General features: G+C 36.7%; 69 protein-coding genes and 4 pseudogenes (1 of these 73 running past the window's edge). 66 read left to right on the forward strand and 7 right to left on the reverse strand.

The window, feature by feature from the left end; all coding sequences use genetic code 11:
• The first annotated feature begins 286 nt into the window (after positions 1-286).
• The 3 genes from AC1D69_RS21400 (at position 287) to AC1D69_RS21410 (ending at position 2,189) form a co-directional block, all read left to right on the forward strand.
• Positions 287-727, forward strand: a complete 441-nt coding sequence (locus AC1D69_RS21400; RefSeq protein WP_495458160.1) for a hypothetical protein — start codon at positions 287-289, stop codon at positions 725-727.
• Between the two features lie 262 nt (positions 728-989).
• Entirely contained in the window at positions 990-1,502 is a 513-nt protein-coding gene (locus AC1D69_RS21405) for a GNAT family N-acetyltransferase (protein WP_495458161.1), read from the forward strand.
• Between the two features lie 240 nt (positions 1,503-1,742).
• The gene (locus tag AC1D69_RS21410; RefSeq protein WP_495458162.1) at positions 1,743-2,189 is read left to right on the forward strand and encodes an oxidoreductase; all 447 of its coding nucleotides are present in this window, start codon (positions 1,743-1,745) and stop codon (positions 2,187-2,189) included.
• Between the two features lie 143 nt (positions 2,190-2,332).
• Here the strand turns inward: AC1D69_RS21410 and AC1D69_RS21415 are convergent, their stop codons facing one another.
• Together AC1D69_RS21415 and AC1D69_RS21420 are read right to left on the reverse strand one after the other, a co-directional pair.
• Positions 2,333-2,956: a transposase gene (locus AC1D69_RS21415; RefSeq protein ID WP_495458163.1), complete on the reverse strand. Its 624-nt coding sequence runs from the start codon at positions 2,954-2,956 to the stop codon at positions 2,333-2,335.
• A 26-nt stretch (positions 2,957-2,982) separates the two neighbouring features.
• Entirely contained in the window at positions 2,983-3,558 is a 576-nt protein-coding gene (locus AC1D69_RS21420; RefSeq protein WP_495458164.1) for an IS110 family transposase, read from the reverse strand.
• 338 nt (positions 3,559-3,896) lie between these two features.
• On the opposite strand from AC1D69_RS21420, the gene AC1D69_RS21425 reads away from it, so the two are divergent.
• The 10 genes from AC1D69_RS21425 (at position 3,897) to AC1D69_RS21470 (ending at position 11,484) form a co-directional block, all read left to right on the forward strand.
• Positions 3,897-4,193 (forward strand): hypothetical protein, encoded by a 297-nt coding sequence (locus AC1D69_RS21425; RefSeq protein ID WP_495458165.1) that lies wholly within the window; start codon positions 3,897-3,899, stop codon positions 4,191-4,193.
• A gap of 293 nt (positions 4,194-4,486) precedes the next feature.
• The gene (locus AC1D69_RS21430; RefSeq protein ID WP_495458166.1) at positions 4,487-5,083 is read left to right on the forward strand and encodes a YdcF family protein; all 597 of its coding nucleotides are present in this window, start codon (positions 4,487-4,489) and stop codon (positions 5,081-5,083) included.
• Positions 5,084-5,307: 224 nt separating this feature from the next.
• Entirely contained in the window at positions 5,308-5,796 is a 489-nt protein-coding gene (locus tag AC1D69_RS21435; protein ID WP_495458167.1) for a hypothetical protein, read from the forward strand.
• A gap of 288 nt (positions 5,797-6,084) precedes the next feature.
• Entirely contained in the window at positions 6,085-6,438 is a 354-nt protein-coding gene (locus AC1D69_RS21440) for a low molecular weight protein tyrosine phosphatase family protein (protein WP_495458266.1), read from the forward strand.
• Between the two features lie 256 nt (positions 6,439-6,694).
• Positions 6,695-7,018, forward strand: coding sequence for a hypothetical protein (locus AC1D69_RS21445; RefSeq protein WP_495458168.1), 324 nt, complete (start codon positions 6,695-6,697; stop codon positions 7,016-7,018).
• 273 nt (positions 7,019-7,291) lie between these two features.
• Positions 7,292-7,774 carry an NUDIX hydrolase gene (locus AC1D69_RS21450; RefSeq protein ID WP_495458169.1) on the forward strand — a complete coding sequence of 161 codons (483 nt, stop codon included), beginning with the start codon at positions 7,292-7,294 and terminating at the stop codon, positions 7,772-7,774.
• Between the two features lie 249 nt (positions 7,775-8,023).
• The gene (locus tag AC1D69_RS21455; protein ID WP_495458170.1) at positions 8,024-8,317 is read left to right on the forward strand and encodes a hypothetical protein; all 294 of its coding nucleotides are present in this window, start codon (positions 8,024-8,026) and stop codon (positions 8,315-8,317) included.
• 94 nt (positions 8,318-8,411) lie between these two features.
• Positions 8,412-8,801 (forward strand): hypothetical protein, encoded by a 390-nt coding sequence (locus AC1D69_RS21460; protein WP_495458171.1) that lies wholly within the window; start codon positions 8,412-8,414, stop codon positions 8,799-8,801.
• 27 nt (positions 8,802-8,828) lie between these two features.
• Positions 8,829-9,383: an IS4 family transposase gene (locus tag AC1D69_RS21465; RefSeq protein WP_495458267.1), complete on the forward strand. Its 555-nt coding sequence runs from the start codon at positions 8,829-8,831 to the stop codon at positions 9,381-9,383.
• 445 nt (positions 9,384-9,828) lie between these two features.
• Entirely contained in the window at positions 9,829-11,484 is a 1,656-nt protein-coding gene (locus tag AC1D69_RS21470; RefSeq protein WP_495458172.1) for a DUF4855 domain-containing protein, read from the forward strand.
• A gap of 105 nt (positions 11,485-11,589) precedes the next feature.
• Here AC1D69_RS21470 and AC1D69_RS21475 read toward each other — a convergent pair.
• Positions 11,590-11,673 (reverse strand): annotated as a pseudogene (locus AC1D69_RS21475) (transcription elongation factor GreA); the annotation flags it as partial.
• Positions 11,674-11,967: 294 nt separating this feature from the next.
• On the opposite strand from AC1D69_RS21475, the gene AC1D69_RS21480 reads away from it, so the two are divergent.
• On the forward strand, positions 11,968-12,240 hold the full coding sequence (locus AC1D69_RS21480; RefSeq protein ID WP_495458173.1) for an HIT family protein: 273 nt from the start codon (positions 11,968-11,970) through the stop codon (positions 12,238-12,240).
• Between the two features lie 323 nt (positions 12,241-12,563).
• Here AC1D69_RS21480 and AC1D69_RS21485 read toward each other — a convergent pair whose 3' ends face one another.
• On the reverse strand, positions 12,564-12,815 hold the full coding sequence (locus AC1D69_RS21485; RefSeq protein WP_495458174.1) for a hypothetical protein: 252 nt from the start codon (positions 12,813-12,815) through the stop codon (positions 12,564-12,566).
• 126 nt (positions 12,816-12,941) lie between these two features.
• On the reverse strand, positions 12,942-13,202 hold the full coding sequence (locus AC1D69_RS21490; protein ID WP_495458175.1) for a hypothetical protein: 261 nt from the start codon (positions 13,200-13,202) through the stop codon (positions 12,942-12,944).
• 943 nt (positions 13,203-14,145) lie between these two features.
• Here AC1D69_RS21490 and AC1D69_RS21495 point away from each other — a divergent pair.
• From AC1D69_RS21495 to AC1D69_RS21690, 40 genes and pseudogenes are all read left to right on the forward strand, one after another.
• Positions 14,146-14,586, forward strand: a complete 441-nt coding sequence (locus tag AC1D69_RS21495; protein WP_495458176.1) for a hypothetical protein — start codon at positions 14,146-14,148, stop codon at positions 14,584-14,586.
• A 193-nt stretch (positions 14,587-14,779) separates the two neighbouring features.
• A complete protein-coding gene (locus AC1D69_RS21500; RefSeq protein ID WP_495458177.1) occupies positions 14,780-15,268 on the forward strand; it encodes a hypothetical protein in 489 nt (162 codons plus the stop codon).
• 282 nt (positions 15,269-15,550) lie between these two features.
• On the forward strand, positions 15,551-16,090 hold the full coding sequence (locus tag AC1D69_RS21505) for a GNAT family N-acetyltransferase (protein WP_495458178.1): 540 nt from the start codon (positions 15,551-15,553) through the stop codon (positions 16,088-16,090).
• A 341-nt stretch (positions 16,091-16,431) separates the two neighbouring features.
• Positions 16,432-16,887, forward strand: a complete 456-nt coding sequence (locus AC1D69_RS21510) for a RidA family protein (protein WP_495458179.1) — start codon at positions 16,432-16,434, stop codon at positions 16,885-16,887.
• A 250-nt stretch (positions 16,888-17,137) separates the two neighbouring features.
• Positions 17,138-17,398: a hypothetical protein gene (locus AC1D69_RS21515; protein WP_495458180.1), complete on the forward strand. Its 261-nt coding sequence runs from the start codon at positions 17,138-17,140 to the stop codon at positions 17,396-17,398.
• A gap of 422 nt (positions 17,399-17,820) precedes the next feature.
• Positions 17,821-18,207, forward strand: coding sequence for a RidA family protein (locus AC1D69_RS21520; RefSeq protein ID WP_495458181.1), 387 nt, complete (start codon positions 17,821-17,823; stop codon positions 18,205-18,207).
• Positions 18,208-18,475: 268 nt separating this feature from the next.
• Positions 18,476-18,922: pseudogene (locus AC1D69_RS21525) on the forward strand (GNAT family N-acetyltransferase); the annotation flags it as partial.
• A gap of 234 nt (positions 18,923-19,156) precedes the next feature.
• Complete coding sequence (locus AC1D69_RS21530; protein ID WP_495458182.1) at positions 19,157-20,143, forward strand: serine hydrolase domain-containing protein; 987 nt, start codon at positions 19,157-19,159, stop codon at positions 20,141-20,143.
• A 414-nt stretch (positions 20,144-20,557) separates the two neighbouring features.
• Entirely contained in the window at positions 20,558-21,151 is a 594-nt protein-coding gene (locus AC1D69_RS21535) for a hypothetical protein (protein ID WP_495458183.1), read from the forward strand.
• Between the two features lie 397 nt (positions 21,152-21,548).
• Complete coding sequence (locus AC1D69_RS21540; RefSeq protein ID WP_495458184.1) at positions 21,549-22,145, forward strand: YdcF family protein; 597 nt, start codon at positions 21,549-21,551, stop codon at positions 22,143-22,145.
• A gap of 234 nt (positions 22,146-22,379) precedes the next feature.
• Entirely contained in the window at positions 22,380-22,778 is a 399-nt protein-coding gene (locus AC1D69_RS21545; protein WP_495458185.1) for a hypothetical protein, read from the forward strand.
• 280 nt (positions 22,779-23,058) lie between these two features.
• Positions 23,059-23,502 (forward strand): hypothetical protein, encoded by a 444-nt coding sequence (locus AC1D69_RS21550; protein WP_495458186.1) that lies wholly within the window; start codon positions 23,059-23,061, stop codon positions 23,500-23,502.
• A 205-nt stretch (positions 23,503-23,707) separates the two neighbouring features.
• Complete coding sequence (locus AC1D69_RS21555) at positions 23,708-24,184, forward strand: hypothetical protein (RefSeq protein ID WP_495458187.1); 477 nt, start codon at positions 23,708-23,710, stop codon at positions 24,182-24,184.
• 188 nt (positions 24,185-24,372) lie between these two features.
• The gene (locus AC1D69_RS21560) at positions 24,373-24,519 is read left to right on the forward strand and encodes a hypothetical protein (protein WP_495458188.1); all 147 of its coding nucleotides are present in this window, start codon (positions 24,373-24,375) and stop codon (positions 24,517-24,519) included.
• Positions 24,520-24,521: 2 nt separating this feature from the next.
• The gene (locus tag AC1D69_RS21565; RefSeq protein WP_495458268.1) at positions 24,522-24,608 is read left to right on the forward strand and encodes a hypothetical protein; all 87 of its coding nucleotides are present in this window, start codon (positions 24,522-24,524) and stop codon (positions 24,606-24,608) included.
• Between the two features lie 80 nt (positions 24,609-24,688).
• Positions 24,689-26,190 (forward strand): annotated as a pseudogene (locus AC1D69_RS21570) (transposase).
• A gap of 546 nt (positions 26,191-26,736) precedes the next feature.
• Positions 26,737-27,267, forward strand: coding sequence for a GNAT family N-acetyltransferase (locus AC1D69_RS21575; protein WP_495458189.1), 531 nt, complete (start codon positions 26,737-26,739; stop codon positions 27,265-27,267).
• Positions 27,268-27,501: 234 nt separating this feature from the next.
• A complete protein-coding gene (locus AC1D69_RS21580; protein WP_495458190.1) occupies positions 27,502-28,212 on the forward strand; it encodes an HAD family hydrolase in 711 nt (236 codons plus the stop codon).
• Positions 28,213-28,430: 218 nt separating this feature from the next.
• Positions 28,431-29,924, forward strand: a complete 1,494-nt coding sequence (locus tag AC1D69_RS21585) for a serine hydrolase domain-containing protein (RefSeq protein WP_495458191.1) — start codon at positions 28,431-28,433, stop codon at positions 29,922-29,924.
• Between the two features lie 131 nt (positions 29,925-30,055).
• Entirely contained in the window at positions 30,056-30,550 is a 495-nt protein-coding gene (locus AC1D69_RS21590) for a GNAT family N-acetyltransferase (RefSeq protein WP_495458192.1), read from the forward strand.
• A gap of 58 nt (positions 30,551-30,608) precedes the next feature.
• Positions 30,609-31,019 carry a YhfM domain-containing protein gene (locus AC1D69_RS21595; RefSeq protein ID WP_495458193.1) on the forward strand — a complete coding sequence of 137 codons (411 nt, stop codon included), beginning with the start codon at positions 30,609-30,611 and terminating at the stop codon, positions 31,017-31,019.
• A 69-nt stretch (positions 31,020-31,088) separates the two neighbouring features.
• Positions 31,089-31,601, forward strand: coding sequence for an AAA family ATPase (locus AC1D69_RS21600; protein ID WP_495458194.1), 513 nt, complete (start codon positions 31,089-31,091; stop codon positions 31,599-31,601).
• A gap of 167 nt (positions 31,602-31,768) precedes the next feature.
• Positions 31,769-31,864, forward strand: a complete 96-nt coding sequence (gene comI / locus AC1D69_RS21605) for a competence inhibitor ComI (RefSeq protein WP_495458195.1) — start codon at positions 31,769-31,771, stop codon at positions 31,862-31,864.
• Between the two features lie 880 nt (positions 31,865-32,744).
• Complete coding sequence (locus AC1D69_RS21610; protein ID WP_495458196.1) at positions 32,745-33,098, forward strand: GNAT family N-acetyltransferase; 354 nt, start codon at positions 32,745-32,747, stop codon at positions 33,096-33,098.
• 224 nt (positions 33,099-33,322) lie between these two features.
• Positions 33,323-33,661 carry a hypothetical protein gene (locus AC1D69_RS21615; protein ID WP_495458197.1) on the forward strand — a complete coding sequence of 113 codons (339 nt, stop codon included), beginning with the start codon at positions 33,323-33,325 and terminating at the stop codon, positions 33,659-33,661.
• 781 nt (positions 33,662-34,442) lie between these two features.
• Positions 34,443-35,006 (forward strand): HAD-IIIA family hydrolase, encoded by a 564-nt coding sequence (locus AC1D69_RS21620; RefSeq protein ID WP_495458198.1) that lies wholly within the window; start codon positions 34,443-34,445, stop codon positions 35,004-35,006.
• A 48-nt stretch (positions 35,007-35,054) separates the two neighbouring features.
• Entirely contained in the window at positions 35,055-35,984 is a 930-nt protein-coding gene (locus AC1D69_RS21625) for a GNAT family N-acetyltransferase (RefSeq protein WP_495458199.1), read from the forward strand.
• An 85-nt stretch (positions 35,985-36,069) separates the two neighbouring features.
• Positions 36,070-36,651, forward strand: coding sequence for a hypothetical protein (locus tag AC1D69_RS21630; protein WP_495458200.1), 582 nt, complete (start codon positions 36,070-36,072; stop codon positions 36,649-36,651).
• A gap of 71 nt (positions 36,652-36,722) precedes the next feature.
• On the forward strand, positions 36,723-37,523 hold the full coding sequence (locus AC1D69_RS21635; RefSeq protein WP_495458201.1) for a phosphotransferase: 801 nt from the start codon (positions 36,723-36,725) through the stop codon (positions 37,521-37,523).
• 215 nt (positions 37,524-37,738) lie between these two features.
• Positions 37,739-38,473 carry a VOC family protein gene (locus AC1D69_RS21640; RefSeq protein WP_495458202.1) on the forward strand — a complete coding sequence of 245 codons (735 nt, stop codon included), beginning with the start codon at positions 37,739-37,741 and terminating at the stop codon, positions 38,471-38,473.
• A 434-nt stretch (positions 38,474-38,907) separates the two neighbouring features.
• The gene (locus tag AC1D69_RS21645; protein ID WP_495458203.1) at positions 38,908-39,849 is read left to right on the forward strand and encodes a P-loop NTPase family protein; all 942 of its coding nucleotides are present in this window, start codon (positions 38,908-38,910) and stop codon (positions 39,847-39,849) included.
• 547 nt (positions 39,850-40,396) lie between these two features.
• Complete coding sequence (locus AC1D69_RS21650) at positions 40,397-41,050, forward strand: HAD family hydrolase (RefSeq protein ID WP_495458204.1); 654 nt, start codon at positions 40,397-40,399, stop codon at positions 41,048-41,050.
• A 116-nt stretch (positions 41,051-41,166) separates the two neighbouring features.
• Entirely contained in the window at positions 41,167-41,724 is a 558-nt protein-coding gene (locus AC1D69_RS21655; RefSeq protein ID WP_495458205.1) for a hypothetical protein, read from the forward strand.
• An 11-nt stretch (positions 41,725-41,735) separates the two neighbouring features.
• A complete protein-coding gene (locus tag AC1D69_RS21660) occupies positions 41,736-41,897 on the forward strand; it encodes a hypothetical protein (RefSeq protein WP_495458206.1) in 162 nt (53 codons plus the stop codon).
• Between the two features lie 47 nt (positions 41,898-41,944).
• Complete coding sequence (locus AC1D69_RS21665; protein WP_495458207.1) at positions 41,945-42,472, forward strand: hypothetical protein; 528 nt, start codon at positions 41,945-41,947, stop codon at positions 42,470-42,472.
• Between the two features lie 214 nt (positions 42,473-42,686).
• Entirely contained in the window at positions 42,687-43,172 is a 486-nt protein-coding gene (locus tag AC1D69_RS21670) for a DUF5412 family protein (RefSeq protein ID WP_495458208.1), read from the forward strand.
• A gap of 145 nt (positions 43,173-43,317) precedes the next feature.
• Positions 43,318-43,614: a hypothetical protein gene (locus AC1D69_RS21675; protein WP_495458209.1), complete on the forward strand. Its 297-nt coding sequence runs from the start codon at positions 43,318-43,320 to the stop codon at positions 43,612-43,614.
• A gap of 161 nt (positions 43,615-43,775) precedes the next feature.
• Positions 43,776-44,117, forward strand: a complete 342-nt coding sequence (locus tag AC1D69_RS21680) for a hypothetical protein (RefSeq protein WP_495458210.1) — start codon at positions 43,776-43,778, stop codon at positions 44,115-44,117.
• A 117-nt stretch (positions 44,118-44,234) separates the two neighbouring features.
• On the forward strand, positions 44,235-44,699 hold the full coding sequence (locus tag AC1D69_RS21685) for an NUDIX hydrolase (RefSeq protein WP_495458211.1): 465 nt from the start codon (positions 44,235-44,237) through the stop codon (positions 44,697-44,699).
• A gap of 123 nt (positions 44,700-44,822) precedes the next feature.
• Positions 44,823-45,335 (forward strand): GNAT family N-acetyltransferase, encoded by a 513-nt coding sequence (locus tag AC1D69_RS21690; protein ID WP_495458212.1) that lies wholly within the window; start codon positions 44,823-44,825, stop codon positions 45,333-45,335.
• A 144-nt stretch (positions 45,336-45,479) separates the two neighbouring features.
• On the opposite strand, the gene AC1D69_RS21695 is transcribed toward AC1D69_RS21690, so the two are convergent.
• Positions 45,480-45,944 (reverse strand): AraC family transcriptional regulator, encoded by a 465-nt coding sequence (locus AC1D69_RS21695; protein ID WP_495458213.1) that lies wholly within the window; start codon positions 45,942-45,944, stop codon positions 45,480-45,482.
• A 271-nt stretch (positions 45,945-46,215) separates the two neighbouring features.
• Between AC1D69_RS21695 and AC1D69_RS21700 the strand changes: the two genes are divergently transcribed.
• The 11 genes and pseudogenes from AC1D69_RS21700 (at position 46,216) to AC1D69_RS21750 (ending at position 52,542) form a co-directional block, all read left to right on the forward strand.
• Complete coding sequence (locus AC1D69_RS21700; RefSeq protein WP_495458214.1) at positions 46,216-46,668, forward strand: hypothetical protein; 453 nt, start codon at positions 46,216-46,218, stop codon at positions 46,666-46,668.
• 6 nt (positions 46,669-46,674) lie between these two features.
• Positions 46,675-47,454, forward strand: a complete 780-nt coding sequence (locus AC1D69_RS21705) for an LD-carboxypeptidase (RefSeq protein ID WP_495458215.1) — start codon at positions 46,675-46,677, stop codon at positions 47,452-47,454.
• Positions 47,455-47,548: 94 nt separating this feature from the next.
• Positions 47,549-48,088 (forward strand): histidine phosphatase family protein, encoded by a 540-nt coding sequence (locus tag AC1D69_RS21710; RefSeq protein WP_495458216.1) that lies wholly within the window; start codon positions 47,549-47,551, stop codon positions 48,086-48,088.
• A gap of 53 nt (positions 48,089-48,141) precedes the next feature.
• Positions 48,142-48,664: pseudogene (locus AC1D69_RS21715) on the forward strand (GNAT family N-acetyltransferase).
• Between the two features lie 132 nt (positions 48,665-48,796).
• Entirely contained in the window at positions 48,797-49,267 is a 471-nt protein-coding gene (locus AC1D69_RS21720) for a GNAT family N-acetyltransferase (protein WP_495458217.1), read from the forward strand.
• A 137-nt stretch (positions 49,268-49,404) separates the two neighbouring features.
• Complete coding sequence (locus tag AC1D69_RS21725) at positions 49,405-49,776, forward strand: hypothetical protein (RefSeq protein ID WP_495458218.1); 372 nt, start codon at positions 49,405-49,407, stop codon at positions 49,774-49,776.
• A gap of 141 nt (positions 49,777-49,917) precedes the next feature.
• Positions 49,918-50,451 (forward strand): GNAT family N-acetyltransferase, encoded by a 534-nt coding sequence (locus AC1D69_RS21730; RefSeq protein ID WP_495458219.1) that lies wholly within the window; start codon positions 49,918-49,920, stop codon positions 50,449-50,451.
• Positions 50,452-50,492: 41 nt separating this feature from the next.
• Positions 50,493-50,927: a GNAT family N-acetyltransferase gene (locus AC1D69_RS21735; protein ID WP_495458220.1), complete on the forward strand. Its 435-nt coding sequence runs from the start codon at positions 50,493-50,495 to the stop codon at positions 50,925-50,927.
• A gap of 53 nt (positions 50,928-50,980) precedes the next feature.
• Complete coding sequence (locus AC1D69_RS21740; RefSeq protein WP_495458221.1) at positions 50,981-51,727, forward strand: metallophosphoesterase family protein; 747 nt, start codon at positions 50,981-50,983, stop codon at positions 51,725-51,727.
• 35 nt (positions 51,728-51,762) lie between these two features.
• A complete protein-coding gene (locus tag AC1D69_RS21745; protein WP_495458222.1) occupies positions 51,763-52,287 on the forward strand; it encodes a GNAT family N-acetyltransferase in 525 nt (174 codons plus the stop codon).
• A gap of 69 nt (positions 52,288-52,356) precedes the next feature.
• Positions 52,357-52,542, forward strand: coding sequence for a hypothetical protein (locus AC1D69_RS21750; protein WP_495458223.1), 186 nt, complete (start codon positions 52,357-52,359; stop codon positions 52,540-52,542).
• A 123-nt stretch (positions 52,543-52,665) separates the two neighbouring features.
• Here AC1D69_RS21750 and AC1D69_RS21755 read toward each other — a convergent pair whose 3' ends face one another.
• On the reverse strand, positions 52,666-57,003 hold the full coding sequence (locus tag AC1D69_RS21755) for an endo-1,4-beta-xylanase (RefSeq protein ID WP_495458224.1): 4,338 nt from the start codon (positions 57,001-57,003) through the stop codon (positions 52,666-52,668).
• A gap of 349 nt (positions 57,004-57,352) precedes the next feature.
• Between AC1D69_RS21755 and AC1D69_RS21760 the strand changes: the two genes are divergently transcribed.
• Positions 57,353-57,671, forward strand: the 5' portion of a protein-coding gene (locus AC1D69_RS21760; protein ID WP_495458225.1) for a DUF3024 domain-containing protein. It continues 14 nt past the right edge of the window; only the first 319 of its 333 coding nucleotides appear in the window; its start codon is at positions 57,353-57,355; the stop codon falls past the right edge of the window.

Consider the following 57,671-nt stretch of genomic DNA (forward strand, 5'->3'; position numbering starts at 1 on the left):
GACAATTGATCAAGGATTACAAGAGCAATCTGGTACAAGCACAGTTAAATGAGGGTATTTCATAGAAGTCGGTAACATCACATAACAATGTTTTTCAGCCTCGTCGCTGACGCTCCTTGGTCGCCGGGAGGTATTTCGGAGAAGTGTATTCAGACGACACATCCAACCGGCTAAGTGGCATAGCCACCCGGACCTTCGGTCCTTAAGCCGTTTGGACGTCAGAAATGCGCAACGTTATGCGAAATCCCGTAAAACCCATTTATAGACCCTTTTTGGAGGTGGAACTATGCGGATTTTTCTTATATTTTTTTCTTTTATTTTGGCAATTTCGGGATGTTCAACCCAAGAAGAACAACACGGAAATGATCTAGAAAGCACCTTGAATGCTGTTTTCAGTTACAAGTTGAATGAAGTAGAAGGAGAACATACAGACAAGGTCAATCAATGGTTAACAAAAGCACGAGAAACTGCAGAAGAGGGACAATATTATTTTTTTCAAGAGAGTATTAATGACTATATGTACTCTTATGTATATCGTAAGGGCTATACCCAATATGAGGTCTCATTTATTTATGACCAAGGTGATCCAATAAACAAGGGAAAGATCTATGTAACAGGGAACAATAAAGATCTTAATAGCGATAACTTTGTACAAATCAAATCAATAAATGACCTTTCAATACTTTTTATATTATCTGATGAGAGCTTAAAGAGTAAAATGAAATAAAGAATTCCAGCGTTTCAAGGAAGACGGGGCATCGCATAACATTGCATTACCACAGCGGTCGCTACGCCCCCTTGGTCACCCGGAAGAAGTTTCGTAGAAGTTAACTCCGGTGACACATCCAACCAGCTAAGTGGCAGAGCCACCCGGACCTACGGTCCTTAAGCCGTTTGGACGTCGGTAATACGCGAACGTTATGCGAAATTACCATAAGTGCTATTAAGTTCTAAACAATATAATTAGCAAAGTGAGAGGGCGATTACTGATGATAGAATTTTCGGTCATTACAACGAAAAGACTTTTTATAAGAGAACTAACATTAGATGATGTTGAATCAGTATTCAGACATTTTTCGTACCCTGATGTCACAAAATTCATGGATATCGAGGTGTGTAAAGATAGAAGTGAAGCTGAAGAAATTATTGCTTTTCATATCAATGATTCCGGCTGTAGATACGGGCTTTTTAGTAAAGATAATAATGAACTAATTGGTACATGTGGATTTCATTGTTGGACTGCGGACAAGGATGGATCAAGAGCTGAAATTGGTTTAGATCTATCCCCGAATTACTGGGGCAAAGGATTGATGCAAGAAGCGATAAATGAAATTATCCCAATTGGATTTAAATTAATGAAACTGGATTACATTGAAGCGACCACTGAAATTGAAAATATCAAATCACAAAGGCTTTTAGAGAAGATGGGATTTATTAAACAACACCAATTGAAGGACAATTTAATGTATTTTATATTGAGAAAAAAAGAAGAAGTTATGTAAGTAGCTCAAGAAGACGGTAACTACGCATAACAATATTTTTCAGCATCGTCGCATTCGCTCCTTGGTCGCCAAGAGGGATTTTCTGAGAAGTGGAATCCGGCGACACATCCAACCGGCTAAGTGGCGAAGCCACCCGGACCTACGGTCCTTAAGCCACCCGGACCTACGGTCCTTAAGCCGTTTGGACGTCAGAAACACGAAACGTTATGTGAAATCCCTGCAAGAAATAGAGGAGAGAACATGAGAACTATAAATCTATTACAAATCAAACCTTCAAGTCGTTATGATAGCCTTGATCCGGAACAAGAAGGAAATAAAAATACTAAATTTGCTGACATGATAATTGATGGTAGGTCTCTTTACCAAATGCTAAAAAAGCATGATATGGTTCCGTCCCTCGGGTGGGGAAGTGAAGAGCATCAAAGACAAATAATTAATTATTTCTTATTAAATCAAACTCACGAATATTTGTACTACAGGTACCCAATACTAGTCTGTCCTTGGTGTGGAGATGAAGAATGTGGCTTTATATCTGTATTTATTGAGAGAGAAGGGGAACTTATTACATGGAGTGATTTCAAACTGGAACCCGACAATAAAGCTATTGATATAGGGCCTTTTTATTTTAAATGGGAAGAATACGAAAAAATTATTAATGAGACATTTGGAACTGCAGGGATTCAATAAAGTATTGTTGTGTTATTCGAAGAAGGCAGGGACATCACCTAAACCAGCTAATCAAAGTCAACTCTATCATTAATATACTTTTTATAGATGAAACAAAGACGTACCTAAATAAACCTACCCAGTAGAGAAGGTTTTATTGGAAATTAATTTCCAACTGTGAACTCAACCCGTTTTAAAATCTTGACCAGACGTCCACATTCCAAATATAATGCGTAAAAGCTTATGAGAAGTAGCAACAATTGCGACTTTTGCCGGTTTGCCTTCATTGCGCTTTTGCTGATAAAATTGAAAGAGAAGCGAATTTCTTGGACCATGAATTTGCTTGGAAATGGCGGCAACGGTTGCCTGATAAAGGGCAGTTCGAAGGTAGGAAGAGCCCCGTTTAAAATTCGATTTTTCTTGGATTTGAAGGTTCCCGATTCGTGAACAGTTGAGTCAAGCCCGGCAAAAGCTGTTAGCTGTTTCACGGATGGGAACCTTTTTATATCCCCAATTTCAGCGATGAGCATGGCAGCTGTTAGTGGTCCTACCCCTGGAATCGTTCTTAGAAGGTGATAGGTTTCAATAGATTCTGCCATCGACTCCATAGTTTTTAAAAGATCATTCATACAGTCCTGATAGGTCTTAAGCAGCTGAATATAGCGCAGTAGAACAATCTTCTGAGCCTGAATAGCATGAAGGTCAGGAAGACTATTATTAGCAATGATAAGTAATTGTTCTAGTTTGGATTCATTCCAAGCTCGACCTTTGCGGTTGGAAAGAAGCACTGTAATGATCTCATCATGATCTGCATCTAAGAGTTCTTTGGGGGGTGAATAACGAGATAATAATTCAAGAGAAGTACGGTTGCAGAATTTGTGAAAGGCCTTGTCATATCCCGGGAAAAGAAGATCGAGGACGCACGGAAATGAAGTTGTGCCTCACCATAAAGGCCTGTCCAATGCTGATATTGACGACAGATAACACGCAGTTGTTGGACGGGATCGCTTAGTTCGACTTGAGGTTCAGGAGATTGCAGGTAGAAAACATGAGCAATGCGAATGGCATCGATAGGGTCAGTTTTTATCTTTCGTACCGCCTTTTGCTTCAGCTGATGAGTAAGTAAAGGATTTAGGACAATGACAGAATAACCATACGAAGAAAAGAAAGAAACGAGAGGTTTAGAATAATTGCCAGTAGCTTCTAAAACAACGTTGGGTTCCTGACCTGTGGTTTGCTTCATCTCCTCCAAGATCGATAGGAGATGATTGAGGTCGTCATGGGTATGAGAGAATGGAAAAGGTTTGTACATACAGTCATGGTAAGAAAGAAAGGCAGCGGCAAGACTCTTACCTTTAGCAACATCGATACTTAGAACAGGTGTATTCATATAACCTCCTTAATGTCACTGGGGCCAGCACTTTTGGTCTCCACAGGTTGGCACGGTGATACGGGCTCCAAGGCCCAACCAGCTGAATCGGGGTATGAACAAAAGGTGAGAGCATAAAACACTTTAGACGACGGGATCTATGTCCCAACAAAACATGCGTTTTTCAGCCCAGTGTTTCCTCCAGTATAAAGAAAAAGTTCATACCCGAGCCAGTCGGGTATGAACTGAGAATACCAACAACGCATTCACACTTCGGGCTACGCCCTCGGTCCGGACCGAAGTTGAGAAGCCAGGTAGCAGATTCAGCCGGACACATCCGACTCCGTCGGACGTCGAGAATGCAAGAACGTTATCCGAAATATCCGGAAATTAAAAATTATAAGAAAAAAATAGAGGTGAATAAGATGGGAAATGACAATGAAAACCATGAAACTCAATCTGACACCAATTACAGTGATGCAGAAATAACACAAGTACATTCTATGATTGAAGAAGCACAAAGAATAGAAGGGGGAGGACCTCCAAAGAAGGTTGATTTTAAATCACTCCCAAAACCAATAAGGCTTTTTGGTTACTTTTTCATTACAATGATGATTATTATGGTTGTTTTTGCTATAATATCTAACTTCTTATAAGTAAAGTAAAGGGATCAAAGAAAAAAGTAATAAAACAAAAGAGAGAAAAAGATATATTTTGTATGGGATTTCGAGGAAGTCGGATGCATCGGATAACAAAACATTCCTGCATCGTCGCATTCGCTCCTCGGTCGCTATGAAGAATATCTGGGAAGCGGATTCAGGCGACACATTCAATCGGCTAAGTGGCGAAGCCACCCGGACCTACGGTGCTTAAGCCGTTCGGACGTCAGAAATGCGCAACGTTATCAGAAATCCCAACAATAAGAATCAGAACATTGGAGGAATAATGAATGCTTATTTCCAAGATAAATCCTGAAGAATTAACACCAGAACAAATGATAACTCTATTGTATCCTAGTGGTCGAATGGAATCAGAATTGAAGAGCAATTGTATCATGGTATTCGGCAATGGGAATTTAGATAGGTCCAATAAGGCTATACAATTATATAAAGAGGGAAGAGCTCCGATTATTTTATTTTCAGGAGGAGATAAGTGGGGGCAACGCGATGAAATTGAAGCAATCTCTATGAAACAATATGCAATTGAACAGGGTATTCCAGAAGAAGCAGTAGTAATAGAAACAATTTCAAATCATACTAAAGAAAATGTCTTGGCATCAATATTAGTATTAGATCGAGCACTTGGATTACATAAAATTAAAAGATTAATTGCTGTTAGTGATTCTGGTCATTTGAGGAGATGTCTACTTACTCTCAAAACTTATATGCCTAGTTGGATAGATTTTGAAATGGTTGGAACTGACGTAGAACTACCACTTAATTGGTGGAATATAGGTCCAATCAGAGAGAGGGCCGATAAAGAAATAAGGAGTTTAATACATTATATTAATGAAGGCCAACTAAAAGATGATGAAATAGCATTGTAAATGAATTATTCGTTGAGGGCTGGGACATCTGATAACAACACATTCTTGCTGCGTCGCTGACGCTCCTCGGTCGCCAAGATGGATTTCATAGAAGTTAATTCAGGCGACACATCCAACCGGCTAAGTCTGACGACCCGGACCTTCGGTCACTTAAGCCGCTTGAACGTCAGGAATGCGCAACGTTATCAGAAATCGGCATAAAGATTAAAGAGCGGGAGAAAAAAATGAAGTTAATTAAGGTAACCTTTTCAATTTCTATTTTATTTAATATTATTTTGTTTTCATTACTGATTTTGAAGAACAATCAAATTGACGATTCAATTTCAAGACAAACGTACAAAATCCAAGGTGATTTAGTTGAACTTGAAAGTTCAATTTCTTTTCAATCACAAAACAATTGGAATAATGGAAACTTTGTTTTAGAAAAAATTGAAGATGTACAACAAGAAATATCATCAATAATAAAATTTGGAAAAGAAATTGGGAGATTAACTAATGATCAAGAAGAAGACTTATATTTGCTATTAAATTATTTTTCAAAGTACCCTGAATATTCGGGTTACCCTAATAAAATTCTGAGTGCCGATGAAATAAAAGTACTTGAAGAATTACAAAAGGATTTAAGAGAAGTAGGCTGGGGAATGAATATTGGTTATTCAGGAAGTTGGGAAGATTTTTCTGAAAAATTGAATGAATTGATTAGTAAAGGCTAAAGAGGGTATTTCAAGGAAGATGCCGACATCTGATAACAACATGTTCACGCATTGGGGCATTCGGCCTTCGGTCCGGCAGGAGTAAGATGAGGTTTCGGAGAAGTAATTGGCAGTAGCAGGGAAGCGGAATCAGCCGGTCACATCCAATTCCCTAACCGCATCGCGGCCGCCCTCCGGACTTAAGGGAGTAGGACGTCGTGAACACATGAACATTATAAGAAATCGGGGGAAAGCATGCAAGTGCATGATAAAATAGAAGTAAACTCACAGAGGAAAAGGTGACAAGATATTAAACTACTCTTTATTTGTAGCCGTAATAAATGGCGTAGCTTAACAGCAGAGAAGATTTTTGATGGATTTTACGGATATGAAGTTAGATCTGCGGGGACAGAAGAAAGTGCAAGAATTAAGGTTACTGAAGGACATATTGGATGGTCAGATATAATTTTTGTGATGGAAAAGAATCATAAGAAAAGGGTTCAAGAGAAGTTTTCAAACAAAATAAAGAATAAACGATTAATCTGTCTAGATATACAAGATGATTATCGATTTATGGATGATGAATTAATAGAGATATTGAAATCAAGAGTATCTGAATATATAAAAGCACCTGAATGGAATGATGAAATAAAATTAAAATAAGAGAATCGGAATAGAATTTTGTAAGTGAATTCGGGAAGCCCCCGACATCTTATAACAATGCATTTCTGTTTCGTCGCTGACGCTTCTCAGTCGCCAAGGGGGATTACAAGGGGTAGATTCAGGCGACACATCCAACCGGCTAAGTCTGACGACCCGGTGCTACGCACCTTAAGCCGCTTGAACGTCAGAAATGCGAAACGTTATAAGAAAGGCCAGCAGAACATTTAAAAACCATGAAAATCAAAGGATGAGAGAAATGGAAAAGAAAACTTATCTTGTTAATGTTGCTTATCTAATTGACCTAACTGATGAAGAATACAAAGAAATCGATGATGAATTGATTCCGGCACTAACGAATGAAATTACACTAAAGAAAAAGCATAAATTAAAATGGGAGAGCAGCTCTTCTATTTTGCTTGACCCTGAAATAATGAATTGTGGAAGATGCATAAAATGTAATTCATGGGCGACTGATAGAGAAAAAGTTAATCATATAGAGGAACTCAATAATGGAGCAGTTGTTAATGGTCAATTACTTTGTGATGAGTGTTTACCAGAGAAACATAGGTGGGCGTTTTAACGCTTTTAGTAAGAATTTCGAGGAAGGCTAGCCCATCTTATAACACCATGTTCAAGCATCGGGCCATTCGGCCCTCGGTCCGGCAGGAGTAGTGAAGCGGAATCGACTGGAGTAATTCAGCAGCAGGGAGCGTATTCAGCCGGACACATCCGCACCACCTAACCGCGTCGCGGCCTGCTCCTGACGGAGCCTTAAGGTGGTGGGACGTCGTGAACACATTAACGTTATAAGAAATAGCAGCAGACTTTAAATACATGATAAGAAGGTGACGTAATGATTTCATTTGAAAGAAATAACAATAAATTCAATTTTAGAGTTACTGGAATAGTAATACATAATGAACGGATTTTATTACATACAACTTTGAAAGATGATTTTTGGAATTTGCCTGGAGGTCGTGTTGAATTTCATGAATCTACTGATGTTGCATTGGTTAGAGAGATAAATGAGGAAATGAATATTGATGTTCAGATTGGAAGGTTACTATTTGTGAATGAAGATTTCTTTGAATATGACAATATGAAATATCATGAATTAGGATTTTATTATTTAATATCATTTCCAGAAGATCATGAAATTCTTGAGAAGAAAGATGAGTTTAATGGAGTAGAAGATGGAGGGAGGTTGATTTTCAGATGGTTTACCTTTGAAGAACTACAAGAAATAGAGGTATATCCAGAGATAATTAGAACTGATATTAGGACCATTTATGAGACATTAACGATTACGCACAATATCAATAGTAGGTATGACTAAGGGGCTGCTACATCTTATAACATAACATTTCTGCTGCGTCGCTGTCGCTCCTTGATCGCCAAGAGGGGTTTTCTCAGAAGTGGATTCAGGCGACACATGCAACCGGCTAAGTCTGACGACCCGTTCCCTGCGGTCACTTAAGCCGCTTGAACGTCAGAAATGCGGGTACGTTATATGCAATTGGGGTAAAGTGCTATTAAATAATAAGAAATGAAATAAGACAAACAGATATAAAGGGAGATGATTATTATGAGTCGAAGAGCAACAGGAACAATATTACTTATGATATCTGCGATTTTGTATGGAGTTAGATATCTGAGTGCTGCTATTTTTGGATCTGGCGTTTCTTCATGGGATCAGGGATTATTTAATGCAATGTTGGAGTACGTTGGAGATGGCCCTAAGAATTTAAGTATTCTTGCATTGATAGCTGGTGTAATTTATTTGATTTGGGCTGAGATTGAAGGAACTAATAAGAAAACGATTAAAGATATTAATAACTATTCAAAAAATGAATATACAAATGAAAGAAATGAAAGTTGATTAACCAAAATAAGGTATTACTAAATTGAAAAAAAGATCGCCCTTTCTGTAAAATCGTATGCACCATACACCACGATTTGAAAGAGGCGACCTCATGAAAAAGTCTACCACGTTTACAAACCTAGTTCAAACTCTTCTTAATGAAGAAGATGTGAAGCGAATCCTAGAGGATTTAGATTATAAAGATACTGCGACAAAATTTACAGATCATCAGTTGTTGTTATTTTTCACTCATTCTGCTCTTGGTGAATGGGAAGGCTATCGCTCAGCTGTTGGAAAGGCCGTTATTTGTAGTCTTCGTAATATTGAATATTCAACCTTTTCCACGAAAGCTAGTGATGTGCCTTATGAGTTGTTCAAGCAACTGTTTCATTTACTTCTGTCCAGATGTAATCGAGCTATAAGACGCCATCTTCGTATCCCAAAAGATCTATTGTTAGTAGATTCGACAACGATTACGGTAGGGAAAAGATGTCTTCCTTGAGCCCTTTTTCACGATCAACGGGCGGGTATTAAACTGCATGTTGCATTTAGCGCTGCCACGGAACAACCTGCTCAAGCCATTGAAACGATCGGTAAAGTCCATGATGTCCCCATTGGCGAACAGCTTGCAGATAAGAATTACATCCTTGTTCAAGACCGTGCTTACGGAAAAATCAAACGATTTGATCAATATGCTAGAGAACAACAGTATTTTGTTACTCGTATCAAAGAAATTGTCATGCTTGTGAAGCCACATTCGTTAAAACGCCAATCCGTTGAAGACTCAAATGTAACGAAAGATATCACTTGCTACCTAGGAACACCGCAGTGTCAGTCAGAACTTCGTCACCGTATGGTGATGTTCAAGGACAACAATCAAAATGACATTCGTGTTGTCACCAATCTCATGCATGTATCGGCCGAACAAATCGCTGACATGTACAAGGCACGTTGGGGGATCGAAGTGTTCTTTAGATGGATTAAGCAAAATTTAAATGTCCCTGTTCTTTTTGGTACGACAAAGAATGCCGTATTTAATCAATTGTTCGCAGCACTCATGACATACGTGCTTTTAAAGTGGTAATATGATCATTCAAAACCATACCTAATCGCTTGTAAATCAATACCTCTTATTCGATTTAAGGAACAAATCGAAGACGATCACTTACAAGTTGAATGGATGTTAGCTATTGCTAGGGTACTCAAAAAATATGTCTATTTGTCGAACCTTCTAAATCCAGTATCTGGTTAATCAACAGGCGTGCAATAACATGTTTAGAAATCCGTGATAGTTGCGGATTTTTTTAAATGAAAATTAATAAAAGGCAGCAGTTCATGAGAATTGAACTGCTGCCTTTTATTAATTGCGCAGTCAAAATAATCTATCTTAGGAGAACAATATGTCCTTAAATAGATTTAACTCAATTAATAATGTAAACTATACCCAACTATAGAGCAAGCATACCTTAGAGAATAAAAGATTACAATTTGAGAGGAGTTGATGACGAATGAAGAAATGGTTTGGTGGTTTGTTAGCAGTTGTATTAACGTTCACTCTTAGTCTAGGACAGTCTATACCAACAGGAGCAGCAGCAGTAAAGCAAAATCTAGCTTTAGGCAAAAGCTATACGCTGGTTACCCCTTATCTGGTTGACACGCTCTTTGGCAACACTGAGAATGCTCATCCTGATGATACCGGTATGCAATTAACCGATGGTGTATTCGGAGGCAGCACCTTTTCAAACCCTGCTTTCATTGGTCGTAGCTGGCAAGGAAGTCGTATAGTAACGATTGATCTAGAATCGCCCTCGACCATTCAAGACATTTCGGTTAATTTGCTCCAGGATAATGCGAACGGTATTTTCTTCCCTAGGGAAATAAGCTTCTCCCTCTCTTTAGATGGATCAAAATGGGAAAAACAAAAGGATGGCTTGAGTACGATTGCGAGTACAGAGAAAGGGCCTATAACGCAAAAAATTGGGATCACAGATGCAAATAAGGTTGCCCGTTATGTCAAAGTTGAAATCCCTTTTGCAACTTGGCTGTTCATGGATGAAATAGAAGTACTAGGAACACCGGATAAATCTGGCCGCAAACTGAAGCCGTCATCCAAAGGTCCAAAAACCGATGTCGGATACCCGATTGCAGGTTCAAAACAGGCTGGCGGCGTTAAAAATGAAGTGCTGCTATATACAGGAGAGTGGCAGTACCAGCCATCCGACTGGATTTCATACACCAAGGAAGATTTGAAACCTTATGTTTCCTATGTAAATAAGAATGGTGTAGCGCAGGATTATATGTTTGACAGCTTCTTGTTCCTGCCTTACGCTCCCACTTTAGATGGAGCTAACTACGGATCAAGTTCGACGAATCCGACGAACAAGGTACATTGGGAAAGCCTGCTGGATCGGCTGTTCCGAGATAATTATGAGCTTGGCGCATTAAATGCTGCAGTGACAGAGGCCAAAGCGGCATTACCGAACAAGAAATATGAAGCAAAAGTCGTTATTGCAATCCCCTACCCACGCACTGATCAGAATGACTTTGGTGATGTGGATGGAGATGGTATTAGCGAGAATATGAATCCTAATGAAGTAGGGGAGCAGCAGGCACTGCTGAACCGTGAGAAAGTTGTGAAATGGTATATCGATGAGGTCAACCTTAGATGGAAGGAAGCCGGATATACCAACCTAAAGCTTTCCTCCTTCTATTGGTTTAATGAATTCGTGTCGCGTCAAACGTCAACAAAGGAAGACGAGCTTATCCGCTCGACATCCTCATATGTGCATAAGAGTGGGATGAAATTCCAGTGGATTCCTTATTATTTTAGTCGCGGGTGGAGTGATTGGAAAGAGCTTGGCTTCGATACCGCCATCATGCAGCCGAACTATCTGTTCCATAATACGACGGCTGACCGTGTGGACACGATCACTAAGGCAGCTTATGACCATGGTATGGGCATTGAGTTCGAGATGAGCGATGCCGTTCTGACCGACCCTATAATACGCGCGAAATATTACACCTATTTGAACACTAGCGTGGATAATGGAATCATGAAGAAAGCGATGAAGGGCTTCTATCAGCAGGTGAAGACAATCCTGAAATCATCAGCCGCCACCGACCCTGACGCTCGCGCTGTGTACGATGATACGTATCAATTTTTAAAGGGGACTTACCAGCCCTAGAATAATGTATATAAATTTAGTGGAGAGAGGTTAACTAGTTATCTGGTTAACCTCTTTTCTTATGAATAACGTCACTAATAATCCAAATACTTGTTGTAAGCGGCAGGTCTCCATGAAGGACTGATCATTTTTGGCAGAATGATATTCGCTGTTTTCCTTTAAATCCCCGCAGCTAATCGTTAATTTAATCGCTACGGGTTTAGTTCCCCACAGCAAAGCAATTTCCCAGTGTTGCGCATCTATGCTCATGGGCTAGACTAGTACCTCGACATGCAAGCTGAATGTTTTCTCTAGATGTAATTAGAATGAAAAGGTGTGAAAAAGATTCGCGTTTGCAGGCTCTCTCTCTTCAGGTGACACATCCAACCGGCTAAGTGGCAGAGCCACCCGGACGTCGGTAATGCGCAAACGTTAGGTGAAATATTCGAAGTGCGCTGAAAAGCATTTATAACCGTACTAACCATAACCTAAAGGGAGATAGAAATGGAGAATTGCGAATACTGCAATATTATCTTAGAACACCAAAAAGTTTTAATAGAGAATGATCACTGCAAATACTTACAACTATTAAAACCTGAAATAGAAGGATCAGGAATAATAATACCTAAAGAACATCGAGAAACCATATTTGATTTGAGTGAGGAAGAGTGGAAATCTACACTCTCATTATTAAAAGAAATAAAAGGAATTCTTGATAGAGAAATAAAGCCTGATAATTATAACGTGGGTTGGAACTGTGGGTCAGTTGGAGGATAACATGTATTTCATGCTCATATGCATGTCATACCTAGATTTTCAGACGAACCCTTTGCAGGAAAGGGAATTAGAAACTGGTTTAAGAGCCCAGAAAATAAACGAATAAGTGACAAATAAACTGTTTGATATTACAGGAAGACGAATACATCACCTAACATCGCATTCCTACTGCGGGCATACGCCCTTGATCGCTAAGAAGGATATCAGAGAAGTTAGTTTAGGCGATACATTCAACCAGCTAAGTCCGACGACCCGTTCCCTTTGGTCACTTAAGCTGCTTGAACGTCAGGAATGTCAAACGTTATACGCAAGTTCGTTAGATACTAAGAAATAATAAAATTCTCAAAATCAATCTTTAAACCGAAAGATGAAAGAATATCAACACCTAGGATCGCATCAAATCCGTAAGGTTCTTTAGTCAAACCTAATTGAATGGTGAATGATTCAAGAAGAATGTGATTAATATTTAGATCTTGAACATTCTGTTGGTAGCATAATTCGCTTTGACCACCGACACCATACATTCTTACTGATTTTCCATTGATAAAGTCTGGATCTAATCCAATTGGTTCCACGGAATCTGTGTCAAATATAGTAGTGGCACAACCTGTATCAAGAAGGACGTTATCTAGGATAAATAGATTTATTATTGTATGTGAGAGATAGAGCAACAATAGGGAGGCCATTAATTATTTCGATTTTCATTGAAGACCTCGGATCCCTGTGAAGGGTTGTTCATTAACTTCAATGTGTTCATTGCCGGTATAGAAGACGTACAGTTCACGTGATGGATCTGAGAAGTGCAGATTTTTATAAGTAGCCCAAGCTTCTTTAGGATTTATATAACTAGATATTACAGACATTTCATCTATTGTTCTTTTATAATTAATGGAATGAGCAGACAACGCTTCAACGAGTACCCAACAATCAGGAAATTGATCATGGATATTAACCCACTTCATGATTACACACCCCCGATATGAACTTATAAAATAATTGTACAATCCAATGGAAGAACAAGCAATGTTAGGGTGTATCGAAGAAGAATGAACCAGCGTTCAACACTATATTCGCGCTACGGTCCAGTCGTCCCTTGATCTGCCAGTAGTATTTTCGAAGATGAAGATTCAGGAAGATACATCCATTCCCCTAAGATAAGAGCTATCTAAGAGGAATGGACGTCGCGAATACACAACGTTATATGCAATTGGGGCAAAATCTAATTAATCCAAAAAATCTGCTAGCAGATTTAATGAGAGGGAGAAGAAAATGAAAATAAGTGGGAAGTAGAATATAAAGGACACAAAATAAAGGTGGAGAATTCATGGTTTTCTGGGGAAAGACTCTATGTTGATGAAGAACTACAAGATCAACAGGTTGGTTTAGGTATTAGGTCTAGATTGTTTGGAAGAATTAAGTATGGTGAATGTCAAGATGAAATAATAAAGGTATCATTAGGGGGCTGGTTTACTGTCAACTGTAGAATATTTATCGACGATAATTTAGTTCAGTCGAATATCAGCTAAGGCAAAATAATATAAAAAAATCACAAGGGTTAGGGTGATTAATCTTTATTGTTTTATGTGTTCGCCTGCTACTTTTATAATGCTATATAAAACCTGACGGAGCGACTTTATCCTAATGAGTAAGCAGAGGATCGCGCGGAACTTTAACAACATATGAATAAAGATATATAAAGGGATGGGTTGAAGAATCTCAAAGAAGGCCCCAACAGCATATAACATTTCATTACCACAGCAGTCGCTACACTCCAATTCAGGTGACACATCCAACCAGCTAAGTGGCAGAGCCACGCAGACCTACGGCCCTAAAGCCGTTTGGACGTCGGTAATGCGCGTACGTTATCAGAAACTAGTGAGAAAGGGAATAAACCAGAACATGAATATGAAATATGAAATCAAAATACCTAAATCAGGGTATATCCAAGTGATCAGTTCTATATTAACTACTTACTTACTATTATTAGTACTTCGAAAAGATGATTTTTTATCTGTTTTTTTTGTCATTATCTTATTTTTAGGTAGCGTAATACAAGTAGTAATGCTATTGAAGAGGATCTTAAGAAAAAATAGTGAGCTAGAAATCACAGAAAATGCAGTTAAGATAAATCATATTGAAGTACCAATACAGAAAATCGAGAAGATTATAATACAAGGCTATTTTGTACAGAGTATCGGTATCAAGCTATATGGAAGAAAATTAGTTTCAATGGATTTACATTTTAGATTCAAGAATAATGAAGAGATTAACATAGAAGAATTAAAACAGTGGGCAAGTATGAACAGGATAAAAGTAACTAGTGGGAAAATATATAGATGGATATAGATATCATGAAAGTAACTCAGGGTGTCACTGGAATCAGATAAACAGAGTATTCACGCAGCGGATACGCCTTGGTCACTTGATGCTTTGGACAGAGTAGTAGATTCATGTGACAACTTCCTGCGGAAGTTCATGAATACCTGAACGTAATCGGAAATCAACGGATGTAATATGCAAGCCAAGGAGGTAAGAAAATATGAGAAGCTATTTTGTTAAGTTAGCTAATGTATTGATGTTATTTGTTCTTCTTATAGGATGTTCAAATAACTTGAATACGATGGTAAATGAACAAGACAATGAAGAACAGCAAATTCAAAAGGTGTTGAAAGGAATATATTCGTATGAATATAACTCAATTGAACCAGAGCATCAAGAAATAATAAATAAATGGTTAATTGAAGCAAAAACTAATACTGATCAAACAAAAATGTATTTTTATTCAATAGCTAATGAAAATGATAAAAAAAATAATGAAAAATATGGATACATATATGCAAAAGGTTATAAAGATTTTGAGGTAACATTTGTATACTCAGTAGATGATCCTAAAGAAAAAGGTCAACTACATATAGTTGGAAATAAAGGGAGTAATGATGATGAAGTGTTTATTAAAGTAAAGTATGATACTAGATTTATTCTTGGAGTAATTAATTCAGACCAAAGCATATTTAATCTTAGAAAGTGAGTTCTAGAAGTCGCTGACATTCGATAAACATTACATTCCTACATCGTCGCTGGTGCTCCTAGATCGCCTAGAGGAATTCTCTGAGAAGTGAATCTGGCGACACATCCAACCGGCTAAGTGGCAAAGCCACCTGGACCTACGTTCCTTAAGTCGTTTGGACGTCAGAAATGCGTAATGTTATATAACATACTTGCTTAGATAAAATTTATTATTATGATACAAATGGTATACCCATAATTTTAGGCTAAAATAATTAACTATCTAGGTACACGGAGGGGAAATATGCTATACGGACAACGAGTAACATTAAGGCCTGTTGTTGAAGAAGATTGGGAACTACGATATGAATGGCTGTCCGATCCTGTAGTTAACCGAACGTTACCATCAGGAAGTGGTATGCCACTAACACCGGAAGTGGTCAGAGAACGTACACGGAGGTACGCGCAAACAGATCCATCAGCTGTCTATTTTACCATAATCAAAGAAGACGGCATCCCGATGGGCAGTACCCAATTGTTTAAGATCCATCCTTGGTCTAAGCATGCTGAATTTGGTATTTGGATTGGGAACAAAATGGTATGGGGGCAAGGTTATGCAACAGAAGTGACAAGTGTTGTCCTGGATTTTGCGTTCGAGCGTTTAAACCTTCATAAAGTGTATTTGACGGTAGATGCTGATAATCCTGGTGCTATTCGGAGTTATGAAAAGGCTGGTTTCAAAAAGGATGGCATACTAAGAGACGACGTCTATAAAAATGGTCAATATGTCGATCGTATCATGATGAGTATTTTGAAACATGAATATTTAAAGAAATCTAATTAGAAAAAGGATATATAGGACATGAATTATAATGAGTCTATTATATTAAATTTGTAAGATATTATTTAGTTGAAGAATCCAGAAGCCAATCTTGTAAGTGAGATCAATGATGTCAGATATTTTAGTGGTGGTACAGGAAGGCAAGTACGTCATATAAACATTATATTCACGCAGCGGGCTTACGCCCCTTGATCGTCCGATGTATAATCATGGGAGATAATTCAGACAACGCACAAGCCGACCTAAGATAGGAGCTACCTAAGGTCGGCTCGCGTCGTTAATATGGGAACGTTATATGAAATCCTGGGAATATAATTAAAAACATAGAAAGGCAGGAGAAATAATTGAAAAACCATATTGAAGATCGTTTAGAAAACCTAGGAATTACTTTACCTAATGCTAGTAATCCAGCAGCTAGTTATACGAATTTTGTTATCGTAAACGGACTTATGTTTGTATCTGGTAAAGGTCCTACTGGAAACCCTAAAGGAAAACTTGGAAGTGATTTTAATACAGATGATGGATATGAATTTGCAAGGCAAGCAGGAATTGAGGTTCTTGCTGTAGTGAAGGATGCTTTAGGATCATTAGATAAAGTAAAAAGAGTTGTTAAGATTCAAGGATTTGTAAATGCAGAATCATATTTTGAAGAGCATCATAAAGTTCTGAATGGATTTTCTGAATTGATGTATGAGGTGTTTGGGGATAAAGGTGTTCACGCAAGATCTGTTTTTGGAGCAGTATCAGTAAGAGATAATCTTCCGATAATTGTTGATTCCATATTTGAAGTAGAAGAATAATGAAGAAAAATACAGGGATATTCGGAGATGCCTAGGACATCACATAACAATGCATTTTTGCTTAGTCGCTGACACTCCTTGGTCGCCAAGAGGTATTTCGAAGAAGTGGAATCAGGTGACACATCCAACCGGCTAAGTGGCAGAGCCCACCCGGATCTACGGTCCTTAAGCCGTTTGGACGTCAGAAATACGCAACGTTAGCTGAAACCGGTGAAGTGCATAACAACAATACTGTAAAGGACAACATATTATGAAAATCATACACGATCTAAATGAACTCAAAGGAACTTGTTATATAGAAGTACTACCAGGAAGATATAAGAGCAAATCTTGGAATGAAGAGTCTATTTTTTTCACGGAAGAAGACTTTATTTATTTCGAACCGATAATTGCAAATGTCTTCATTAACTACGACCATTACGCTTTCCAAGAGATTGGTAAAGATAATTGGTCAGAAATAATTGAGTCTCTCAAAGAACTACAAAGAACTACAAAGAACTCTCTTGGATAATAGCAATGAAATGATAGTAAATCTGGATGAGTTGATAAGATCATACTTTAAGGGTTCAACTATAATATATAGGAAGGAATATATTGAGAATTCCAATAAAATAAATGAATTAATCAACGAATTTAATGACTGGATAAGAAGAACACTTGAAAACTATGATGAGATATCAATATTAGGAATTTAAACATATTTGATTTGAATCGAAGAAACACCGGCATCTGATAACAATGCTTTCCTACATCGCCCCTATCGCTTCTTGGTTACCAAGGGGATTATCAGAGAAGTGGAATCAGGCGACACATCCAACCTGCTAAGTGGCAGAGCTACCCGGACCTATGGTCCTTAAGCTGATTGGACGTCAGGAATGCGCAACGTTATCGGAAATTGCTGTAGATAAATTAAAGATGTCATGGGAGGATAGTATGACGAAGAGAATTTCTGTATCAACGGGTTCTCCTTGGGAACCCGTCGTAGGATATTGTAGAGCTATACGAGTAGGAAATACTGTTGAAGTGGCTGGAACAACCTCAATGAAGGATGGAGAAATCATCGGGAAGGGCAGTGCATATTTACAAACAAAACAGATTTTTAAGACTATAGAAGAAGCTTTATTGAAAGTAGGAGCAAGGATGGAAGATGTAATAAGAACTAGAATGTTTGTAACTGACATCTCCCAGTGGGAGGAGATAGGAAGAGCACATGGTGAATACTTCAAAGATATCCGGCCTGTAGCTACAATGGTTGAAGTAAAAGCACTAATAGATCCTGAATTACTTGTTGAAATCGAAGTACAAGCAATAATTACATAAGGGCTTTTTTAACTCACTCAGGGAGACAGCAACATATATGTTCATGCATCGGCGGACAATCCGTCTCGGTCCCGGGAGATAAGTCGGGAAGTAGTTGCCGGGACACATCCGCACCACCTTAAGGTCACTACGTGACCTTAAGGTGGTGGGGACGTCGTGAACACGGAACCGTTAGGCGAAACCTGTACAAGATATATTTAATCATAAAATAATAAAAGATAATTTAAAAAGAAAAGTACAATTCACATTCCTGGAGGTAGATATATTTATGTTGATATTAGAGAAGGCAATAAAGAATGATGCAAAAAAGCTTACCGAGATACAAAAGGCCAGCTTTGATCAAGAATCTAAACAATTCAATAATAACGAAATCGGAGGACCTCCTGGCTATGACTCCACAAGTTGGCAAGAAGAAATGATGCAATATTGTGAATATTTCAAGGTGCTCTATAACGGAGGAATAATAGGGGGGACTTTGATATTAATAGAAAGCAATCAAGTACATAACTTAGGAAGAATTTTTATTGATCCGAACTTTCAGAATCAAGGAATCGGTATGAAAGTAATGAAAGAAGTTGAACGAATTTTTCCAGATAGCAATAAATGGTGGCTTGATACTCCTAGCTGGAGTGTCAAGAATCATCACTTCTATTCAAAGTGCGGATTCACCAAAGTTAGAGAAGAAGATGACCTATACATTTTTGAGAAGACTTTATTGAGTTATAATTTGATTGCGCTTTCAAGGATGGCACAGTCATCGTCTAACATTGCATTACCACAGCGGTCGCTACGCCCCTTGGTCACCAGGAAGAAGTTTCAGAGAAGTTGATTCAGGTGACACATCCACTCGGACCTACGGTCTTTAAGCCGATTGGACGTCGGTAACGTCCAAACGTTAGACGAAACACCTGATAGAGATAGAAAATATATAAAAAAGGAGTGATTCACATTGACAAGTACTAACGAAATCAAATCATCAATTAATGCCTTTATTCAGAACCTGACTGATTCTTCTAAATTCAATGGAAATATACTGGTAGCAGACAAAGAAGGTATTCTAGCTAATACATCTATTGGATTTGCAAATGTGGAACATAACGTACTAAATCAACCGAAAACAAAATTTAGAATTGGATCAGTGACAAAACAATTTACAGCAATGGCGATATTACAATTAGTTGATCAGGAAGAATTAAGTTTGGATACAACTTTGGCTAGATTCTTGCCACAATACCCTATTGTTCATCAAATTAATATTCATAACTTGCTTACACATACCTCGGGGATTTTTAATTTTTCTAATCAAAAAGACATATTAGAATGGTACAAGTCTTCCCTTTCAATTAAAGAAACAATGGAGAGCTTCTTGGATATGCCTGTTAACTTTTCACCCGGTGAGAAGTATGAGTACTCAAATTCTAATTATTTTTTATTATCGTATATCATCGAAGTAGTATCAGGATGTAGTTATGAAGAGTATATTAATGAACATATATTTAAACCACTCGCAATACAAGATTCTGGTTATGATAATGAAGCAACAATTATTTTAGACAGAGCGAACGGTTATTATATCGAGAATGAGGTACTGAAAAATGCTCCATATATTAATATGAAAATTCCACAAGGGGCCGGAGGATTATATTCTACAATAGAAGATTTATATAGATGGGATAGAGCATTATATACTAGTTCACTAATTAGTGATGAATTAAAGATGAAAATGTATACACCCTATTTAGAAAATTATGCATATGGGTGGATGATTCACCATATTGGAGAACGTAAAGTAGTATTTCATTCAGGTGGAATTCATGGCTTCAATTCTTTTATTTGCAGATTCATTGAAGAACAAGTATGTGTTATTGTATTGAATAATTTCTCACAGGATACAGGTGAAATTGCTATGAAAATATCTACCAGAATTTTCGAATGATTACTTATGAGGTCAGGTGGATCGTCTAACAATGTTTTACAGCATCGTCGCTGACGCTCCTTGGTCCCCGAGAGGGATTATCTGTGAAGTGGAATCAGGCGACACATCCAACCAGCCAAAAGGTTTCCATACGGAAACAGATTAAATAGTGAAAACCATGAAAATAGCTTGGAAATATTTTAAATAGGGGTATAAATGATTTTCTGGATTATTGCTTTTGGAGAAAATTCTTCAACGAATACTTTAAAACGGACATTTGTCATTTTAACTTTATACTTCACCTCTTATCAATTCAGTTACGTGAAGAACTTATTAGCTAAAATTTCCAAACTGATAGAACAGTATACAACATATTGAGATTTTGAATATCATTTTTGATGATGAGAACGTAACTTAATAGTGGAAGTGTGAAGTATGAAAAAAATATTATTGGTTTGTATTATGATAATGTTGATGCTAGCATCGGCTTGTGGAAATGTGGAAATGACATCAAATTCAAATATTTCCAGTGAACCTAAAGCTGAAACGGATGAGCCTATTATTCCAAAAAATACATCCGAACATTGTACTGTAGATCGTATAAATTTGGATAGTGAAACTGAAAAATATTTCTATGGAACTTGGAAAGTTGAGAAACTTTTAGGATTTGCAAACTCATATAATGATGCTTCTGAATATCCAACAGGGCAAAAATTTATTGAAGATGAAATTATCATCAATAAAGACTTTTTTTCATCAAAAGGACTTAAAAACTATAGTGATTATCAATATGAACTAAAAAAACCTTTATATGAGATTACAACGACATGCTATAACTCTGACTCTTTTTATAGATTATATAAAATAGATATCCCAGACTTAAATATAAATGATGTAGTAAAAGTAATAAATATAAGTGACCCTTCTACAAAACTTAGAATACCTTTAAGTTTTTTTGTTATTAATAACAACAGGCTTATCTTGTTAGCAGAGGCAACTATTTTTGAACTTGAAAAAATTACTGATTAAATGAATTAAGGTTATGTAATAAGTTCTGTGCTAATAGAATAGAAAACATCCAGAAAGGTAAGGATTGGAATGTTTCCTATGCGGAAACAGGATTAGGTAGAATCATTAGAGAATTAAGAGAGTTAAAGAAGGAAACACGTAAAAACCGGAACAAGTAATTTAAAAGGGTAAATAGAAGAAGAAGGAGCATCAGTTAACATTGAATTACCACAGCGGTCGCTTCGCTCCATTGGTCACCAGGAAGAAGTTTCGTAGAAGTTAATTCTGGTGACACATCCAACCAGCTAAGTGGCAGAGCCATTCGGACCTACGATCCTTAAGCAGTTTGGACGTCGGTAATGCGCGAACGTTAGCTGAAATCCCAACAATAATAATCGGAACATTGGAGGAATAATGAATGCATATTTCCAAGATGAATCCTGAAGAATTAATACCAGAACAAATGATAACTCTATTGTATCTTAGTGGTCGAATGGAATCAGAATTGAAGGGCGATTGTATCATGGTATTCGGCAATGGGAATTTAGATAGGTCCAATAAAGCTAAACAATTATATAAAGAGGGAAGAGCTCCGATTATTTTATTTTCAGGAGGAGATAAGTGGGGGCAACGCGATGAAATTGAAGCAATCTCTATGAAACAATATGCAATTGAACAGGGTGTTCCAGAAGAAGCAGTAGTAATAGAAACAATTTCAAATCATACTAAAGAAAATGTCTTGGCATCAATATTAGTATTAGATCGAGCACTTGGATTACATAAAATTAAGAGATTAATTGCTGTTAGTGATTCTGGTCATTTGAGGAGATGTCTACTTACTCTCAAAACTTATATGCCTAGTTGGATAGATTTTGAAATGGTTGGAACTGACGTAGAACTACCACTTAATTGGTGGAATATAGGTCCAATCAGAGAGAGGGCCGATAAAGAAATAAGGAGTTTAATACATTATATTAATGAAGGCCAACTAAAAGATGATGAAATAGCATTGTAAATGAATTATTCGTTGAGAGCTGGGACATCTGATAACAACACATTCTTGCTGCGTCGCTGACGCTCCGCGGTCGCCAAGATGGATATCATAGAAGTTAATTCAGGCGACACATCCAACCGGCTAAGTCTGACGACCCGGACCTTCGGTCATTTAAGCCGCTTGAACGCCAGGAATGCGCGAACGTTAGATGAAATTGCCTAATAACTGATAAAAACCAAGATCAGGAGGACATATATGTGGATATCATATGAAGAAAAAAGAAATCATCCTCCTGATTTTCGTGTGAGATATAGATTTTTTACTATAGATGAGGGTGGTAGGAACGAGCTCCCACATCAAGGATATAGAAGTGATTTTGCAATAGAAGCAGATTTCAATAGATCATTTATTGACTTAAGAATTATTCATCCAGAATTTGAAGAAGAGAATGGAAAGCTAATTCCAGAAGAAACAATTACAATTCATAATTCAGGAACAGCAAGAATGTGGATTTTTTTTCCCGAATCAAGAGTACGACATAGAAATGAATTAGTAATTGGGATGAAAGGTTATTTCATGGAAGGGAATAGGAAAGTAGCAGAAGCTGAGATTATTGAAATAATAGGTTTACATACAAACCCAAGCAGTGTATAAGAACTTGATGATATCGCGAAGAAGAGGCAACATCATCTAACAAAGTTTTCACACATCGTGGCATTCACCCCTTGGTCCGGCCAGAGGGATTTCAGTGAAGCAGAATCAGCCGGACATCGATTTACCTAAGATAAGAGCTATCTAAGGGGAATTGATGTCGCGAATATAACAACGTTATAGGAAATCAGCGAATTGATTCAGAGAATTGATGAGTGGGATATCATCAAAGATGATGAAAAAGAGAAAAGAATAAAATACATTAAGCATAGGTGTTATTAACATGAAGAAAAAAACTAGAGAAATTATTGTAAATGATAGAATGTATTCATATGTTATAAATCAAGAATATATCCAAAACAAAAGCCAAATTACTTTAAGGATTTCATTAGAGGGTTCGAAAAATAAAACGTGTATATTTAGATTCATAACTTGGGAAGATGCAGTTAGGGGGAGTCCTTTATTAGTAGGTGTAAGGATAAATAATACAGAAACAAATGAAATTGTAAGTTATAATTTACATCATCCACAACAGATAAGGAGGTTTATATTATTTGCTTTAGATAATGGATGGAATGGTGAAAGTGTAATGGAATTTCATAATGGACTTGATATTATGAGTAAGATGGGGTTTGATGTATTGTGGTTAAGCCCAGTAATAAATATTTATAAAGAACATGATCAAGTGGGGAAAACAATGACCTGTGGGTTTTCGAGAGGGCGCTGACATCCGATAACAATTCATTCTTACTATGTCACTATTCGCTCCTTGATCACCAGGAAGGATCTCGAAGAAGCGGAATCAGGCGATACATTCAACCAGCTAAGTCTCACGACCGGTTCCCTATGGTCACTTAAGCTGCCTGAGCGTCAGGAATGCGCAACGTTATCAAAAATTAACGCTAAAAAATAGATATGAAAGAGAGTTCCATATGAAGATGTTATCTCAATCAAAGTTTAGGTTCTTCATAATCATTTTATTTTTGTTTTGGGTTATTCTACATGGATTTGAAGGAAATCAAATCTTGGATTCTGGATATGCTGCAAATGAACTTAAAGATGTTGATAATGCACTAGGAGCTATTGTGTATGTTCCAGTTATATCGACGCTGATTTATTCGATAGGAGTAATTATTAATTTATTGGTTTACGGTGTGATTTTAGTTGTACTTAAAATTAAGAGGAAATATATCATAATGCTAGACATAGTCTTATTACTTTTATATTTGGGATATGCCTTGTTTATGATATTGCAATTCGTTCAGAGGAGTAATGAATTACTAAAATGGAATGTATATTGGGGTCTTATTGCTGAAGGAGTCTATTGCATAATTATGCTTTTAATTATCGCTGATTTTGGAATTCAATTTATTAAAGGCGTAAATCTAGCGTTCTCAAGAAGGTATTAAAATTCTTCATGCTTCGGTCCATAATGCCTCGGTCCGCAAGGAGCATTTGGCAGGGAAGCAGATTCAGCGGACACATCCATTCCCCAAGATAAGAGCTATCTAAGGGGAACGGACGTCGTGAATAAGGGAAACGTTATCAGAAAGACTTGATTTATATTTAAACCAATAATTTTTTTGAGGAGATAAAAATGGAAGTATCTAGTACTTTCCAGACAAGAAAGACAATTATTGATGATTTAAAACTACTTGGCGTAAAAGAGGAAATGACTTTGATTGTTCACTCCTCTCTGAAATCTTTAGGTAAAGTTGTAGGGGGGCGGTTACTGTTATATTAGCATTGGAAGAGGCGGTTGGAACGAATGGAAATATCGTTATGCCTACTCAATCTGAACATTTGTGTGCTCCGACGGAAAACAATGATTAACCCCCCCTGTGTCACAATAGTTGTCGTACCTCTCAATAGAATGTACAGTAGTTAAAAAGAGAGAATGAGGTGGATCGACAATGGCTAGATATAGTAACGAACTTAAACAACAGATTATGCTACGGATGATGCCCCCTAATAATGAATCTGTAAGTCAGATTTCGAGAGATAGTGGGTTGGCAGAGGCCACATTGTATAAGTGGTAAAAGGAAGCACGAGCGAATGGTGTTGCTATGCCCGGTGGTGAAAAAGTAACTGAGAAATGGAGCACACGAGATAAGTTTTCCATTGTCATAGAGACAGCCACATTAAGTGAAATTGAGTTGTCTGAGTACTGTAGAACAAAAGGTCTCTTTGTAGAGCAAGTGGAAGCTTGGCGTGATGCTTGCATGCAAGCCAACGGAGGCGTTGCAGAACAAGCTACAAAACTACAAAAAGAACTACGTAACAAAGAACGTGAGATGAAGACACTAACCCGTGAATTAAAACGAAAAGATGCCGCATTAGCTGAAACGGCAGCCCTACTGGTGTTGCGAAAAAAGGCCCGAGCAATCTGGGGGGACCCCGAGGAAGACTAATTCCTGCCTCAGATCGTCAAGTCGCCATTACACTCATTGGGGAAGCTGTACAGCTGGAGCACGGGAGAGACTGGCATGTCGTGAGCTTGCTATTACCCAGCGAACCTTACAACGCTGGCGTAATGAACAATCTCCTTTCGAGGATCAACGCCCGCATGTTGTAAAGCGATCTCCATCTCATAAACTTAGTGAACCTGAAGTACAACAGATCCTTGAAGTCATTAACAAAACCGAATTCAAGAGTTTACCACCCAGTTAGATTGTTCCTAGACTCGCAGATCAAGGCATCTATCTCACCTCAGAATCTACCTTTTATCGTATTATGCATCAGCACAAGCAACAACATCATCGCGGACGTAGCCAGAAGCCTAGTATTACGTGGCTACCAGATCCAGGAAAGGGATATTCTTTTATCTCTATCTTATTCTCGATTTATTTAGCCGTAAAATCGTAGGTTGGGAGATTTGGGATGAAGAATCTTCTGAATATGCAAGTCAACTCATGCGGAGAACCGTGCTAAAAGAACAATGTGTTATTCGAAAAAGCCCCCTCATTTTGCATTCAGATAATGGCAGTCCAATGAAAGGTTCAACCTTGCTTGAAACCCTATACAGTCTTGGAATTACACCTTCTAGAAGCAGACCTCGAGTGAGCAACGATAATCCGTATGCTGAGTCTATTTTTAGAACGTGCAAGTATCGACCGGATTTCCCTGTGAAAGGTTTTCAAAGTAGAGATGAAGCACGCGAATGGACATTACGATTTGTCGATTGGTATAACACCACGCATCGCCATAGCGGACTGAAATTCTTGACTCCGAACCAAAGACATCAAGGTAATCTGAGAAGATTTTCGCAAAAAAAAAACAGGTCTATGAAGCAGCAAAAGCGAAGCATCCTAGTCGTTGGTCCAGAGAAATACGTGATTGGGATCTGAAGGAACAGGTATGGCTCAACCCCGAGAAAACAGTAGAAAACGAAGCTAATAAAAAACAATCCAACTAACTACATAAGTTCTATAGAATCGCGACAACTATCTTGACAACTACCAATTCATAAAAATTATGATAGCTGGTGAACCAATAAAAATAAAATGTTACAATCAAAATCTTTGGGTATCTCTAAATGGATATCAAACCAATTATTCTTATACGGAATTAGTAACTCTATGGATCTATTTAAATAAACAAATACTCAATGTATTGAAGAATGCAAGTGATGAACAAAATAATAAAAAGGCCATCTTAGAAGACAATAGAACGGTAACCTTAGAATGGTTAGCTGAGGATTATATTAATCATACGTTACATCACATTAACCAGATATTAGAAAGAGTCTTGTAGGGAAATCGAAGAAGACAGCAACAGCGTCTAACATTGCATTACCACAGCGGTCGCTACACTCCCTTGGTCACCAGGAGGAAGATTCATAGAAGTTAATTCAGGTGACACATCCAACCGGCTAAGTGGCAGAGCCACCCGGACCTGCGGTACCTAAGCCGTTCGGACGTCAGAAATGCGCAACGTTATACGACAGAACGGAGTGGAATAAATGCAATTAACAATAAATCTAACTGACGAAAGCACAAAATTCATAATAAACAATTTATACCCGTTATATTTGCATGATCTGTCCGAGATATGGGGATGGAAACCCAATAAATATGGAGTGTTTGAAAATGATGATACGTTGACATTGAATGAGCAAAACAAAGTTTTTGATATATGGTGGTCTAAACAATCAATCCTATTTCCATACCTTATAAGAGTAGATGAGATTCCAGCAGGATTCGCATTGGTGGCTTCACCACCATATACACCTCATGGTAGTGATTTTTACATAAATGAGTTTTTCATATTGCGGTCATACCGTGGTAGGGGCATAGCAGAAACAGCAGCAGTTAAAGTGCTTAATAATCATCAAGGTACTTGGGAATTGCAGACAAACCCGATAGAAGTCAATAAAAGAGCACAAACATTTTGGAGAAGGACAATTAATGATTATACTGATGGAAATTACCAGGAGGAGATTACTGAAACAAAGAATGATGGAAACAAGTTAATCTTTAGATTTAATAATTAGCAAACAATGTGCGTATTTCAAATTTCCGTCATATAACACCAGATTCCTAGTACGGGCATACGCAATTGATCTCCAAGGGGATTTCAGAGAAGTTGAATCAGGCGTTACATTCATCAGCTTAGTCTGACGACCCGTTCCCTTTGGTCACTTAAGCTGCTTGAACATCAGGATTGCCAACCGTTATACACCATAACTTCCAATAGATATATAAATATAGTTTGAAGGGGAATTCCAATGGAGGAATTGAAACATATAAAAGCAATCTTATTTGATTCTGGCCGTGTATTGAATCATCCTAGGTCAGGTCACTGGTTTATCTCACCTAAATTTTATAGTTATGTCAACAAAGAGAAATTTGAATTAATAGCACAAGATCAAATTGAAAGTGCATTTCATAAAGCATTACAATATATGGACGAAAATCCGTTGATATTATCTGAAACAGAAGAGTACAAACATTTCATTCAATTCTACGCAATCGTTTCTGAAGAATTGGCTTTACTTGAACTTAACAGAGAACAAATAGAAGGGTTAGCATATGATACTGTTTTTAACGATGATAAATTTAAGTTTTATCAAGATGTCTTTGAGGTAATACCAGAGCTTAACAACAATTATAAGTTAGGGGTAGTATCGGATACATGGCCGTCGTTAGAACGTGTGTTTAAGAATGTGGGATTGAGAAGCTGTTTTTCAACATTTATCATTTCTTCAGTTTTAGGTGTATTAAAGCCACATGAATTAATGTTTCAAACAGCACTAGCTGAATTAAATATCAAACCAAAAGAAGCTTTATTTATTGACGATAATATTAAAAATCTCGAAGGAGCTAGAAGACTAGGATTACATACTATGTGGTTATTAAGAGGTGAAGAAAATCCAACAGATGCAGGGCATATATTCATCAAGGATCTAAAGAGTTTGGTGAAAATATTGGATAAATAATTGTGTTAGTAATGGGCTTAAGAAAGTAATTAATTACATAGTTATCGACACCCGAGCGAGTCATACCTTCATACACATTCATTCCCATTCACATAAGCTAAGAGCTATATAAGTGGAATGGACGTCGTAGTCACAAAAACATTATCGAACATGCGAATTTAAGATTTCCTATATTAGATCGATAATATTTTAGAAGACTTACAAAAGGGAGAAATACAGTGAAGAAAATATTAAGTAGAACAGGTTCATCTATAGCATGTGCCATCCTGCTGATCGTGATAATTACTACTAGTGTTTGTTGGAATGAACTTGGAACTTTGTTTAAGGCAGGTAATTATGATAATGAGGATAATATGGTGGAAACCATAATGGACAAATCAGCGACTCCAGGGGTGGCTATCGTAGTATCAGAGCAGGGCAAGACAGAATATAAGAATTACGGATATGCAGATGTTAATAAGAAGAAGAGGGTAACTGAAGAGTCATTATTTGAGTTAGGATCGACTACAAAGGCATTTACGGCTTTAGCCGTTATTTTATTAGAAAATGAGGGCTACTTATCTCTTTCAGATTCTATTACAGAATATATTCCATCGTTTGAGCCAACCATGAAGGGTGAGAAAGTTAATATTACGATTCATCAGTTGTTAGCTCATACAAGTGGAATTCCATCGTGGAGTATTCGGTTAATTCCTGAAGGTACCACGGAGGATTTACTTGAAAAAACAATACATAATGTGTCAGACATTGCATTAGATACGTATCCTGGGACAGCATATCATTACGCTACAGTTAATTATGATGTTTTAGCGATGATTATTGAGAAAGTTACAGGTAAAAGTTATCAGGATTATGTAACTGAAAAGATACTGGTTCCATTAAAAATGTCAGACAGTTATTTTTCAACAGGTCAGGAAAAGGAATCTGATAAACTTACCAAAGGATATCGTGTATTTTTTGGAAGAAGCATAGAATATGATGCCCCTAGATATTATGGTAATATCGCAGCAGGATACTTGGTAACAAATTTAAAGGATTTAGAACGTTGGATTAATGCCCAAATGGGGATAGGCGGTATCCCAGAACATTTAGTGAAAGCGATACAACAATCTCATCAAGTCGACATCAAAACGGCGGGATACGAAGATGACAATCAATACTATTCATTCGGATGGAGTATGGATACTAAAAATAGAATTGTTAGTCATAATGGATCTAACCCTAATTACTCCTCACAGGTTCTTATTGATTTAGAAAAGCAGCAGGCCATATTTGTTCTGGCCAACTTGAATTCAACTGCGCCATCGCTAATTGCTAATAACATTTATGAGAACATGAATGGAATTCATATGAATAAATTTAATTATGATGATGTGTATCTATTAATTGATTTGGTATTTTCATTCTTAGTAATAATAGCCGTCGTTATTTTATGTGTCCAAGTAATTAAACTCGTTAGAGGAATACAACTACATATTAAAGATGAAAAGACGAGGTTCAGAAAAATGACAGGAGGTAGTATCGCACTAATCTTAAGAATTATGCTTTTAGTATTGGTAATTATATGGCCTTATCTATTAAACAATAATTATCTAATGTTAGGGACGTGGATGTCATATTCAGTATATATGTGGATAGGTCTTACTGCGATCAATTGTATTTTATCGATAATCATTAATATTAAAAAAGTAAGAATAATTAGAAAGTCGTAAAAGTGCTAGATTTAGAAGCTGCGAAAGATGAGTTAGATCTGATATTACTTTGGTCACTAGTGTGATGCAGCTTAGTGAAATTCCTAGCAGCGTTAATGCCTGTTGATGATAATAACGAGGAGACTATTAAGATGAAATTCAGTATTAGACCGATAGAAGATAAAGATACTAATTTTTTATGGGAAATGTTATATGAATCATTATTTGTCTCCGAAGGGCAAGAGCCATTCGAAAAAGGGATAATAAATGATCCCTTAATTTCAAAGTATGTTGATGGCTGGGGGAGAGATGGAGATATTGGATTTATTGCAATAAATAATGAGGGTAGGCCGGTTGGATCTATAACAGCTCGAATTTTTAATGAAAGTAACAAGGGCTTTGGATATATTGATAGTGATGTACCGGAGCTAGGAATGGCGCTTTTGCAAGAATACAGAAATAGAGGTATCGGAAGTGCATTATTAGAAGAGTTATTTAAAGAATGCTTTTCAAGGAGAATAAGAAGAATTTCACTAAGTGTGGATCCAGCCAACACAGCAGCTATGAAACTTTACAAACGATTTGGATTTAAAGAAATTGGGGAAGTGGGTACATCTATAACTATGGTTGCAGATTTGGTTGATTAGGATAGGAACAAGAGGATCTAGAACGTAGGTGAAATCGCCTTAAAGAATAATAGGAAGGGTGATAAACATTAATACAAAACATTTAGTAGTCATTTTGCTGCTCTTAGTTATTATTACTGGATGTAACAATAATACAGATTCAAATGTTTCGATTAACTCTATAAGACTTGACTGTCCAAAAACTACCAATGATGAATTATGCGAGAGTAAGTATTTAGATGATGCACAATCTATTAAGATATTTGAAGAAGCAATTAATATGGCGATAAAAATGGATGGTATCTTAGATTACGCTGCAGAATACAACATAATAATTACCTACTCTAACAACACAACAAAGAATTATCATTTGTCGCTAGGAACAGATAGATTGATGAATGGATTATTAGTAGAACAATCAAATTCAAGCCAGGGATACGAAATTCCAATGAAATATGCAAATCAATTAAGAGATGTATTAAAAAAGTAGGCACCTGATAGTAACTTAGGCGATTTATTCGAAAATCAACAAAATACAAGGGGGGTTGGTCAAGTAGGTATGAAAATACATATAATAGGTGGGTCTGGAAGTGGCAAGTCCTATATAAGTAAGAAATTAGCTCAACAGTTGAACATTCCTCATTATGATTTAGATGATATATTTTGGGACAATGCATCGAATCGTTACGGAGTGAAAAACTCAGAGGAAATACGAAATCAACGATTTCAAGAAATATTAGAACATGATTCATGGATTATCGAGGGAGTATATCTGGGGTGGATCAAATCCAGTATAGAAAGTGCTGACAAGGTATTTATATTAAGGCCAAGAATAGCTATTCAACATAAACGCGTTATTACGAGATTTTTCAAGAGGAAGCTAGGGATTGAACAAAGTAAAAAGAAGGAAACGCTTAATAGTCTAATAGAGCTATTGAAATGGAATAAAGAATATAACGACAAGAAACTTATTAGCTTCATCAATTCACTAGATCAATATAAACACAAAGTGATAGAAGTAAGAGATAATAAAGTTATATTGAAAATATTTGAGGAAAACTCAAGAAGGTAAATTAGTTTTGATAACTAACCATTCTACATCGTTGATTTCGCTCCTCAGTCGCCAAAAAATAAATCAAAATTACATAGGAACGCTTGTACGCATTCGGAAGTGAAGGTGAAATATAAATACAATGAATCTTGGGTGGGCATGGTTTCTCTTCGAAAGGAGGTGAAGCCATGGAAGTAAAAGATGCAATAACGATTATGTTCCTATTTGGGATGTTTATCCTTGCTCTTTTATCATACATTAATAATAACAACAAGAAAAAGTAAAAACCCACCCATAGATTAAATGACTAAGGTGGGTTTTGATTCCTGTATGACTTAGAAGGGAATAAACCATCCAAGCCAATTGTACTGACCAAGTGTACCAGCACTTGGTCTTTACTAAATATATAATAACACACTTAAAAACTTGTATCCAAAAAAAATGAAATAAAGTTAAATATAGTATTAAAGAGCGGTAGGACCCATGTGACACATTCAACCGAGTTCAACCGAGTCAGTCTGATGACCCGTTCCCTATGGTCACTTAAGCTGCTAGGACGTCAGAAATGGGTACGTTGTGTGAAACATCATGAAAACTTATAAACCTAAAACAATAATGCAAATAATTATTAAATGAGGGATAAAAAATGTATTTAAATGAACTATTCAATCACAAACCAACCAAAGAGTGGAATGTAAGGATGATAGAGAATTATCACGACAAAGTACAAGATTCATGGTTTTTGCTTTTGTTGGGGGAATCACATGTGGTGGCATTGCAGATATAACGCATTCGATTTTGTTAACATGTTTGATACATATTGAATTTAATTTTTTTGCTTTCTACTTCGCTAGAAAGTCCTTGAGAGCTAATTCTTAGTGTGTCGGAATCGGGAAAGTTAAAACTTCACCTAACAGAGGATGCCTGCTGCGTCGCTAACATTCCTTTGGTGCCAAGAGGAAACTCTAAGAAGTGATTTTAGGCGACACATCAACCAGCTAAGGCTGACGGCCCAGACCTACAATCGTTAAGCCCGATGTCAGGAATTCGTAATGTTATATGGAATAGTCTATACATGTTAGTCCGGGAGAGAATGGGTTTGTTAATAGCCTATATACTGCTAGTGAAGACGCATTTCGTGAGATGATTTTGAGATACTATGATATGGCAAGAGGAATAAACCTAGAATCCCATTTAGTCCCTCAAACTATTTTCTGGTTATATATAGATGGTTATCCTTGTGGGTACGGAAAACTACGTCATTTTCTAAACGATAAATTACTAGAACATGGTGGACATATTGGTTATGTTATTCGGCCTTCATGCCGAAATAAGGGGTTCGGAAAGATAATGTTACGTGAATTATTGGGAAGAGCACGTGAAATAAATATTGAGAATGTATTACTAACATGTGATGAAATCAACATGCCCTCTAGAAGAATTATTGAGACAAACAAAGGTATATTAACTGAGTTAAATGAAGGGGTTTGTAAGTACTGGATAAAGACTACACCATAGGTCTAATCGAAGTAGAGACGACATTATCTAACATCACGTTACCACCACAGAGGTCGTTATGCATCCTTGATTACTAAGAGGAATTTCGTAGAAGTTGATTTCAGGAGACACATCCGACCTGTAAAGTGACAGAATCTTCAGGACCTTCGGTTCTTAAGCTGCGGCTGTCTGGATGTCGGTGAAGTGCGAACGTTATCCGAAATCATTGAACTATTGAAGGAGAGGTGAACAAGATCAAAAGAAGTAAAGTTATTTTTTATTTAACCATAGCTTTGTTTGTAATAGTCTTTATCTCATTTTCAATAATAAATAAGGTTCAAGAAGATCAGAGAGATATTCTATACATATATACTGATCAAAGAATCGATGTGAAAGAAAACGCAAATTATGAGCAATTATTTGGAGTTGAAGAAGCAAATAGAAGATTTAAATTCATAATATTAAATGGAATTGATAAACGATTTTCGATACAAAAGTATCCTACATTTATAATAGTTGATTGGGAATATAAGAATATTAAGTTCGTGACAAATCAGAGCAAGGGAATTAATGATTATAAATAAATAGTTGCTGATAAAATTGAAAGAGAATCTCTATCGGCTAAGTTTGACGTTTTGAAAGACGCAACGTTATATGAAATCACTGCAAATATACATAATTATAAAAAGGGTGAAAACATAAAGTCCTCTAAAAAATTGAATGATATAAATTAGTTTGCTGTAGGAGGAAGGGAATAAGCTGTTTGAAGGATTTAGCTTTGAACCTGGGAGAATAACATATGATTCTTACACATATAGTCCGACGGATCTAACAGATCTAGAATGGATAAATGAGGACCTATTCCAGGTCGAATACCCAAATAACTATTTATTGGATGTTGGTTGGTATGGGAATTATGACAAAGGAATTTTTGTGATATATATTATTAAGGATTGTAACTGGGAAGTGCCTATTTTAAAAACAGAATATAAAAACGTAAATGAATTATATGAAGGAATGCAAAAATGTATAGTTACAGTTAAAGAACTAATTGCTATGAAACCAATGAAGTAGAAGAATCGAAGACGGCAGTAACAACATCACATTGGACTCCTACGACGTTGACATTCTCGATCGCCAAAAAGGGGTTTTAAGAAGAAAATTTAGGCGACATATATAACCAACGAAGTTTTGGACGAACCGTTCCCTTATGTTTGTTAAGCTGATTGAATGCCAAAGTTATCGAATTTGACCAAACCAATATTATTAAAACTAAGGTGAAAGACGTAAATACTCAACCTTATCGGAAAGCCTTGTAATCATCTGAATAACAAATTTAATTCAAGAAATCAGAGGGGGAAAGTCATGGAGGGGAATAAAATACAAGCTGTGTTTATCGATCGGGATGGAACAATTGGAGGCACTGATGAAATACTTTATCCAGGATCATTTGAATTGTTTAAGTATACTTGTGAAGCTTTAAATAGGCTGAAAAAAGAAGGGTATAAATTATTTGGTTTTACAAATCAACCGGGAATTTCAAGAGGGGAAGCTACAGAGGAATCCATTAGAAACGAAATGATAGATTTTGGTTTTGACGAAGTATACATTTGCCCACATCAACATACTGAAGGATGTAACTGTCGTAAACCAAATCCAGGGATGCTATTCAAAGCAGCGGAAGATAATAAGCTAGATTTAACTAGATGTATTGTAATCGGAGATAGATGGTCAGATATTTTAGCCGGATATAATGCTGGGTGTATGAAGGTTTTAGTATTAACAGGTGCAGGGAATGAGGCATTAAATAAATATAGACATAAATGGTCACATACAGAAGTCGATTATATTGCGAGGGATTTCGAGGATGCGGTAAACTACATAGTAAATTTAGTGAGTGATATCGATGAAAACAGGGGTATCCGATAAGACGAAGAAAATCATCGCAAAGAAATAACGAAAGAAGAAGGTGTACATATGAATAATTTAACCAGAGTAAGTGTAGCAACTGAAGAAGATGCTGATCAGATAAGAAATTTAATGATCATGATAGAAGAGGATGAGGCTTCTAAGTGGTATTCTAACGGTGAAAGGCCTCATATTCCAGGATTTGATTCGCTTGATATGCAGAAATACCATGCACGATACGGAATGTACTATAAAATAATAAATAGGAATATTTTAGTGGGTATTATTCTGATTTCAACATCAGGAAGAGAGCACGCAAGAATTGACCGACTGTATATTCACCCGGAGTATCAAGGAAAACATATCGGTTCTGACGTCCTTGAGTTAATTGAAGAATCCAATCCTGAAATAAAAATATGGACATTGGATACAACACAAAAAAGTCCAAGGAATCATTACTTTTACGAAAAAAATGGGTATAAGTTGATTGCTGAAGATAAATATGAAAGATACTATCGTAAAGAAACTAACTGTACAGATTATGATCAGAGTAAATTTAGTATAAGTATAGATTTTTCTAAACATAATTTTAGAGGGTGTAATTTGCAGGATACTGATTATTACGACGTGAATTTAAATCATTCGTGTTTTTCAAATGCTAACATGGGAAATGTAAGATTGAGTAACGTTAATCTATCAAATTCTCATATAACAAATACAAACATGAGTAACTCAATACTGGGTGATTCAAACCTGAGTAATGTTGAAATATGCCATGTTTCATTAGGAGGAGCTTATTTGCACGATACCCACTTATCAGTTGATGGAGAAAGGAGGCCTATTTTACTTGAACGATGCGAGATGATAGGTAGTAAAATGATTGATTCTAACCTTTCAAATCTTACTATTCAAAACTGCAATATAGAGGGTATGAAGATTGATGGGATCTTAGTCACTGATTTATTGAAATCATACAACAATTGTAAGCTACGGGCTTAGTATTGAGAGACTCAAAAGAATGAAAGATCATTAAGAAGGGAAGTGACATAAAAGGAAAAATACATTGAGTTTAGGAGGTTATCATGTGAAGAAGGTTATTTTGTTATTTATGGTACTCATTAGTTTCATCGGATTGTTAACAGCGTCTAGTGAAAAGAATAATGATGCAATTATTACATTTTCACTTGATGCTAATGGGAATTACACAGGGTTTTCAAATCTTTCCAGTAATTATACCGTTGAAGATGCTGAAAAAGATGGATATTTTGTTAAACAAGATTTAGAAGTGATTGTAAACAATGAAGTATGGGATAACTTTGTTGAAACAGCAAGACAAGGCATGAATATTGGTATTCGAATGGTTAGTTTCTTTACAGAAACTAATAGTCTATATTTTAGTGATATTTTTTTCAATGACGGTTTCTACTATTTGTTTGATAGCAGCTCTGACAACCAACAAAAACAACCATTTTTGTATTTATTAGCATTAGAGGGGAGGTTTGGAGGACCATTAGTAGATAGTGAGGTTGTTATATTAACTAATGATAACGCTTTAACTTTCGATGTTGTTATGAAATCAATGTATTCCAGTAGCATGGATTACATCCAAAGTGTTTCCCCATATAAAATGATAAATTTTGTACGAAAACCGCTAAACTATAAATGAAATAGCATGTAATAACACATTTGAACTAACTGGTAGTAAACTGCAAATTAAAAAGCGAAGGATGAAGCCTAGTGACTCAGGAAGAAGTGTTAAAAGGTGGTAATGTTAATCACATTGTCCGCATAACGAATACTGTTCGCCGCCCCACGGGGTATTGGAGTCCATGTGTACATGAACTACTTAAACATTTGGAGAGAGAAGGATATGGAGGAGCACCAAGATTTCTTGGAATTGATGACTCTAATCGCGAAATATTGTCATTTATTTCTGGAGAAGTGTCAGGAAATGATTACCCTAATCTTGAACCCTACATGTGGTCGGACGAGACACTGGTGGGTTTGGCACGCCTTCTACGTCATTTTCATGATGTGACTAAAGGGTTCACTCTTGAGACGGAGGGTAGATGGCAACTTAGCTACTCTGATGATACCAGGTACGAAGTGATCTGTCATAATGACGCTGCATTGTATAATGTGATCTTTCATAAGGAGACACCTGTGGCGTTGATTGATTTTGACATGGCAGGACCTGGTCCTCGTATGTGGGATATTGCGTACTCTCTTTACACATCTGTTCCGCTTTCGAGTTTCGCACCTGATTATACTTCAGGATCTACGGTACCATACCAACCAGATTTACATGCCGAAGACCGCCGTCGTCGAATTCACTTGTTTTTTGAAGCATATGGAATTCCTGTTTCTAATGATCTGCAACAGTGGATTATTCAACGTTTGACTGTACTTTGTGATACGTTGAGTATTGGTGCTGCGGACGGAAATCCTGCCTTTCAAAAAATGGTTGATGAGGGACACTTGATGCACTATGAGCGCGAGATTCAATTTGTAACAGATTATTTCGAAGATTGGATATAGAATTGAATAATACTCGGATAATGGACGTTCCGAATAACCTAAACGATATGGGAAACTATTGTAAAAAAAAATTGGAGGTGGTCTCAATGAAAATATTAGACTACATCCCGGATCATGCTGAAGTTGGAGTTGGTTTAGAGCTACGTTTAAGAACAGGTCAATTTGTTTTCTTTTTACCAGGGACGAGGCATTTGAGAGATTAGTCAATCAATGAGATGTTTTATGCAGGAGTCGGAGGACACCTGGAACCGGGGGAAGACTTATTAGAATGTGGAAAGCGGGAGGTCCAAGAAGAAATTGGGCTGTCAATTGAATATGAAGGCAGTACAAGCACAGTATATATTGACTCAATCAAAAATATCCGATCAATCGAAGTTGACGATTCGATAAAGCCATTGGCAATATTCGAGATGATTCATCCCGAAGGCAGTCCCAAAGCAGGGGGACTAACGGTATTGATATTGAATCTATTATTTTTGAATATTATTAGTAATAAAAAGTTAGTAGGAGGAGAAAAAATGATTTATTTGAGTTGTACATATTTAATAGTAAAGGATATGGAAAAATCAATTTCATTTTATGAAACTCTATTAAGAGTAAAAGCACAGTCCAAGAATTTAAAAAGATGGGCTCAATTTAATTGCGGTAATAGTATAGCATTGTGGAATCCCGAATATGATCTGGAACTAATAAGAAATAACGAAGAATTGGATGAGCATTTCAATAAAGAATACTTATTATACAAGCATAACAATAAGACCGAGTATGGAAATAATGTAATTTTGAATTTTAACATGCCAGATTTACAGGTTGAATATGAACGTATAAGGTCTTTAAATATCGGAAATATAACTGATATTTTGTATATTAATATAGTCCAACCCTATTATTGTTTTATGCTTGAGGATCCGGATGGCAACCTACTTGAAATTACCGGAGAATACAAATGAAACTAGCTAAAAGTGTTTGATTAGATAATGTTTGAACTCAGGAATGCTAAACGTTAGTGAAATTTCCTAATTACATATATATTGGTTCAATCCAAAAACATTTGTTGAGATAACTGCATTTATTAAGGATAACCAACAAACATACAAGTGTTTAGTAATGACCAAAGAAAATGAAAATTAGATTTTAAATTAGAGACCTATGAACATTATGAATATAACGAAACAGAGACAAGAGCGTTAATCATTGAAGAGACCGAAGATGAAGATTACATAAGAAATATTGCACCTAAAATCAGAAAAGTAATTCAGAAACATAACGTTGGAATGAATATTCATTGAATGCTCATGAGAAGTTACCACGATTGCAACTATTGCCGGTAAGCTAGCCAATGAACGTCAGAAATGCGGTTAAATCATGTTTTAAGGATGATCCCATGAAAAAGAAACTAATATTAATCGAAGGTATACCAGGATCAGGTAAATCTACCTTTGCACGATTCTTATCTAATCAATTTGAAAGAAATGGATTCAAAACTAGAGTATATCTTGAAACTACATTTGAGCATGTAATTATCGAATCTACTGGTTATGAAGATTATTCTTTGTTTAGGGATTTACATTATGAAAGATGGGTAAAGTTTTTGGATGATTCACCTGACGAAGAAGTTATTGTGATGGAATCTGCCTTTATTCAAAGTCCAATTGTTCATTTGCTCCACAAAGATGTGGACAGAGAATTAATAAAATCATTGATACTTAAAGTAAGCAATCTATTGAGTAAAGAAGATTGTAGTTTAATTTATTTTTATCAGAAGGATATTTCGCTTGCTATTGACAAGATGATTAAGGGTCGTGGCGGAAAAGAGTATTTAGAACGAAAACATAATGAATATATAAGTGAGACTTACTTTAGAAATAGACAAGAACAAGGTTCAGAATCGCACATATCATTTTTTATGGAATATGCTGTTCTTGCCAATGAGATAGTTAGCAAGGTTGCTATTCCGACTGAGAAAATAGAGAATTCTGCTGCAGCTTATCATTTGTATCAAATACAAGTACTAGAGAAATATAATCTAACTTACTATCCAGATCCCGTCCTGAAACCAGCAATACTTAATAAATACTCGGGTCTATATCATAATAGGGTGATGGATTTAAAGATTTCAGTTGAGCTGATAGGTGATTGCTTATGGATTTTTGGAAATAAAAGAATGAAGCCAAAAAGTGAAGATCAATTTTATCTTGATGACATGAGCGTACTTGTAAATTTTATTAAGGATTCAACGAATGTCACGGGTCTATTAATAACGGAAAAGGATTTATATGCTAACAGGAATGATAATGGAACAATGTTTGATAAAATATCATACTGAACTTCTGCTAACAATATATTCACCCTATGGACCGGTTGGAGACATCGCTTGGTCCGCCTAGGGGCATTTAGAGAAGCTGAATCAGACGGAGATCCTGCACCGATAAACAGCGGCGCTTCCGCTCTTGTTTGGACTTAAGTCAGTGCGGGTTCATGAATAAGAGTATGTTGGACGATACAACTGAATTCATAAGAACATCTGTTAGATAGTAGCAGAGGAGATAGAATCAATGAAACTTATGAAGATGAATAGACTACTATGGATCTTTATCGGGTTTGGAATATTAGTAATTATTATTGGTTTTTTTATTGGACCTATGTCCCCATATCAAGATCCAACCCCAGAGTTTAAAAAAGATATATAACGAACAGGTTTATATGTCTCAATTGATCATGAATTGTGGATATATAATTACGGGAATAAGTTTAATTCTAATTTCAATAACAAAAGTTTTTACAATGAAAATTAAAAACTAAACAAGATAAGATCAAATTACAGGAGTATTGCAAGGCAGACAATCAACAACGTTCTAAGTGCGGAGGAGACCATGGATAATATCAAAGCCGTTATTTTTGATTTGGATAACACGATTCTTGATAGAACAAGTACATTTGGTAATTTTACGAATGTCCTGTTAAGCAATTACTTCGGACACCTAGAGTCAACGAAAGAGATATTCGATAGAATCATTCATCTCGATGAGGATGGGTACAAGGACAAGAATGATTTGTTTTCTGAACTTATTGATGAGTTGCCATGGAAAGTAAAGCCACAAAAGAAGGAATTAATGGATCTGTATAAGACGGAATATGTTAAGAGTGCTGTACTGATGAATCGAGCAAGAGAAGTTGTAGCTCACACTAGAATGAAATACAAAACAGGATTAATAACGAATGGAAAGAATTCAATACAATATGGAAAAATTGATCGATTAGGGATCAGGAATGAATTTGATTTAATAATAGTGTCTGAAGAAGCAGGAATAAAGAAACCAGATCCTAGAATATTTGAGATGGTGCTAGATAAGTTGCAATTTAAACCCGAAGAATGTATATATATCGGGGATCATCCTGTAAACGACATCGAAGGGGCAGCAAAGATTGGAATGAAAACGATATGGATAAAAGTGAATCAACCATGGAACGACGGAATATTAGCAAAGCCTTTATATTCAATTGATCATATAAGTGAGAAAGAGTGAACATCCAATAACACCTTTTTTGCGCTTCGTAATATTCGACACTCGGTCTGGCAGAGGGATTGGTAAGTAGTGGGAGTGTCCGGGTTTATTCCGCTACCTTGAAAGGTGAGATCTTAGTGAAAGCATTGAATGAAGAAATAACAGATTATTTCACATCGGTATTAAGATACACAATAAAGATACAAGAATTCGAAAACTGGTTGTATACAAATGAAGACATACTCGAAGGATTTTTAGGGAATGAAGCTTATTTTAATTTGGTGAATCTCAACTACAAATCAAAATTCATATATGATGATCTAGAGCCACTAATTATAAGCATTCTAGATTATAAGTCATATGAGGATTTTCGAATAAGAGATACGTTAAAAAGATTAGTTAGTTCTGAAGAAGAATTTATTGGTTCTTGCAGACAGATTTATAATGATTATTGTAATGGACACTATTACCTTAGGCGTATTGCATTAAAGTATATTGTAGATGATTATGACGGTCAGCTATTTGATCCAATAAAACGTAATGATTTCATAAAACAATATCGACAAGAATTTATTGAAGAGATTTTACGATTGCTTAGCTATTTTGAAGAAAACAAGATAGAGATTATTGGTGAAAATGAATATATCGATCTAAGAGATGAAGACGAAAAGATTGAAGAACGATATTGGAAGTGAGGAATAACTATATGCAAAAACTAATTGATGAAGCTGTAATTAAACTGGAAGAGAATTTACAACTACCTGAAAGAGTATTTAACATTGAAGACTTACCGTGGGTACCGTTCGATGATGGGACGTGCGGCTTTAAACCTTTAGAAGATCTGAATAAGGCCACTTATGCTGATTGAACGTCAGGTATGTCAAACCATTGATAAATTCTACAGGAGGAGAAATCATGAAAAGCTCTTTAATAGAAACTATTGGAGAAAGACTTTTTATCAAGAGAAGAGGACTATTTCCACGAGCTAATATTGTATTATACCATCCTGGACACTTTCCTGAATTGAATAAAGATATCTCCCTTTTGTATCTAGATGAAGGATTCGATGAGGTTTGGATACCAGATTTACATAATAATTTTTTGAACGAAAGTGAATACACATACCATAAAACAATACTAGTGTCTCAGGGTATCCCGGAGAACAGAATTAAACCAATAAAAGCACAACGAAATAATGTGGAGGGAGTAATTAGTCAGGCCTTCGGAGAAATAAATAGTAAGAATGAGAATAAAAATGTGTTATTAGCTGGAAAATCCTTTTTTGTATTGAGGTTTTTTACATTGGCATGTTTATACTCAAACGAAGAGATTAATATCGACATTTTACCCCTTGAGGATAGCAGAGGAATCAATATGAGTGACTGGAATAAATCAGAAAAGGGAAGAGATCGAGTAATAAGTGAGATACGGAAGATTTCATAAATATTAGAAAGACATAATGAGATTTTAGCAGATACAACAATGTCGTAGCAATTCGGATAACAATACACTTCTGCATCCAGCTAAGTCTGCCGACCCGTGTTTTTAGGTAACTTGAGTCACTTGTTTCAAAGCCCTCTTTGCTAAAATAATTTCAGGATGGAGTGCCACAGTAACGGTAAGTGAAGGGAAGGGAAGAAAACGAGATGAAGGTGCATTGGAAAGCGAGGTAATTATTATTAAGGACATAGAGGAACGTAATGAGATCGATGAACTTTGGGATCCAGAAGAAACTGATTTAAAAGAATTAAAAGTTCGAACATGGAAGATATTTTTTAAAGTGATAGGTATTGTATGTTGCATTCTGATACTTGGAGTTGGATTGATTATATATGGGACGTTTAAGTTGTTTGGCACTGCATGCGGCAATGAAATAATAAGCGAAATTCCTCAACCAAAAGGTACATATAAAGCCGTTGTATTTATTAGGGATTGTGGTGCAACAACTCGTAAAAGCAATCAGGTTTCAATCGTTAGAAGTGGACGTAATATTAATGACTCGGATACTGGCAATGTATTTGTTACATATGAACCGGTAAGTATACAATGGTCCCAAAAAAATAGCTTAGTTATTGATTATACTGTAGGACAAGTATTTAAGCAGAAAAGAACATTTAAAGGAATTAGAATTAACTATGAATAATAAGATCATGAGCGCAAATCCGCGATGGCTATAACATCTGATAACACAACATACATATGCTCTTGATCGCTTTGAAGATTTTCAAGGAGATTATTTATGCTATACATTTAACGAGTATTTACGGATCACTAGTGAGGTGACTTATTTGGGTAACATTAAAAGATACATTGTTCTAACCCTATTATTTATGATATTGGCTACATATCTATTATTTCAAAATATCGATCAAAACCATTCATTGAATCTCATAACAGAAGAGAATAAACGGATTAATCGTGAATTAGAAACGCTGAAGAATAGCACCGAAAATTTAATGGTGTTTAATCCCGAGGGTGCATTTGGTCCGGAGAATAAAACGGACAATGCCCTTGAGACTGAATTTTATGATTTCAAGAGAACTATTCAAACTTTGCTCTTAGCCAAAATGGAAAAATCCAAATAGTAAATCAAGAAGAACGTGAGAGGGCTATATCATCTCTAAATGATGGTGATATCGAATTAGTTGAATATAAAGACCTCTTCGGAAGCCAAGGTTCAATACTATTACCAGCTAATACTGTAATTAATACTTTTGAAGATGGTATTGAATATGAAATATCAGGATTGGAAAATGTTCGTATCGTTTTTTCTGGAAGGGTTCATAAAGACACTAAGTTCTTTGAGGCAAGATCATATTTAAATATTGCTCAATTTCAAGATAAAAATATTGAAATTGACAAGCGCAAAGAAATCTACTTTGAACCAGCGTTCATGAAGTACCAGGATTATTTATGCTTGAATACTCTTTTTGAGGGCCTATCAAGAGGAGAAGTAATGGTTCAAGGTATTTTTTTTATAGAAATAAATAAAGAAGTAATAGGGGTAACTATACAACGACCTTTAAATATCGATAAAAGAAACTTAGAATCAATAGAGCTATTATTAAAAACATTGAATCCTCTATGACACAACAAACATTCTGCACGTCGCTCACAGACTCTCCTTGGTTCCATGACGTGAAATTTAGGATAGTAATAATAAAACCAAAAGCCATGTAAGACAAATGAAGATCAAAAGAGGGACGTGAAGATCTTGAATTACATAAGACAAATAAGAGAGTTAGTAGGAACACAACCTATAATTATGGCAGGAGCATGCGTGATTCTTATAGACGCAGAAGGTCGATTATTATTACAACAAAGAACTGATAATGGTTTATGGGGATTACCGGGAGGTTCAATGGAACCTGGGGAAGAGATCAAAGAAGTTGCACGAAGGGAACTGTTTGAAGAGGTAGGATTAGATGCTAAAGAATTAGAATTTTTTGAACTGTTTTCAGGAATGGATCAATATTACCGATACCCAAATGGAGATGAAGTATATAACGTGGTTGCTGCTTATATATGTAAAGATTACAGTGGATTCATTAGAGGCGATGGAGATGAGGTGAAGGATATTCAATTTTTCGAGTTAGATAAGATACCAGCTCAAATAAGTCCTCCAGACCTACCGATCATAATGAAATATTTAAATGAATTAAGGGGATAAAATCAATTCTTTTGGAGAATCGAGAATGCCATGCATTAAAACATAATGAAAAATATTTAGATGAAGAATTAATGGTATTACATTTAGATTCTAAGTAATTAACATTAGAGGGGAGATTTTATCATGATCATTCGTACTGAGACTGTACAGGACTTCGAAGAAGTATTTAAATTGAATTACCTAGCCTTCGGAAATAGAGAAGATGAATCAATATTAATTGAGAGGATTAGAGAATCTGAAGAGTTTGTACCAGAGTTAAGCATAGTGGCAGAGATGGACAACGAAATTGTGGGGCACTTGTTATTGAGTAAAGCCATAGTAGAAGACCACAAGAAGGTATCTACAGTTATTGTCCTGGCTCCCATAGCGGTTAAACCTAATCGTCAAAAACAAGGAATAGGAAGTGAATTAATCGAGGAAGGAATAAGACGATGTAAAGCCTTAGGATATAGCATCATTTTGTTAATAGGACATCCTAGTTACTATCCAAGACTGGGGTTTAAGCCAGCAAGAAAGTATGGATTAGAATTGAAACAATTCGAAGTGCCTGATGAAGTATTCATGGTATACGAAGTGGAAGATGGAAAACTTCATGAAATAAAAGGGGAACTAAAATACCCGAAAGCTTTTTTCTAGCAAAATCAAAGTTCAAAGTTGGCATTAACATCACCTAACGTTTTATTCACACATCTAGGGATAAGCCTCCCGTCGTGATCATGGTAACGTTAGGTGAAATAATGGAGAAAAAGGGTTTAGAACAAGTATAACTTTTTAAATAGACTATAACGCTTTTACAGGTATACATATCTCGCAATAATTGTGATTCAACATATCACCAATGTATCTTTCGAATATGGGTTTGTTGTCTATTTGATATCCACTTTTAGATAGCGCTGGAAAAATATCAACCCATGCTTTTTGAATATCTTCGGCGGTATGTTTCACTTCATAGGTTACATAATTTCCACCAGCGAATTCAGTTTCGGAAATGTTGTTATCCGTTTTATTTATGTGATAATCGTCTGAAATAACAATACAAGCATCATAACGACAGTTTTCAGGAAGTGTTGTTTCAGGATTATCTTGTGCTATTCCAAGTAGTATTGATGATACATTCAGTAACTTATTTTCTTTAGCCCACTTCTTTAATGCTTCCATGGCATGAATGTTCTTAGGACCATATGGACCTACTTGCCGCACAAATACAATGCGAGTTTTTGGCATGATTTCAAATCTAATAGTCATCTTTTTATTTCCTTTCTGGATTATATTGGGTACACAACGAATGCTAACATGATATAAAAATATTTACATAAGTTTTTTCGAATACCAAGTGGAGTTACAGAAAAGTGGGAGGAAACTCTGATGTTAAATTGAATGTTTAATGGAGGTACAGACATAGAAGTCTATCTATCAATCTATTTCAGTTTTATATTGCTGACATATGTGAAATTCAGCTAAATTGTCATTAAACCACTTGATCCCACCAAAATTAATAATAAAAATGAGGCTAAATATGATAGAAGAATGGAAATCTATAAACACACAAGAAGACATAGATAGATTAATGAATGACTTTGGAGGGTTTCATGATGCGTGTTTAAAAGAACTGTATATGTGGACTGACCATTATGTGGATTCCAATCTGTCTATGAGCGTTAGTGACAAATTAGATCATCGAATAAGAGTATTATTCCAAAGACAGTGGGAAAATCCCTCAGCAATAGAAGTGTTATTTGAAGAAGTAATTAAATTAAGTATAGAACCGAGCAATGAAAATTATGATTCCATTATCTATGGGGGAACATTCCTCTTTAAGGATGGAGTGTATTACTGGGCAGATGATCAGAACTGGAGTCCAGAAGAAAAAAAGAATTATGAAGTGAACTGGATTGCAGCGAGGAAGGTGAGTTGGCGAGAAGTCAGTCAGTGGATGGACGAAGAGCAAAGGTACGGAATTACGAAATGACTTGATTTGTATCTCGAAATTGCGGTTCTTAAGCCAATTGAAAGTCAGGAATGTCAAACGTTATGTGATAGACTGACAAAATCTAATAAAGGGAGTGGAATTATTGAAAGCACCTACCTACATGATGCGTTTTTAGATTCAAACGTCAAAGGGATATTATCTACTCTAGGTGGCTATAACTGCAATCAATTATTAAGATATATCGACTATCCAATAATTAAGTCTAATCCAAAAAGATTTTGTGGTTATTCTGATATAACTGCGTTAAGTAATGTGATCTATACAAAGACAGGATTAATCACCTATTCAGGTCCTCACTTCTCTACCTTCGGTATGCTTAATGGTAATGAGTTTACAATAGAATATTTTAAAATAATGATGATGTGGGAAGAGCCGATTAATATTATTCCTTCTAAACAATGGAGTGATGATTTATGGTTTTTAGATCAAAACAACCGTTCTTTCATTAAAAATGATGGACCTTATGTGATTAATGATGGAGAAGAAGCACCTCCTGAACCTTTTGATAGAGATTTGCAATCTATTATTCATCAAGCTATGTTTCAAGGAGTTAAAGGAATAGTAATAGGAAGATTTCAGAAATCGGCAAATATGACTAAAGAACTCCTTAGAAAGATAATTAAATCAAAGAAAGAATTAGATAAGATCCCAGTAATTGCAGATGTAGATTTTGGTCATACATCCCCATTAATTACATCTCCCATTGGAGGGCAAGTATCAATTAAAGCATACAATAAATCAGTAGAGATAAGAATAACTGAGTAGGTATATAAGATTTGAGCTATCTAAGGGGAAGTGACATCATGAATACGACTCCGTAGGTGGAATACCCTGAAAGATTATTTATCTAGGAGGATCCATGAAGCGAATATATCTTGTGAGACATTGTAAAGCTGTTGGGCAAGATGCTCAAGCAGTTCTAACAGATGAAGGAAAGCAACAAGCTGAGAATTTGGCTGACTTTTTTCAGAATAAGAATATTGAATATATCATTTCAAGCCCTTTCATTAGAACAATTAACACTATTCAACCATTAAGTATGTCAATTAAACTGAAAATAAATATTGAAGTTCGATTACAAGAACGGATTCTGAGTACATCACATTTAGAGCATTGGATGGAACTTCTTGAAAGAACTTATACAGATTATGATTTGAAGTTTGAGGGTGGAGAGTCTTCCAATGAAGCGCTAAATAGAGGAATGAAAGTGATTCAAGAAATGGTTGCAAGACCTGAAGATACCATTGTGATCGTGACTCATGGAGCTCTGATGTCTTTAATCATAAAACAATATAATAAGGAATTTGGGTTTGAAGATTGGAAATCCCTATCTAACCCAGATATATATAAAATAGAAATACATAATAATAAATCAACCATAGAGCGGATTTGGAGGTGACTCAGGAAGAGGAAACATTTGATCTATAACATGATATAAAGGAAGTTGTTCAAATGATAAGAAAAATGACTCAATCAAATAAACATGATTATAACAAACCCAATGATGATTTTACTGTTAGCGGAAGAATTATCCCCAAGTATGAAGATGGAATATGGTCATATCAAGAAGAGATATTTGATGAACAATATATTAAACAATATGACATGGAGAGCATTGATAACAGTTATATTGATGATAAGAAATAAAGCTGTTTACTTGTATTATGAAAAAGGTGAATGTACCGGTCAGATAAGACTTCGTGAACATTGGAACGGGTTTGCTTTTATCGAGGAAATTTCAGTTGCTAAAGGGAGAAGAAATAAAGGGATAGGGACTGCCTTAGTAAATAGGGCTTTAGAGTGGGCAAAACAAAATGATTTAATCGGTCTAATGCTTGAGACGCAGGATGTTAATCTATTTGCCTGTCGTTTTTATGCCAAGAATAACTTCATGATTGGTGCCGTTGACAGTATGTTATATTCGAAATTTCCAACAGCACACGAAAAAGCAATATTTTGGTATAAAAAGTTATAAAGAATTAATAATTGTTAAATGGATTTTCTAACAAGGCAAAGGCAGCGCATAACAGCGTAATTACACATGGCGGACTTTTACATAAGATTGTTGATAGTTATCAATTTCCAAGAACAGGGGGATTCTTAGTAAATGAGTATTGAATTTAAAAAAGTGAGCGAATTCAATCGCGGGATATTTATTGAATTATTGAAAGATTCGTATTCCTTTGACTGTAAATATGAACAAGCATGCAAATCTAAATGGCAAGAGAATGACGATTTCTTCTTCGACAATTTACAAATCGCAGACAAATACTGCTTTGTAACAACACTAAACGGTGAAGCGATTGGATTCGTTGCATGGGACCCAAGAAATATGCCTGAGTATGCGGAGATCGGTGATAATTGCATTGTTTCGAAATACAAAGGAAATGGATATGGTAAATTACAGCTTCGAGAAGCAATTCATAGAATCACACACAATGATGTGGAAAAAATAATAGTAACTACGAATGATGATCTAATCCCCGCTCAGCGGATGTATGAAAGTGTTGGATTTACCATATGTAAGACAAGGGGAAATCAAAATGTTGAACATATAGATTATGAAATTATCTTCTAAGCTTGAAAAAATGGGGGGGATAAATATGAAGAACCCATTCCCAGAAACAAAAGAAACTACAAGGTTGCGTGGAGGATATCCATTATATAAATTGAATCGATTCTAAACGATATTAAAGAGAGGACGGCACTACTAACATGGAAAGCATATCAGATGTAGTTAAATTGGAAGCTATAACATCCTTTCAATCGACAATTAGCAAATCCGAAAATAGTTTAGCTCAGATGGTTCAAAAAGGCGCAAGTACTACTTTAATAAAGAAACGGCTTAAAGCTTTTTACATTGGCTTAGCCATGTTAGAGAACGTTTGGAATCACGAACCTCATAATTATACCCAAGAAGATTTAGTAGGAGCTCGTATTACTCTTACTGGTTTATTCCCATCAATTAAAAACGCTTATGCAAAGTTAAAGGCAGGTAGTCCGCAAAGAACACTTTTAGAACGAAGAATACAAGCTTTGGAATTAGCTGTTCAGGCCATTGACGATCTTTTCAAAAGTACGACATAGTGATCACGGCATAGTTTTAGAAAATCATTAAAGTTAAGCGGATAGTTCAACTAAAGAAGTATTCTACCTATTAATTCCTCACCAGCGTTGTTAAACTTATTTAAATGACCTTTTATTCTATGAGAATTGGGGAGAGAAGTTATGCTAATTGTGAAGTATAGGGAATTGGCGGTAGAAGATTGTGAACTAATAAATGATATGAATCCATCACAGTATATTAAAAAAGCTTGGAGAGAAGTTAACAAAACACGCCAGTTAGTCGAAATTAATTATCAAGATCCTGATTGGGCTAATGGTTACGAACACCATTTTAATAGTCTGAAAGAAACGATCTTAAATGGTGGTGAAGCGGTAGGTGCTTTTGATAGCAATAACAAGTTAATAGGTTTTGCAACAATAAACCGAGAGGTCTTTGGTGAAAAGTATAATTATGTTGTATTAGATCAATTATTTATCACGTTAGAACATAGAAATAAAGGAATAGGAAAAGAGTTGTTTTTGATGATGGCAAAAATAGCGAAAGAGTGGCAAGCAGATAAAATATATATTTGTGCAGGTTCTGCCGAAGAGACAATTGCATTTTATTGTGCATTGGGTTGTAAAGAGGCGATAGAAATAAATATGAAATTATACGAAAACGACCCAAGGGATTTTCAATTAGAGTTTTCACTATAAGCTTTTGTTATCATTTCTAGATTTTGAGTGGGGGAGCATTTATGATCGCATTTAAGGAAATAGATCGAAATAATTTTTTTGAGGTCATTAAGCTGAAAGTAGCTGACGAACAAAGTGAGTTTGTAGCAAGTAATTTGTTTTCGCTCGCACAGGCTAAGGCATTTCCAGAGTGTGTTTGCTTGGCAATTTATAACGATGATGTTCTAACAGGATTTACGATGTATTGTATTGATGAAGAGGATCATGAATATTGGATCTATCGATTAATGATAGACACTAAACATCAGTCAAAAGGTTATGGCAAGTTAGCTATGGAGAAACTCATTGAAAGAATTAAAGAAGATATACAACATAGGGTCATATACATAAGCTTTGAACCAGAGAATGTGTGGGCGAAACAATTATATGAGAAATTAGGCTTTGAAGCAGATGGACGAGTAATCGATGGGGAAGTTGTTTATAAACTGGTGTATTAATCAGACAATAGCAAATAATTCAAGGAGGTTAAAAATCAGTTAGGAGGATACTCATGCATGAATCAATCGCAATTATTTCAGATATTCATAGTAATAGTATCGCATTAGAAGCTGTGCTAAAGGATATTTCGGCACGGGACATTCAATTCGTTGTGAATTTAGGAGATAGTTTGTTCGGTCCGATTGATCCATTAGGTACCGCAAAACAATTAATGGACAACAAAAATATAATAAATATTATGGGGAATTGTGATGAAATTCTTCTGAAAGAGGAAAGTAACTCGGCTACTTATAAATTTTTAAAACCAATACTAAATTATGAGATCAAGAACTGGATTAGTTCGTTTAAAAAAACATGGGTGTTTGAAGACCTTTTGTTTTGTCATGGAACTCCATTTTTAAATAACCAGTATTTGTTAGAAGAATTAAATGAAGATGGTGTTAGATATAAAAGTCTCGTGCATCTCTCAATAGAACTTGAGAAAGTTCCGCAGAATGTTATCTTTTGTGGACATAGTCACGTATTTAGAACTACTTATTTACCGAATGGTAAGTTCATTATAAATGCGGGTAGTGTGGGTTTGCCTGCCTATGATGATGAATTGCCATATCCACATGTGATGGAGTCAAATTCACCTTATGCAGATTATGTTATTGCCTACAAAACTGCGTCAAGAAAATGGAGTTTTGAACATGTAATGATTCACTATGATTGGGAAAAAGCTAGTTCAATTGCTGAAGCTAACGGACGACAAGATTATGCTGTGGCTATAAAGACTGGGAGAGCAATCAAAGTGTAAATATCCATTCCATGATTCAAGGAGGTCATTCATATATGCCCAATATCTCATTAATCATTCCAACAATTGAATTGAAAGAAGAATATACAGAATTTTTTAAAGACTGGAAAGACTCAAATGAAGCGATGGTCCCCTGGGTAATTAAAAAGGATCCTACTGAATTCGAAGAGATGCTCGATTTTCTTTTTAAGAATGAGGATGAAAAGTATATACCTGAGGGAAGGGTACCAAGTAGTACATTCTGGTTAGTCATTGATCACCGAAAAGTAGTAGGAGCAGTTAATATAAGACATGTTTTGACTGAAAAACTCTTTCATTGTGGTGGACATATTGGATATGGTATTCGCCCATCTGAAAGGCAAAAGGGTTATGCAACTAAGCTATTATCATTAGCATTGGAAAAGAGTAAAGAGCTGGGAATTAAAGATGCTCTTGTTGCTTGTGATGATCACAATCTTGCATCGAAGAAAACTATTCTAAAGAATGGCGGAGTGCAGGATAAGGATTTTGTTGAACAAGATGGGAATGTTGTGAATCGATTTTGGATAAAGGTTGAATAAAGATGTACACTTATCGCCATAGTAGCTGCCACTATATTAACTATATTTTTCGGACCCTATGGAATTTTGGTGCTGATTTCTATAACCTTTGGATTAATTCTAAGTACACACAATAGAACAAAAGAAATTCATTCCGATTTACAGATCATAAAAGCAAAGTTAGGAATTGAGGAGAAAGATGAATTCAATATGACGGATCAGGAGATTGAAGAAGAACTTGAGAAAGAGATGTTAATTGATGATAAAAAAAACTGAACTTAATTCCTGTTGCATAACTATCTTAGCATGTCTTTCTGTATAAACTCTGTCTACCCAGGAATAACCATCATAACGCGAAAAAAGAAGCACTCTCCTCGAGAGTGCTTCTTTAAGATCATGTTAGTAATTCCATATCCGATAGAGGATAACGGCTGCCTGCGCACGAGTGAGTGATTCTTTCGGCGTGATCTTGTCATTTATGCCATTTACAATACTGGCTTGGATAAGTGCTGATACGCTTTCTTTCGCATAATCGGCAACTTGATCTGCGTCCGAATACGCATCCAGTGAGCCCTTGGCCAATTCAATGCCTGCTGCCGCCATGGCCTTAGCCGCAAAAACCATCGCTTCCTGACGGGTAATACTGCCATGAGGATTAAATTGATTGTTGCCTGTTCCGGTGGCAATGCCCAGTTCTTTGGCGATTCTCACTTCGTTGTAGAAATAGTCTGTCGCTTTCACATCGCTGAACATCAGTCCCGCTTCTCCGGTGCTTTGGAGCTCCAATGCGTGTACAAGCATTGTGATGAAGTCAGTTTTTTTGATGGTTTCGGATGGTTTATACGAGCTGTTACCTACGCCCTTGATCACATCACGGGATGCCATCACTTCAATAGCATGCTTCGCCCAAGGAACGTTGCCAAGATCATTGAATGACTTAAGTACATAGGCAACGGCATATTTGCTGAAGTGTGTCGTGTGGAAACGGACTACGCCGTTAGCCGCATCATAACGCGAATTAGGTACCGCATATGCATGACCGTCTCCGTCGATATACCAGATCAGGATTTGATCCGGATTTGCCCGTTCTGTGGTAGTAGGTGCGTACGGTATAGCTATCGTAACCGGAGCATTCGGATTGTTCCAGGTAATCATATTGCCGTCAACAAGGACGTTCAATTGAATCACCGGGCGATTGCCGATTTGCTCGCGGACTGCGGTGTCTAGCTCATCCACATTGGCCGAAGCGATACTGATCGTGATATTCTTCCCGTCCATCCCAGCAAGGGTTGAAAACATATTGCTCGGTATGTCAATTGTGCCTTGCGGCGTCTTCAGCGTTAATACAAATGCTTCATTGCGGTTCAGGCTTGATGCTGGGAATTCGACAGCACTGGAGACATTGCCTTCTTGCGCTTTGACCTCGATGACAATTTGCTTCTTGCCGTTTGGTCCTATTAATGCTTTTTCAAATTCTTGATTCAGGTAGTCAGCAGTCACTTTAACTTTCGATTGCCCGTCCTTCACTGTCAATATAGGCTTGTTGTCAGGAGCAGGAGCAGTAGGGGCAGGGACAGGGACGTAAGGTGAAGGATCTGATAGAGATGAACTATCAGGTTTTCCGGTAAGTGTAAGAATACCGAATACGGAGGGATCCTGCCATCCTGCTCCAGTCAGGTCGTTCCAGATCGCTGCGCTTTGGCGAGCACCGTCACTAGCATCATTGACTTGTGCATCAAACCCGATCTTTGTATTGTTGACTGGATCAATCGTCTTGAATGGAATCTTCAGTTCGACCCTATAATAGGTATCTCCTGTAACGGTGAAGGATTTGAATCCTTCTTCAGCACTTCCAGGGTTAAATGTTGCAATGTTCTTAAAGTTGACTCTGTACTGGGCATCATCAGCTTGGTAAGATGTTGATTTGGCGTTATTCTCGTCTAAGAAGACTTCGACAGAATCCTGTTCGTGCGCTGCACTAGCTGTGTCATCCAGTTCGGTATCATTCGTTTCGATCAGGACATATAGGTTATCTTCATCCCAGAGTGCTTTAGCTACTCCTGTTGCGCCATTATGTGCCGATTGATAACGATTGAGCGGTAGTAATGGCGCCTTACTCCACACGTCATCTTCCGTCCCATCCATGACAGGCTTACCGTAAACAGCGGTGGATTGGAGGATGTCTTTCTCCACGGGAGGGTTCTCTTCGATATATTTGTCCGGATCAATTACTGCGTAATAAGCTGGTTTGGCTTGGTATCGACTATCGAATATGAGGGGGCTGTTCTCATTTCTCCAGCTCGTGCCGTCATCAACACCCCAGAAAGTAACTCGCGTGATAGTCTCTTTATAATTTTTATATATTTGGAACAACTCTGCATACAAATAGGCTTGTGCTTTCATTTGTTCTTCAGTCTGAGCACCGTTGCTTCCGGCCGTAACATCGAGTTCTGTTACACCGACTTTTACACCGATATCTCTGAATCGCTCGATAGACGCTCTCACATTATCCGGATTAGTATTCAAGTTATAGTGGGATTGCATGCCAATGCCATCGATCAGCTTCTTGCCAGTCTCAATGAAGTATTTGTCGTTAAGTTCTTTAACCATGCTGGCGATGGCTGTTGCTTTTGCTTGATTGTCATCATTGTAATCGTTGTAATAGAGATCAATATCCCATCCATTGTCGTCGATGGCTTCTCTAGCTGCCTTAAACGATTCATAGATGAAATCCGGTCCAATTGCACGAAGCCAGCCGGAATTCCGAAGCGTTGTTCGCCATTCGGTCGGGTTATTCAATAACGAATCTTCTACTGCTTCATTGACAACATCCCAAGAGATCACATCTTCACCATAATGTTCGACAACCGTCCGAATATGGTTCTTTAGGTTTGTTAGTGCTTCATTCCTAGGTAAAGGTTGACCATTATTTGTATGCAACCATTCTGGGGATTGCGAGTGCCATACTAACACGTGTCCATGAACCAGGAAATCATTATCCAGTGCATTTTTTACAAGTTCGTCCATATTCGTAAAATTAAAATCTCTGCCATTATAAGTGTAATCTGGTTTCATGTTATTCTCTGCGCTCATGAGTACATAATGTTTCTTTAGAAAATCCAGCTTTTCTTCATCATTAAAATCTCCCGGATTCATGATATTACCAATAGGGAAGTAATCCTTATACACCTCATGGATGGAAGTCAGTGAGTCATCCGGATTAGGGCCTGCTACAACTTGGTTATACGTTAACCTGAAATCATCGAGAAGGAAGGTTCTCGGCTCCTTATAGTCCTCCGCAATTTCAACATATGCGTTCAACACATCGTCTGGGGTTGTAGATTGTGTATATAATCCGGTTAACAGAACCCAGTTATCATCGGTAACCGTGCCATTCGGAGACACGTTGGAATAACTGCTTCCATTTTGAACGCTTATCCTAAGTTCTGTATCTGCTTGGCCCTCAGCCATCTTGACCCAAGCCGACAATCTGTATTGATGACCTTTCTGCAGCTTACCAGCTACACTTAATAATGCGCCGTCATATTGTGCGCTTCCAGTCGTTTCTAGACTGTATTCGCCGTCTTCAGTATGATTATCAACTGAAGTTACTGCAATATTGCCCTCACCGCTTCTGCGCACCCAATCCCCAAGCTCTCCATCTTCAAAATCATGCAGCAAGTCGATTGGCGGAACCACCATTGTGATCGTAATATCGTCTAGGTAAAATTGAGCGGTAGCATCGTCGTTTTCAGCATAGAGTGTAAGCGAGGTGAAATCCTCCACTTTGAAATTCTGAATAGACTTTAATTCTACCCACTCTTGATCCGTTACTTCAGTTAGCGGTGTTACTTCCTTATAATCAGGTGTATCTCCATTTTGAACGATCATGGTGAGCTTAGTGCTGCTTGTCGGTTGATCTGCAACCAGTTTGGCGTGGCCTGTAATTTGATATTCGGCGTCCTTTAGAAGCAGGTCTGTCATTGAAATTTCCGTTCCATGCCAATTATCTGTGCGGTCGGTTACTTTAAGGCTGTGTGTGCCTGAGCGGAAGGCTTCGGTTGATGGAGTTGCTACACCAGCCCCACGATTACCCCATCCTTGTGTTGTACCTTCATCAAAATTATAGGTAGCGACCTGAATCGGTTCGAATTCACCAGATGTGGGGGGAGGAGTAGAGTCCTCCTCAGTCGTAATCAGGACATCTCCAATGTAGAAGGGAACCTCTGCTCCTGCTTCATTAGATCCAATGCGCAAAGTAGCATAAGTAGTTGCATTTGCAGTATAATCTGCGGATAGTGTGAACGTTTGGCCAGCTGTTAATGCTGAACTCGTAATCCAGTCACCGTATGCATTGGTTGATGCGTTCACCGGTTGAAGGGAAGCAACGGCAGCCTGGGGAACAACTACGTCACTATCCACATAACCTTTTATAGTAATTTTGTATGTAATTCCATTCTGCAAACGAATATCGGCAAAATCAAAGTCAAGACCATCCCAAGTTTCTTTCCTGTTGGTGAGGTGGAGAGCTCCGTCGTCCTCATTTCCATCAAACAATTTATTGACATGTTCAACGGTGGGACCCCCAGACTGTTTGGGTACATTTGTCGGATTTTTAAAGGTTTCATGATAAACCGTAGTCGACGTATCCGCCGCCACGGGTGCAACCCATCCTGCGGGAACGAGCAGCAGAATTGCAAGCAACACCGCAACTACCTTTTGCCACTTTAGCTTCATTATTCTTAAACCTCCTTCGAATATTTAAAGCGCTTTCACAAAAAAATCGAGTGCCAACCAACCCTCCTTCCTTTACTAATCATATCGTTTTACACGTAACCTTTTACTAGAAAAATCATAGATTATACTCTAAAAAATATATATCTGTAAATATAAGGAGAAAATGGATGGGTGTATTGCAAAACGCCCTCGACAAGAAGACAAATCCGCTGGGGAAGCTGATAGCAGGATAATATAAGATTCATCTAAAATTAAAGATCGAAATTCAGGAGTGCCAAACGTTATCAGAAAGCATTGCACTATGTTAAAATGAAAATAAAAAATACGTTAAAACTATCGAGGTGTACTTATGCTAGATGAATTCACTAAAAAGAGAATTAATAAGATAATGTCAGATTACATTGAAAAGAAAGTGCCAAAACACATTAGAAACCAAGTGAAACTTAATTATAAGTTCAGAGCTGATAGTGTTACTCTAATTGAAGAAAGAATAGGATTTAAGAGTGAGCAATGGGTACAATTACCGGTTGCTCAATTTCGATTAGAACAAAGCAAATGGAAAGTGTATTGGAGAGATAGCAAGAGTAAATGGCATTTTGTTGAAGATATTACACCGGAGGAGGACTTTGAAAAACAATTGAAAACCGTTGATAACGATGATTTAGGAA

Source organism: Paenibacillus sp. Y301 (genome assembly GCF_059445505.1).

Bases quoted from the DNA above. Each gene is read 5' to 3' on its own strand.
- AC1D69_RS21755 (WP_495458224.1), bottom strand. From the start codon at position 57,003: ATGAAGCTAAAGTGGCAAAAGGTAGTTGCGGTGTTGCTTGCAATTCTG.
- AC1D69_RS21650 (WP_495458204.1), top strand. From the start codon at position 40,397: ATGGATAATATCAAAGCCGTTATTTTTGATTTGGATAACACGATTCTT.
- AC1D69_RS21450 (WP_495458169.1), top strand. From the start codon at position 7,292: ATGATTTCATTTGAAAGAAATAACAATAAATTCAATTTTAGAGTTACT.
- AC1D69_RS21710 (WP_495458216.1), top strand. From the start codon at position 47,549: ATGAAGCGAATATATCTTGTGAGACATTGTAAAGCTGTTGGGCAAGAT.
- AC1D69_RS21535 (WP_495458183.1), top strand. From the start codon at position 20,558: ATGAAAAAAATATTATTGGTTTGTATTATGATAATGTTGATGCTAGCA.
- AC1D69_RS21665 (WP_495458207.1), top strand. From the start codon at position 41,945: ATGAAAAGCTCTTTAATAGAAACTATTGGAGAAAGACTTTTTATCAAG.
- AC1D69_RS21625 (WP_495458199.1), top strand. From the start codon at position 35,055: ATGAATAATTTAACCAGAGTAAGTGTAGCAACTGAAGAAGATGCTGAT.
- AC1D69_RS21590 (WP_495458192.1), top strand. From the start codon at position 30,056: ATGAAATTCAGTATTAGACCGATAGAAGATAAAGATACTAATTTTTTA.
- AC1D69_RS21520 (WP_495458181.1), top strand. From the start codon at position 17,821: ATGACGAAGAGAATTTCTGTATCAACGGGTTCTCCTTGGGAACCCGTC.
- AC1D69_RS21620 (WP_495458198.1), top strand. From the start codon at position 34,443: ATGGAGGGGAATAAAATACAAGCTGTGTTTATCGATCGGGATGGAACA.
- AC1D69_RS21500 (WP_495458177.1), top strand. From the start codon at position 14,780: ATGAGAAGCTATTTTGTTAAGTTAGCTAATGTATTGATGTTATTTGTT.
- AC1D69_RS21540 (WP_495458184.1), top strand. From the start codon at position 21,549: ATGCATATTTCCAAGATGAATCCTGAAGAATTAATACCAGAACAAATG.
- AC1D69_RS21735 (WP_495458220.1), top strand. From the start codon at position 50,493: ATGATCGCATTTAAGGAAATAGATCGAAATAATTTTTTTGAGGTCATT.
- AC1D69_RS21700 (WP_495458214.1), top strand. From the start codon at position 46,216: ATGATAGAAGAATGGAAATCTATAAACACACAAGAAGACATAGATAGA.
- AC1D69_RS21690 (WP_495458212.1), top strand. From the start codon at position 44,823: ATGATCATTCGTACTGAGACTGTACAGGACTTCGAAGAAGTATTTAAA.
- AC1D69_RS21695 (WP_495458213.1), bottom strand. From the start codon at position 45,944: ATGACTATTAGATTTGAAATCATGCCAAAAACTCGCATTGTATTTGTG.
- comI (WP_495458195.1), top strand. From the start codon at position 31,769: ATGGAAGTAAAAGATGCAATAACGATTATGTTCCTATTTGGGATGTTT.
- AC1D69_RS21410 (WP_495458162.1), top strand. From the start codon at position 1,743: ATGAGAACTATAAATCTATTACAAATCAAACCTTCAAGTCGTTATGAT.
- AC1D69_RS21435 (WP_495458167.1), top strand. From the start codon at position 5,308: ATGAAGTTAATTAAGGTAACCTTTTCAATTTCTATTTTATTTAATATT.
- AC1D69_RS21560 (WP_495458188.1), top strand. From the start codon at position 24,373: ATGGAAGTATCTAGTACTTTCCAGACAAGAAAGACAATTATTGATGAT.
- AC1D69_RS21460 (WP_495458171.1), top strand. From the start codon at position 8,412: ATGAAAAAGTCTACCACGTTTACAAACCTAGTTCAAACTCTTCTTAAT.
- AC1D69_RS21515 (WP_495458180.1), top strand. From the start codon at position 17,138: ATGAAAATCATACACGATCTAAATGAACTCAAAGGAACTTGTTATATA.
- AC1D69_RS21720 (WP_495458217.1), top strand. From the start codon at position 48,797: ATGAGTATTGAATTTAAAAAAGTGAGCGAATTCAATCGCGGGATATTT.
- AC1D69_RS21745 (WP_495458222.1), top strand. From the start codon at position 51,763: ATGCCCAATATCTCATTAATCATTCCAACAATTGAATTGAAAGAAGAA.
- AC1D69_RS21550 (WP_495458186.1), top strand. From the start codon at position 23,059: ATGAAGAAAAAAACTAGAGAAATTATTGTAAATGATAGAATGTATTCA.
- AC1D69_RS21455 (WP_495458170.1), top strand. From the start codon at position 8,024: ATGAGTCGAAGAGCAACAGGAACAATATTACTTATGATATCTGCGATT.
- AC1D69_RS21730 (WP_495458219.1), top strand. From the start codon at position 49,918: ATGCTAATTGTGAAGTATAGGGAATTGGCGGTAGAAGATTGTGAACTA.
- AC1D69_RS21505 (WP_495458178.1), top strand. From the start codon at position 15,551: ATGCTATACGGACAACGAGTAACATTAAGGCCTGTTGTTGAAGAAGAT.
- AC1D69_RS21600 (WP_495458194.1), top strand. From the start codon at position 31,089: ATGAAAATACATATAATAGGTGGGTCTGGAAGTGGCAAGTCCTATATA.
- AC1D69_RS21555 (WP_495458187.1), top strand. From the start codon at position 23,708: ATGAAGATGTTATCTCAATCAAAGTTTAGGTTCTTCATAATCATTTTA.
- AC1D69_RS21545 (WP_495458185.1), top strand. From the start codon at position 22,380: ATGTGGATATCATATGAAGAAAAAAGAAATCATCCTCCTGATTTTCGT.
- AC1D69_RS21575 (WP_495458189.1), top strand. From the start codon at position 26,737: ATGCAATTAACAATAAATCTAACTGACGAAAGCACAAAATTCATAATA.
- AC1D69_RS21645 (WP_495458203.1), top strand. From the start codon at position 38,908: ATGAAAAAGAAACTAATATTAATCGAAGGTATACCAGGATCAGGTAAA.
- AC1D69_RS21580 (WP_495458190.1), top strand. From the start codon at position 27,502: ATGGAGGAATTGAAACATATAAAAGCAATCTTATTTGATTCTGGCCGT.
- AC1D69_RS21725 (WP_495458218.1), top strand. From the start codon at position 49,405: ATGGAAAGCATATCAGATGTAGTTAAATTGGAAGCTATAACATCCTTT.
- AC1D69_RS21405 (WP_495458161.1), top strand. From the start codon at position 990: ATGATAGAATTTTCGGTCATTACAACGAAAAGACTTTTTATAAGAGAA.
- AC1D69_RS21430 (WP_495458166.1), top strand. From the start codon at position 4,487: ATGCTTATTTCCAAGATAAATCCTGAAGAATTAACACCAGAACAAATG.
- AC1D69_RS21490 (WP_495458175.1), bottom strand. From the start codon at position 13,202: ATGAAGTGGGTTAATATCCATGATCAATTTCCTGATTGTTGGGTACTC.
- AC1D69_RS21660 (WP_495458206.1), top strand. From the start codon at position 41,736: ATGCAAAAACTAATTGATGAAGCTGTAATTAAACTGGAAGAGAATTTA.
- AC1D69_RS21740 (WP_495458221.1), top strand. From the start codon at position 50,981: ATGCATGAATCAATCGCAATTATTTCAGATATTCATAGTAATAGTATC.
- AC1D69_RS21495 (WP_495458176.1), top strand. From the start codon at position 14,146: ATGAAATATGAAATCAAAATACCTAAATCAGGGTATATCCAAGTGATC.
- AC1D69_RS21400 (WP_495458160.1), top strand. From the start codon at position 287: ATGCGGATTTTTCTTATATTTTTTTCTTTTATTTTGGCAATTTCGGGA.
- AC1D69_RS21480 (WP_495458173.1), top strand. From the start codon at position 11,968: ATGGAGAATTGCGAATACTGCAATATTATCTTAGAACACCAAAAAGTT.
- AC1D69_RS21640 (WP_495458202.1), top strand. From the start codon at position 37,739: ATGTTTTATGCAGGAGTCGGAGGACACCTGGAACCGGGGGAAGACTTA.
- AC1D69_RS21445 (WP_495458168.1), top strand. From the start codon at position 6,695: ATGGAAAAGAAAACTTATCTTGTTAATGTTGCTTATCTAATTGACCTA.
- AC1D69_RS21420 (WP_495458164.1), bottom strand. From the start codon at position 3,558: ATGAATACACCTGTTCTAAGTATCGATGTTGCTAAAGGTAAGAGTCTT.
- AC1D69_RS21425 (WP_495458165.1), top strand. From the start codon at position 3,897: ATGCAAGAACGTTATCCGAAATATCCGGAAATTAAAAATTATAAGAAA.
- AC1D69_RS21610 (WP_495458196.1), top strand. From the start codon at position 32,745: ATGGCAAGAGGAATAAACCTAGAATCCCATTTAGTCCCTCAAACTATT.